At 58.8% G+C, this 57,404-nt stretch carries 51 protein-coding genes and 1 pseudogene (2 of these 52 cut by a window edge); 27 read left to right on the plus strand and 25 right to left on the minus strand.

Annotated features, from left to right (window positions below; all coding sequences use genetic code 11):
- The 3 genes from AB4N44_RS24855 to AB4N44_RS24865 form a co-directional block, all read left to right on the plus strand.
- A protein-coding gene (locus tag AB4N44_RS24855) for a hypothetical protein (RefSeq protein WP_238704384.1) crosses the window boundary here: on the plus strand, nt 1-1,922 show its 3' portion. Its footprint begins 115 nt before the window's first position; 1,922 of the gene's 2,037 nt are visible here — the last part of the coding sequence; its start codon lies beyond the left edge, outside the window; the stop codon is at nt 1,920-1,922.
- Nucleotides 1,923-2,052: 130 nt separating this feature from the next.
- Nucleotides 2,053-3,984, plus strand: a complete 1,932-nt coding sequence (locus AB4N44_RS24860; RefSeq protein WP_460107079.1) for a hypothetical protein — start codon at nt 2,053-2,055, stop codon at nt 3,982-3,984.
- Between the two features lie 278 nt (nt 3,985-4,262).
- Nucleotides 4,263-6,494 (plus strand): autotransporter outer membrane beta-barrel domain-containing protein, encoded by a 2,232-nt coding sequence (locus tag AB4N44_RS24865; RefSeq protein ID WP_460158134.1) that lies wholly within the window; start codon nt 4,263-4,265, stop codon nt 6,492-6,494.
- Nucleotides 6,495-6,751: 257 nt separating this feature from the next.
- Here AB4N44_RS24865 and AB4N44_RS24870 read toward each other — a convergent pair whose 3' ends face one another.
- The 3 genes from AB4N44_RS24870 to AB4N44_RS24880 form a co-directional block, all read right to left on the minus strand.
- Entirely contained in the window at nt 6,752-11,287 is a 4,536-nt protein-coding gene (locus AB4N44_RS24870) for an Ig-like domain-containing protein (RefSeq protein WP_460107077.1), read from the minus strand.
- Between the two features lie 248 nt (nt 11,288-11,535).
- A complete protein-coding gene (locus tag AB4N44_RS24875) occupies nt 11,536-11,931 on the minus strand; it encodes a YbaN family protein (protein ID WP_127926265.1) in 396 nt (131 codons plus the stop codon).
- Nucleotides 11,932-11,941: 10 nt separating this feature from the next.
- Complete coding sequence (locus AB4N44_RS24880; RefSeq protein ID WP_127926266.1) at nt 11,942-12,529, minus strand: UPF0149 family protein; 588 nt, start codon at nt 12,527-12,529, stop codon at nt 11,942-11,944.
- A 396-nt stretch (nt 12,530-12,925) separates the two neighbouring features.
- On the opposite strand from AB4N44_RS24880, the gene recQ reads away from it, so the two are divergent.
- From recQ to AB4N44_RS24895, 3 genes are all read left to right on the plus strand, one after another.
- Nucleotides 12,926-15,055, plus strand: a complete 2,130-nt coding sequence (gene recQ / locus AB4N44_RS24885; protein WP_460111577.1) for a DNA helicase RecQ — start codon at nt 12,926-12,928, stop codon at nt 15,053-15,055.
- A gap of 402 nt (nt 15,056-15,457) precedes the next feature.
- Nucleotides 15,458-15,892, plus strand: a complete 435-nt coding sequence (locus AB4N44_RS24890; RefSeq protein ID WP_007962151.1) for a MarR family transcriptional regulator — start codon at nt 15,458-15,460, stop codon at nt 15,890-15,892.
- A gap of 127 nt (nt 15,893-16,019) precedes the next feature.
- Entirely contained in the window at nt 16,020-17,789 is a 1,770-nt protein-coding gene (locus tag AB4N44_RS24895; protein ID WP_460111575.1) for a FimV/HubP family polar landmark protein, read from the plus strand.
- A 143-nt stretch (nt 17,790-17,932) separates the two neighbouring features.
- Here AB4N44_RS24895 and AB4N44_RS24900 read toward each other — a convergent pair whose 3' ends face one another.
- A complete protein-coding gene (locus AB4N44_RS24900) occupies nt 17,933-20,122 on the minus strand; it encodes a patatin-like phospholipase family protein (RefSeq protein ID WP_150749275.1) in 2,190 nt (729 codons plus the stop codon).
- Nucleotides 20,123-20,193: 71 nt separating this feature from the next.
- Between AB4N44_RS24900 and AB4N44_RS24905 the strand changes: the two genes are divergently transcribed.
- On the plus strand, nt 20,194-20,481 hold the full coding sequence (locus AB4N44_RS24905) for an Rdx family protein (RefSeq protein ID WP_460111573.1): 288 nt from the start codon (nt 20,194-20,196) through the stop codon (nt 20,479-20,481).
- Here AB4N44_RS24905 and AB4N44_RS24910 read toward each other — a convergent pair.
- Both AB4N44_RS24910 and AB4N44_RS24915 read right to left on the minus strand, forming a co-directional pair.
- Complete coding sequence (locus AB4N44_RS24910) at nt 20,475-21,368, minus strand: DMT family transporter (protein WP_160038747.1); 894 nt, start codon at nt 21,366-21,368, stop codon at nt 20,475-20,477. The two genes, AB4N44_RS24905 and AB4N44_RS24910, sit on opposite strands and share 7 nt — an antisense overlap.
- Before the next feature lie 183 nt (nt 21,369-21,551).
- Complete coding sequence (locus AB4N44_RS24915) at nt 21,552-22,316, minus strand: AraC family transcriptional regulator (RefSeq protein WP_455805247.1); 765 nt, start codon at nt 22,314-22,316, stop codon at nt 21,552-21,554.
- A 134-nt stretch (nt 22,317-22,450) separates the two neighbouring features.
- On the opposite strand from AB4N44_RS24915, the gene AB4N44_RS24920 reads away from it, so the two are divergent.
- Entirely contained in the window at nt 22,451-23,266 is an 816-nt protein-coding gene (locus AB4N44_RS24920) for a UDP-2,3-diacylglucosamine diphosphatase (RefSeq protein WP_095122780.1), read from the plus strand.
- Between the two features lie 116 nt (nt 23,267-23,382).
- On the opposite strand, the gene AB4N44_RS24925 is transcribed toward AB4N44_RS24920, so the two are convergent.
- Entirely contained in the window at nt 23,383-23,973 is a 591-nt protein-coding gene (locus tag AB4N44_RS24925) for an HD domain-containing protein (protein WP_150749272.1), read from the minus strand.
- A 14-nt stretch (nt 23,974-23,987) separates the two neighbouring features.
- Nucleotides 23,988-24,299: an Mpo1-like protein gene (locus AB4N44_RS24930; protein WP_150773778.1), complete on the minus strand. Its 312-nt coding sequence runs from the start codon at nt 24,297-24,299 to the stop codon at nt 23,988-23,990.
- A gap of 164 nt (nt 24,300-24,463) precedes the next feature.
- Here AB4N44_RS24930 and AB4N44_RS24935 point away from each other — a divergent pair, with 164 nt between their 5' ends.
- A complete protein-coding gene (locus tag AB4N44_RS24935; RefSeq protein ID WP_202978061.1) occupies nt 24,464-25,525 on the plus strand; it encodes an AraC family transcriptional regulator in 1,062 nt (353 codons plus the stop codon).
- Here the strand turns inward: AB4N44_RS24935 and AB4N44_RS24940 are convergent.
- Entirely contained in the window at nt 25,482-26,936 is a 1,455-nt protein-coding gene (locus tag AB4N44_RS24940; protein ID WP_127926275.1) for a TrkH family potassium uptake protein, read from the minus strand. The genes AB4N44_RS24935 and AB4N44_RS24940 overlap by 44 nt on opposite strands.
- A 121-nt stretch (nt 26,937-27,057) precedes the next feature.
- Here AB4N44_RS24940 and AB4N44_RS24945 point away from each other — a divergent pair, with 121 nt between their 5' ends.
- Nucleotides 27,058-27,624 carry a nitroreductase family protein gene (locus AB4N44_RS24945; protein ID WP_150749270.1) on the plus strand — a complete coding sequence of 189 codons (567 nt, stop codon included), beginning with the start codon at nt 27,058-27,060 and terminating at the stop codon, nt 27,622-27,624.
- A gap of 302 nt (nt 27,625-27,926) precedes the next feature.
- On the opposite strand, the gene AB4N44_RS24950 is transcribed toward AB4N44_RS24945, so the two are convergent.
- From AB4N44_RS24950 to AB4N44_RS24975, 6 genes are all read right to left on the minus strand, one after another.
- A complete protein-coding gene (locus tag AB4N44_RS24950; RefSeq protein ID WP_127926277.1) occupies nt 27,927-29,267 on the minus strand; it encodes a sensor histidine kinase in 1,341 nt (446 codons plus the stop codon).
- Nucleotides 29,268-29,441: 174 nt separating this feature from the next.
- Nucleotides 29,442-29,891, minus strand: coding sequence for a Spy/CpxP family protein refolding chaperone (locus AB4N44_RS24955; protein WP_175555034.1), 450 nt, complete (start codon nt 29,889-29,891; stop codon nt 29,442-29,444).
- Nucleotides 29,892-30,016: 125 nt separating this feature from the next.
- Nucleotides 30,017-30,694 carry a response regulator transcription factor gene (locus AB4N44_RS24960; RefSeq protein WP_150749267.1) on the minus strand — a complete coding sequence of 226 codons (678 nt, stop codon included), beginning with the start codon at nt 30,692-30,694 and terminating at the stop codon, nt 30,017-30,019.
- A gap of 7 nt (nt 30,695-30,701) precedes the next feature.
- Entirely contained in the window at nt 30,702-31,112 is a 411-nt protein-coding gene (locus tag AB4N44_RS24965) for a translation initiation factor 2 (protein WP_127926279.1), read from the minus strand.
- A 122-nt stretch (nt 31,113-31,234) separates the two neighbouring features.
- Entirely contained in the window at nt 31,235-31,534 is a 300-nt protein-coding gene (locus tag AB4N44_RS24970; RefSeq protein ID WP_007919677.1) for a YciI family protein, read from the minus strand.
- 1 nt (nt 31,535) lies between these two features.
- Nucleotides 31,536-32,132: a septation protein A gene (locus AB4N44_RS24975; RefSeq protein ID WP_127926280.1), complete on the minus strand. Its 597-nt coding sequence runs from the start codon at nt 32,130-32,132 to the stop codon at nt 31,536-31,538.
- A gap of 87 nt (nt 32,133-32,219) precedes the next feature.
- On the opposite strand from AB4N44_RS24975, the gene AB4N44_RS24980 reads away from it, so the two are divergent.
- The 6 genes and pseudogenes from AB4N44_RS24980 (at nt 32,220) to rluB (ending at nt 37,255) form a co-directional block, all read left to right on the plus strand.
- Nucleotides 32,220-33,083 (plus strand): PHP domain-containing protein, encoded by an 864-nt coding sequence (locus AB4N44_RS24980; protein ID WP_460111565.1) that lies wholly within the window; start codon nt 32,220-32,222, stop codon nt 33,081-33,083.
- 13 nt (nt 33,084-33,096) lie between these two features.
- Nucleotides 33,097-33,726: an L-threonylcarbamoyladenylate synthase gene (locus AB4N44_RS24985; protein ID WP_038363745.1), complete on the plus strand. Its 630-nt coding sequence runs from the start codon at nt 33,097-33,099 to the stop codon at nt 33,724-33,726.
- Between the two features lie 123 nt (nt 33,727-33,849).
- Entirely contained in the window at nt 33,850-34,548 is a 699-nt protein-coding gene (locus AB4N44_RS24990; protein ID WP_460111682.1) for a segregation and condensation protein A, read from the plus strand.
- Nucleotides 34,549-34,559: 11 nt separating this feature from the next.
- Nucleotides 34,560-35,555, plus strand: a complete 996-nt coding sequence (gene scpB / locus AB4N44_RS24995; protein ID WP_316917835.1) for an SMC-Scp complex subunit ScpB — start codon at nt 34,560-34,562, stop codon at nt 35,553-35,555.
- Nucleotides 35,556-35,698: 143 nt separating this feature from the next.
- A complete protein-coding gene (locus AB4N44_RS25000; protein ID WP_127926283.1) occupies nt 35,699-35,890 on the plus strand; it encodes a DUF1289 domain-containing protein in 192 nt (63 codons plus the stop codon).
- Nucleotides 35,891-36,033: 143 nt separating this feature from the next.
- A pseudogene (gene rluB, locus AB4N44_RS25005) lies at nt 36,034-37,255 on the plus strand (23S rRNA pseudouridine(2605) synthase RluB).
- 189 nt (nt 37,256-37,444) lie between these two features.
- On the opposite strand, the gene AB4N44_RS25010 reads toward rluB, so the two are convergent.
- Both AB4N44_RS25010 and AB4N44_RS25015 read right to left on the minus strand, forming a co-directional pair.
- Entirely contained in the window at nt 37,445-38,410 is a 966-nt protein-coding gene (locus AB4N44_RS25010; protein WP_460111564.1) for a M29 family metallopeptidase, read from the minus strand.
- Between the two features lie 70 nt (nt 38,411-38,480).
- On the minus strand, nt 38,481-38,618 hold the full coding sequence (locus AB4N44_RS25015) for a hypothetical protein (RefSeq protein WP_003222780.1): 138 nt from the start codon (nt 38,616-38,618) through the stop codon (nt 38,481-38,483).
- An 892-nt stretch (nt 38,619-39,510) separates the two neighbouring features.
- Here AB4N44_RS25015 and AB4N44_RS25020 point away from each other — a divergent pair.
- Nucleotides 39,511-40,929: an amino acid permease gene (locus AB4N44_RS25020; protein WP_460111562.1), complete on the plus strand. Its 1,419-nt coding sequence runs from the start codon at nt 39,511-39,513 to the stop codon at nt 40,927-40,929.
- Nucleotides 40,930-41,003: 74 nt separating this feature from the next.
- Here AB4N44_RS25020 and AB4N44_RS25025 read toward each other — a convergent pair whose 3' ends face one another.
- Nucleotides 41,004-42,353: a serine hydroxymethyltransferase gene (locus AB4N44_RS25025; RefSeq protein ID WP_150749263.1), complete on the minus strand. Its 1,350-nt coding sequence runs from the start codon at nt 42,351-42,353 to the stop codon at nt 41,004-41,006.
- Between the two features lie 564 nt (nt 42,354-42,917).
- On the opposite strand from AB4N44_RS25025, the gene AB4N44_RS25030 reads away from it, so the two are divergent.
- Together AB4N44_RS25030 and AB4N44_RS25035 are read left to right on the plus strand one after the other, a co-directional pair.
- Nucleotides 42,918-43,523: a helix-turn-helix transcriptional regulator gene (locus tag AB4N44_RS25030; RefSeq protein ID WP_127930367.1), complete on the plus strand. Its 606-nt coding sequence runs from the start codon at nt 42,918-42,920 to the stop codon at nt 43,521-43,523.
- Nucleotides 43,507-44,385 carry a queuosine precursor transporter gene (locus tag AB4N44_RS25035; protein ID WP_122608336.1) on the plus strand — a complete coding sequence of 293 codons (879 nt, stop codon included), beginning with the start codon at nt 43,507-43,509 and terminating at the stop codon, nt 44,383-44,385. Before AB4N44_RS25030 ends, AB4N44_RS25035 begins: the two co-directional genes overlap by 17 nt.
- Nucleotides 44,386-44,442: 57 nt before the next feature.
- Here the strand turns inward: AB4N44_RS25035 and queC are convergent, their stop codons facing one another.
- The gene (queC, locus tag AB4N44_RS25040; RefSeq protein WP_160038769.1) at nt 44,443-45,141 is read right to left on the minus strand and encodes a 7-cyano-7-deazaguanine synthase QueC; all 699 of its coding nucleotides are present in this window, start codon (nt 45,139-45,141) and stop codon (nt 44,443-44,445) included.
- Between the two features lie 157 nt (nt 45,142-45,298).
- On the opposite strand from queC, the gene arfB reads away from it, so the two are divergent.
- On the plus strand, nt 45,299-45,712 hold the full coding sequence (gene arfB, locus AB4N44_RS25045; protein ID WP_007920134.1) for an alternative ribosome rescue aminoacyl-tRNA hydrolase ArfB: 414 nt from the start codon (nt 45,299-45,301) through the stop codon (nt 45,710-45,712).
- Here the strand turns inward: arfB and AB4N44_RS25050 are convergent.
- The 6 genes from AB4N44_RS25050 to phhA form a co-directional block, all read right to left on the minus strand.
- The gene (locus AB4N44_RS25050; protein ID WP_174245103.1) at nt 45,709-46,896 is read right to left on the minus strand and encodes an MFS transporter; all 1,188 of its coding nucleotides are present in this window, start codon (nt 46,894-46,896) and stop codon (nt 45,709-45,711) included. The two genes, arfB and AB4N44_RS25050, sit on opposite strands and share 4 nt — an antisense overlap.
- Nucleotides 46,897-47,010: 114 nt before the next feature.
- Nucleotides 47,011-47,193: a hypothetical protein gene (locus tag AB4N44_RS25055; RefSeq protein WP_127926289.1), complete on the minus strand. Its 183-nt coding sequence runs from the start codon at nt 47,191-47,193 to the stop codon at nt 47,011-47,013.
- Nucleotides 47,194-47,264: 71 nt separating this feature from the next.
- Entirely contained in the window at nt 47,265-47,396 is a 132-nt protein-coding gene (locus AB4N44_RS25060; RefSeq protein ID WP_008088845.1) for a hypothetical protein, read from the minus strand.
- Between the two features lie 265 nt (nt 47,397-47,661).
- A complete protein-coding gene (locus AB4N44_RS25065) occupies nt 47,662-48,855 on the minus strand; it encodes an amino acid aminotransferase (RefSeq protein WP_127926291.1) in 1,194 nt (397 codons plus the stop codon).
- Entirely contained in the window at nt 48,855-49,211 is a 357-nt protein-coding gene (locus tag AB4N44_RS25070; protein WP_003222798.1) for a 4a-hydroxytetrahydrobiopterin dehydratase, read from the minus strand. Before AB4N44_RS25070 ends, AB4N44_RS25065 begins: the two co-directional genes overlap by 1 nt.
- Before the next feature lie 116 nt (nt 49,212-49,327).
- A complete protein-coding gene (phhA, locus tag AB4N44_RS25075) occupies nt 49,328-50,119 on the minus strand; it encodes a phenylalanine 4-monooxygenase (RefSeq protein WP_007920123.1) in 792 nt (263 codons plus the stop codon).
- A 373-nt stretch (nt 50,120-50,492) separates the two neighbouring features.
- On the opposite strand from phhA, the gene AB4N44_RS25080 reads away from it, so the two are divergent.
- The 7 genes from AB4N44_RS25080 to flgK form a co-directional block, all read left to right on the plus strand.
- Nucleotides 50,493-52,058 carry a sigma-54-dependent transcriptional regulator gene (locus AB4N44_RS25080; protein WP_127926292.1) on the plus strand — a complete coding sequence of 522 codons (1,566 nt, stop codon included), beginning with the start codon at nt 50,493-50,495 and terminating at the stop codon, nt 52,056-52,058.
- 299 nt (nt 52,059-52,357) lie between these two features.
- Nucleotides 52,358-53,098 (plus strand): flagellar basal body rod protein FlgF, encoded by a 741-nt coding sequence (locus AB4N44_RS25085; protein WP_064119567.1) that lies wholly within the window; start codon nt 52,358-52,360, stop codon nt 53,096-53,098.
- A 45-nt stretch (nt 53,099-53,143) separates the two neighbouring features.
- Nucleotides 53,144-53,929 (plus strand): flagellar basal-body rod protein FlgG, encoded by a 786-nt coding sequence (gene flgG / locus AB4N44_RS25090; RefSeq protein ID WP_007920118.1) that lies wholly within the window; start codon nt 53,144-53,146, stop codon nt 53,927-53,929.
- A gap of 52 nt (nt 53,930-53,981) precedes the next feature.
- The gene (gene flgH, locus AB4N44_RS25095) at nt 53,982-54,677 is read left to right on the plus strand and encodes a flagellar basal body L-ring protein FlgH (RefSeq protein ID WP_007920116.1); all 696 of its coding nucleotides are present in this window, start codon (nt 53,982-53,984) and stop codon (nt 54,675-54,677) included.
- A gap of 27 nt (nt 54,678-54,704) precedes the next feature.
- Nucleotides 54,705-55,793 (plus strand): flagellar basal body P-ring protein FlgI, encoded by a 1,089-nt coding sequence (locus AB4N44_RS25100; protein WP_064119566.1) that lies wholly within the window; start codon nt 54,705-54,707, stop codon nt 55,791-55,793.
- Between the two features lie 11 nt (nt 55,794-55,804).
- Nucleotides 55,805-57,097: a flagellar assembly peptidoglycan hydrolase FlgJ gene (gene flgJ / locus AB4N44_RS25105; protein ID WP_127926293.1), complete on the plus strand. Its 1,293-nt coding sequence runs from the start codon at nt 55,805-55,807 to the stop codon at nt 57,095-57,097.
- Nucleotides 57,098-57,121: 24 nt separating this feature from the next.
- Nucleotides 57,122-57,404, plus strand: partial view of a flagellar hook-associated protein FlgK gene (gene flgK, locus AB4N44_RS25110; protein ID WP_460111561.1) — the start only. The gene runs 1,763 nt beyond the window's last position; 283 of the gene's 2,046 nt are visible here — the first part of the coding sequence; its start codon is at nt 57,122-57,124; its stop codon lies beyond the right edge, outside the window.

Raw genomic sequence — 57,404 nt, forward strand, 5'->3', positions numbered from 1 at the left:
AAAGTCCCGACGGACTGTTGCCGCGTACGGAGTTGAACCGTGATCTGCAGTTGATTGTTCCAGCGTGGAGCTTCACCACCGATCCTGTTCTCGGGCCGGATATTGTCAAAGTGGGATTTCGCCCGCTTGGGGATGCCTTTCGCGAAGTCAATGAATTCAAGTTTTTAATACCCATCGAACCTGGGGACAAGATCGTATCAGTCCCCAGGGACTATCTGGACAATGGCATCTACGACCTGTCTTACATCCTGATCCAGGGGGGCAACCCTGCTGAGTCCGATAAAAAACGTATTACTGTAGACAGGGTGGCCCCGGATGATGGTCAGGAACCCGCCTTGCTGGAAATGCTCGATGTCGTCGGCGCTATCACCGACGACTACTTGAAGGAACATGGGCAGGTTCGTTTTCAAGTGCGCAGTTATGTGGGGATAAAAGCCCGGGACAGAGCCATTTATTTCTGGACCGATACGGATAACCCTTCCGATTCGGAAACCGAGATTGATGAACAGGAATTCAGTCAGGTAGACATTGACCGTGATGAACTGTTTATCACTATGCGCGAACAGGACATTCGTGATCGGGGTGAGGGGCCCCGTTATATCTATTACCGTCTACGAGACTGGGCGGGTAATAAAGGCCCCAGATCAGAACTGTTGGAGTTGCTTGTCGATCTGCTCCCGGCGCCCGGAAATCTCAAACCGCCTCGCGTGCCTTTGTCGGACCGAGGGTTGATTGACCGCCAGCATGCCCGTGAAGGTGCGGTGGCTCAGGGTGCCGTGACGGTAGAAATCGATCGTTATGACAATCCAGGCAGTGACAACGAAATTCTGCTCGACTGGAATGGCACACCGCTGGCGCCGGTGCCGGTTGATCCTTCCCGCTTTCCCGTGGTCGTGCCAGTGCCTTGGTCAGCCCTGACAGCTAAGGGGCTGGGGCCCTTGACGGCGTCGGTGACTTACAAAGTGCGACGTCCTTCAGGCACCACGCCATCCTCTCTGGAAACCAGGGTCCCGGTAGATTTGACCCTCGCCGGACAGGACCATGCCAATGCCCCGGCATTACTCAACCCGACTCTGGCAAAAGTAGAAATATACGGCGTCAATTCGAAAGTCCTCAACACGTTGACGCCGGATGATTTTGGCGAGCCTGCCGAAGGGATTCTCGCGCTGTTTGATGCGCCACTTGCCGGGCAGACAATCAGCCTGTTCTGGGGGGCGATCACCACACCTGCAGCGCAATATATCGTTCAGCACGGTGATGTAGCCGGTAAGCGCGTGCCGTTCACCATTCCTTGGTCGATCATTGACCAGGACCGGGAGAACCCTGCATTACCGGTCTATTACACGACCAGCAACAACGTCAATCTGCAACAGGCTCTGACAACATCAGTCAATGTATCGATTGTGGTGATCGAAAACCTGAAGGAGCCATCCTTTCCACATGCGAACAAAAATGGTGTTCTTGACTGTTGTGCATGTCCGCGACTCTGGAAAGGGGTCTGGGTGAAAATCGAGGGGAATGCCGCCTTCGACAAAGATGATGAAGTGACTCTGCATTGGCAAGGATCTAAAGGACTGAATGGTTCTGAACCTATTCCCGGAGTGACAGACAAGTTCCCCACGATATTGAGTGACGCGCAAGCGCGTGATGGTTTTGAAGTGCATGTCGCGGACTTTGAGCGTTTGATTGCCCCTATGGTGAATGACGGCTCTGCACTGTGTCATTACACACTTAAGAAAGCCAAGGGCGGCGTGGGTAGTTCAAAAGAGGAGTTCGTCATTATTAATAGAACCCTGCCCAGCGGTATTGTCTGTTCCGATAAGGAGGGCGAGGATTACTGTGGTTCGCCCTGCGAGAATTCCGGATGGGGTAAAAAGTTTGCAGAACACTTGTCTGCGAAGTTGCCAGGCTTATTGAAATAAGCAGTTCTTGAATTCCACGTTTCTCGTGTCTGACTTGAGCAGTGTCTGTTAATTGCAAGAAGTTTAACCAGTGCCAAACGTATGCCTGCGTTGTTGCGTATGCGTGGGCGTCTTCTCCAGGAGCGATAAAATGACCGTTTATAAAAAACTCACCCCCGCACAGCAAAGTCGACTGGATTACAAGAGAATCCGCCTTGCAGCCCCGAAGATGGATGCAGACCCCCCTCAAATACACCCTGATAATCCCTTGCTGCCTGATCAAGTCGGTGATGGCAAGAATCAGGTTCCGCTTTCATTACAGGGCTTGGAATTGAAAGTAAATATACCTCGGCCTCCACGAGCAGGTGATATACCCTCCGTGCCGGGGCTTATTGATTTGATGTGGAATGGCACGAGGTTGCCACAAACGCGATATAGCTACACCACGCCTCTTGACGCTGGCATTCTCTTGATCCCTATGACGCTGCCGGCCAACCTGACCGACAGAGAGGGTAAACATGAATTGAGCTACTACCTCAGTCAAGGCGGGAACATTGGTGTCGTAACACCCGTGGAGATTAATGTTGACAGAAGCCCGCCGCTGCCGATAACAGAGGTCAATGTTCCCACCGAAGTAGAGCGTGACGGTATCACTAAAAAATATCTCGACGATAATGGTCATGTGCTGATAACTGTTCAGGAATATGCCGGCCATATGCTCAATGATGTGGTTGATTGTTTTATTGGCACTTCCGTACCTTTGCCGACGTTGATTGGAACAATTACTCGTACGGATCTGGCTACGCCTCTGGAATTTCAACTGACCGCGGCAATGCTGGACGATGAAGAGGGAGTAAGGGCTATTTATTGGCAGGTGACGGATCGCAAGGGCAATAAAAGCCTTCATTCACCTTATAAGCGCTTGAACGTCACGCTGACAGATCCTCCTGCAGGTTTGCTGCCGCTGGATATTCCCCTGTATAGCGACAACCTGATTGATTTGGAAGATGCTCAGCAACCGATTGGCGTCGGGATTAAAGATGAATACACCAACTTCATTGATGGCGATCAGTTGGAAGTCACTTGGGATGGCCAGTTACAGTCGGCGGTCACGATTCCCGGGTTTCCCTTTTATGTCGATGTGCCCTTCCGCAATGTCTTCAACGGCAATGCCGGCCTGAAGACTGTTACAGCCAGTTATCAGATACGGCGCAAGGGTGTCGCTCATCCTCTTGTTCCGGTCGAGCTGGACAACATCAGCGTGGATTTGCGCAAGCCAGGCGCGCCAATAGATCCCGACAAGCCAGGCAACCCGAACCCCGATCTGCCAACAGTGTCAGTACAAGGCAACGATGGCGGGCTTCCCAATCAGTTGAGGGAGGCTGATAACACTGGCCCGGTAATTGTAACGGCTACGCTCTATACCGAGGCCAAGGAGAATGACGAAGTACAACTTTACTGGAAAGGTGAGCCGGTAAGCGAGGCAGACGGCGGGATTGTAAAAATCGGTGCTACGCTTCCAGCCGACTTGGAATGGACTGTTCTATGGAAGGTTTTCGAGGACGCAGGTAACGGTAATCCGATCAAGACCCATTATGTGATCAGCCACGATGTAAACGATAACGTGGATGTTTCGCTCGCGACGGATGTTGATGTACTCGTTCGTGACGGTGTCGTCCCGGAGGTGAAGTTCCATCACCTTGACGACGACTTCGGCTTGCTGAATTGCTTGTCCTTGCGAAGGGATAGCGTTGCCGGCGTAGTAGTCGAAGTATTGGTCGCGGGGGGCGAGTCCCAATTGGCAAATCAGGAATTGACGTTCACTTATCAAGGCTACATTGACGAAGGAAGCACAACTAAACCCGGTACCCAAGCCAAAGTTACCTACACCCCCTCCAGTCAGGAAGCAACCGCCGGGTTCATTGTAAAGATTCCCTATGATCCGGCGATCCTGACCACGGAAAACGCGTGGGGAGGCATAAGCTACTCGGCTGTTATTGATGGGCGCGACACACCCTCTGCAGAACATGTGGTAAGGGTTTATATGGTTGATCCGGCGGGCGGTTCATGCCCCCTACCTTAAGAAGGTGCTGAAGTCGCCAAGGAAGGTACTGCATGTACCTTCCTTTTTAAATAGTTAACGAGTAGCCAGTGGAAAATGGTTACGAATTTTTTAAGGACTTTTACCCTGTGAACTTCAGAAAAATCCTACGTTGGTTGGGTTGTGGCATTCGGTATTGTTCGACGCTGAATTGTCTGGCGGGTAAACAAATTTGCCGGAGTTAATTAATCGAAGGATAGTCAATCATGAAACCCGAAGTCTTTTCATTTTGCAGAATCACTTCCACCGGAAGCTTTCGAATGCTGGTAGCGATACCGGCATTTTTTTTGTTGGGTTCACCCGCGTTCGCGGTCATCGTCGATAACAGTACGCTGGATGTGGACTCGACAGTGCCGCCCACTGATTACCTGGTGCGCAATAACGGAGTACTGAATCTTGCCCAGGCCATGACTCATACCCTGAATGTGATTTCCGGATCGACACTGAACATCAATGGTGCCACGGTGAATGCTGAAAGTGGCATTGAGGGAATTTCCATCACGGCCAGTCGAGGCAATCTTGTGCAGGCCGATGTCACCAGCGACTCGATAGGAATGATGGTCAATCGGTCTTTCTCTTCGACGCAAGGGTCGACTGTCACCGCGACTGACAGTCAATTCAGGGGGGGCGAAGCCGGGATACAGATAACCGCGTTAAGCAACCTGATACTGATCGGCAGTGAAGTGACGGGACAGGCCGCGGGCAGTGTCGGCCTGAGTATGATCGGCGGTGAAGTGCACGCTACAGCCGGTACTCGTATCAGCGGCGACCGGGCGGGTGTGCGGATGGTCAACGACTCGTCCGTTTCAGGCAGCAATACGCTGGTACTGGACGGTGCCAGTATAGAGGGACGCAATGGGCCGGCGATAGAGGTTGCCGGTGGTGCAGACGTCAGCATCGAGGTGCTGAACAACTCCACTTTGCAAGGTAGCGCTAATCAATTGCTGGCGGTTCAAGAGGCTTCGACCGCCGCGGTAAAGGTTGGCAACAGTACGTTGATTGGCAACTTTTCAGTGACGGGTTCCAGCACGGCTGATTTCATTTTCGACCGAGGCGATATGACCGGAGACATGCTGGTTGAGGACGGCTCGACGGCCAACGTCACCTTGCAGAACCAGTCGCAGTTCACCGGTCGTCTGGACAAGGTCGCCAGCGTCAACATCAATGACACTTCAAACTGGACCTTGACCGGCGATGACTCTGTTGGCGCAATGCGCCTGGAGGGCGGCCGGGTTACTTTCGGCGCAGCGCAGGCACCCACAACCTACTATCAACTGACGGTCGGCGCACTTGCCGGTACCGGCACGTTTGAGATGAAAGGTGATTTTGCCAACGGGCAGAGTGATTTCCTCAATGTTCTTGGTCAGTCAGAGGGGCAGTTCGATCTCGCGGTGAAGGCTTCGGGGCTGGATGCGGCGTCGCCTCAGCAATTGACGCTAGTGCGTACCGGCACAACCGATGGAGCGAATTTTGCGCTGGCCGGCGATCAGAGAGTGGATGTCGGGACCTGGTCGTACGGTTTGGCCAGTCGGGAAATCGAGGGGGGAGCGAAGGAGTGGTTTCTCGACCCGACCACCGAAGTCATCAGCCCCGGCGCGCGCTCGGTACTGGCCTTGTTCAACACAGCCCCGACCGTCTGGTACGGCGAGTTGAGTTCGTTGCGCAGTCGCATGGGCGAATTGCGTTTCAACGGTGGCCAGGCCGGTGGCTGGATCCGCACCTACGGTAACAAGTACAACGTTGCCGATGGCTCGGGCGTGGGTTATCAGCAGACGCAACAGGGTCTGTCCCTGGGCGCCGACGCTCGACTGGGCGAAAGCCAGGTGCTGGTCGGGGTACTCGCCGGCACGAGCGAGTCCGATCTGGATCTTGATCGCGGTACGTCGGGAACGGTGAAAAGTTACTACGTCGGGCCTTATGTCACCTGGCTCGACAGTGATACCGGTTACTACTTTGACGGCGTGCTCAAGTTCAACCGCTTTCGCAACGAGTCCAAGGTCAACCTGAGCGACGGCAGCCGCACCAAAGGTGATTACGACAACTGGGGGGTAGGCGGTTCTGCCGAGTTCGGTCGGCATATCAAACTGGCCAACGACTACTTCGTCGAACCGTTCGCGCAACTGTCGGCCGTGCAGATCCAGGGCAAACACTACACGCTGGACAACGACATGGACGCCGACGGTGATCGTATGCGCTCACTGCTCGGCAAGGCGGGTGCCACGTTCGGACGTAACATCGCACTCGCTAACGGCGCTGTCGCCCAACCCTATGTGCGCGCGGCGGTTGCTTATGAATTTGCGACCAACAACGAAGTGAAGGTCAACAACAACGTGTTCAACAATGACTTGTCCGGCTCTCGGGCGGAGTTTGGGGCGGGGGTGGCGGTGGCGATGTCCGAGCGGTGGCAGGTGCATGTTGATCTGGACTATGCCAATGGGGAGCATATCGAGCAGCCTTACGGTGTGAATCTGGGATTGCGGTACAGCTTTTAACTACTGCTTGTTAAAGGGGAAGTGCCTCGTAATCAACGAGACACTTTTACGACGGCCGCTGTTCTGTCGAGGAGCAGCGGCCTTGTCATTTTTGTTAATCGGTTTTGCCAGATGCCGAAGCCATCCGCTGTCCAATGCTGCCGCCAGCATGGGGAAGGATTCCCTCCTTGGCGCAATGGCGCGCCTTCATCGGGTTTGGCTTGGGATTTTTGTTGGCAGGTATGGCTCCTTTGCGAGCAAGCCCTCATTTGAAATGCTCAAGGTTTGAGGCCCACTCCGGGCACCGAATTCAGGTTCATAATCGTTCTTTCTGCCCCTGTAACCAGATTTTTACAGTGATAGAACGGGTTGGGGTTGGGCCAGTAAAGGATTGGCTCATTGGACCAGTAGAATGAATTACCCAATGGCCAACGATTTCCGAAAGCACTGCTTATTGCCCGTAACTCGCCCATAGAAGGCAACCTCAGACCTCGACTTCTTGCTTCATTAGTTACCCCGGTTATCGAGCTTGAGCTTAATCCATAACATTGCGTAACCGCTGTTACCGTCACCAAATAGCTTTTCCTTTGTCCCGCCTGATCCGTTACCGAAATCGTTGCACTGCCGTTACTTCGCGCAGTGACGAGTCCACTTTGCGAATCCACGTCAGCCACGTTGTCATTACTGGTGCTGTAAGTGTAGCGAGGTTGGCCACCACTCGCCTGGTGCTGCACCGAAGTGCCTGGGCCGAAGGCTGGCAATACAGGGCTTCCCGGAATGAGATAAATCCTGCCGCTCAAGGTTACGGGGGTGGTATTGAAGTACAGCGGCGGTATCACCGGCAGTACCGTAAAGGTACGAGCTGGCTGAGACTCCTGGCCGGTGCTGACAGCTTTGACTTTCAAGGAATGACCACCCTCAAGCACCGCCAGTGTGGTGCTCCACGCGTCGCCGATCGCACTCACCGTGTGCTTTGGATTGTTGTTGTCGTAGACCTGCACTTCACGGTTGGGCGTAACGTTGCCACGCAAGTTGACCAAGGTCTTTTTGGTTGTTCCACCATTGCCGATTTCACTGACGCCGTCATGCACAGACGTCAGCGTCGGCGCGATGTGGGCGGCGACCTTGAAGTCTCGCGCCGGGCTTTCCACCGGAACCGCGGCATACAGTGCCCGGGCCTTGAGGCTTTGGTCGCCGATCGTCAAATGAGTGACAGACGCCGTCCATTGTTTATCGGCATTGACGTTGACCGGCGAGCCGACGGCAGTGCCATTGTTGTACATCTGGATCTGCTCGCGCGGGGTGGCTTCGCCTTCGACGGTGACCGCGTTGTCATAAGTCGTTTCATTCGGTCCCACCGCGCCGACCGAGTCAGTGACCGTGGTAATCGTCGGTGAAATAAAGGCTGCAACAGAAAAGACTCTGGGCGGGCTCGACTCTGGATTGCTGCCATAGTCGCCCAGCGCAGTGAGGCGGTAAGTGGTCGACAGGCTCAGGTTATCGAAAACGTATTCCCAATCGCCGCTGGCGATGACATCGATCGTATCGATGGCCGTGCCGGCGTTGCGCAGAATAATCTTTTCATTCGGGCTGGCCTTGCCCGTCAGAGTGACGCTCCGGTAGTAGGTCGTACCGTCGGCGGCGACTTCACCGCGCAGGTCAGTCACGCGAGAGATCGTCGGCGTGACCGCTTGTGCCACGACAAAATTGCGCGGCGGACTGGTCGCAGGGTCAATCTCGTACAACGCCTCGGCAGTGAGGCTGTAGGAGCGAACTTTCAGATCGTTGAGGCGGTGGTTCCAGTCACCCTTATCGTCGACATCAAGGGTAATGAGCGGCTGTTTGTTCTCCAGCAGTTTGACCTGCAGGTTTGGCGTCGCGCTACCCGCTATCAGCACACTGTTGTCATAGGTGGTGGTCCCATGAGCGACATCCCCCCGGGAATCGCTGACCGAAAGAATCGCCGGGGTCTCTGCAAATTTGACGGTGAATGTTCGCGGAACGCTGGACACCGGGTCGGCGTCATACATGGCCTTGGCGGTGATGCTGTAGGGTTTCTCGGTCAATGGACCGATCTCGCGGCGCCACGTGCTGTCGGCTTCCACCAGCGCCGTGCCCATCGATGTCGTCGGTCCATCGAACAGCTCGACCGTTTCGCCTCGCGTAGCGGTGCCGCTGACGGTGACCTTTTCATCGCGGGTTTTGCCAGCCTCTTCGACATCGCCCCGCGAGTCCGTCACGCCGGTGATGACCGGTTGCACGTAGTCGTAGCGGGTTCTGATGGTCAGGGGCAGTTGTGGGAATACGCAGGCAGTGCCCTCCTCGGTACTGCCATCGAATGTCACTTTGCAGATCAAACTGGCGGGCGTGGAGTGGCCCAGTTTCATCAGTTCGCTTCTGAGCAAGGTTTCGTTGAGGCCGCTGCTGACTTCGGTGGAGGTTATTTCCCGACCGGGGATTAGCGGGATAGTCAGGGACGCGCTTGAAGTTGTTTGTCCTGTCAGGTAGAACCAGACGCGCTGTTTCAGTGCAATAAAGGGCCATATAGCAAGGATGGCTTTAGCATCGCCACTGAATGTCATCAGATCCAGGATGTTGTCCTGTGCCTGGGGTACTCGCGGGTGGGGCAGTTCGTTTTCGGGGTCCTGAAAGTCTGAAACATACAGGTCGAGCATTTGCGAAGGCGTTGTGAGGGTATAGCGGGTTACTTCGTATTCAACCATCACCCTTTTCGCAATATTGGCGCCAATCACTGAAGGGGGTAAATGGAATTGCACGGTGCCTGTCGGACTGCCTGGCAGCTCCAGGTCGTCTGAGGTTCCCGCGCCAGGCGTCCCTAACCATTTCAGACGGATCATATCCTGAGCCGGGTTCATGCTGGGGTAGCTGACTTTGACGTCCACCCCGTTCAAACCATCCTTCGGGTTGAGGATTTTGTCGGGCGCCTGTACCACCTCGGGCGGCGGTAACTCACCGACCAGTTCTCCTATAAGCAAATTGAGCGTGGCCGAGTGCTCGTACCGTTTGTTCGAGGTACGCAATACCGTGTAGCGCACGTTCACGTACTGGCCGATGTTGGCCGTCACAAACTCTGCATCCACCCGAAAACGTACCGGTTGACCAGCAGTTACTGTGGTGATGGGCAGCCAGTCGCTGGTACTGGCAAAAGGATTGGGACTGCGCCAGTAATAAGTCAGTACATCACCCTTGAGGGTGTTCGCTTCGGCGATCAGCACATGGACAATATCGAACACCTTCGACGGATCCAGCACATCCCCCGGCGGATCGGCCTCTTCCACGACGGGTGCCGGCAGCGTCGCCCGGGCCTTTTCGACCCTGGCCAGCAACCGCTCGGATTCCCTGATGTCGAGGAGGCCGGGTGCATCGTTCGCGACCACGTAGAAAAGGTCGAGCGTGCCGTTATCAAGCACACTGATGTGCTCGGAATCGATGAAGAACGTGACCAGGCCTTCCTTGGCTTCGTTGTCGCTGACGATATGCGGAACTTCATGCAGATAGTCATCGCCATTGGACTTGATGCCGGTCCATCTCAGACAGATCAAGTCGCCATTTTTCATGTCGTAGCGCACGTCGACAGTGGCGTAAAGCTCGTCCGGTTCGAGGGTATCGCCGATCAATTCTCGAATGCTCGGCTCCGGGAGGATGTTGACGTCGCCCTCTACCCGCGCAATGGTGCGCTTGGAAGACACCGGGTCGCCCCCGTCCTTTTTGTAGCGGATATAAGACGCATCGGCGCGACCCTGGGCGATGGCCCTGATCAACTCATAGGGCACCGGGATTTCCAGCACTGAGGGGACGTTATCAATGTCGCGGGTTTCGCTGCAGATGATCGGCTCACCGTTATTTGGCGGCGTGCCGATGAAGGTCATTTTCACGCTGTCGCCCACAGCGAAGTACTCGCTGCTGACATGGATCTGTATCGTCACCGGCAGTTTGTTCAGATCCCTGATGGTAATGACGCCGTGGATGGCTTCCTTGATGATCGGGGCCTCCAGGCGCCCGCCCCCCGCGTCCACATTAATGTAGGTGCGTTTGGAGTGGCGGTCGGCCCAGTTCCAGACTTCGTCATTGATGTCGTACTTGATTTCCCGTCTGAGACCGTCGCCGGCACCGAGGATGGCGTCCTGATCAATGAGGATCTCGATCGGTTGCTGGCCGTCGGCTTGCGCCGGCGTGATGCGGTGCGCAGGAAGCGAATAGTCGTCCAGCTTTAAACGGACCTGATCGTTACGCGTGCAAAACACATAATGAGGGATTGTGGCCAGCACACCTTTTTTAGCCCATTCGGCGTCTATCACGCCCTGTTCGACCAACTCGGGCGGCAGTTGCACGATGTTCAACTCTGAATGGCCGTCGGGCAAATGCGGTTCCTTGTCACGATCTCCCGGCCTGTCAAGCTTGACCCATATCCGCAAGGCCGCCGAGGGTGGGTCGGGTTCAGTTGCGTCCACGCGGGTCAGCACATAGTGGCAGTTTTCAATCCACCCCGACTCGACAGGCGTCGGCAGATAAAAGAACACCCGTTGGTTGACTTCGTCGGCCTCAACGAATCGTTCGAGCACTTTCTCGTTGTTCGCATAGATCTCAAGCTTGTCACCGTCGCTCATGGGAGGCAGATAAGGATTGATGACGCACTGCAAGCCGTTGGGGTCATCGGTGGCGATCTTGATGCTGATCCCGCCATCGCCGTCTTGCACCGGCTCGACCATTCCTGGAATCAGCAGGGGACGCAGTGCCAGTGTTGCGGTGCTTTCCGTGAGGGGAGGGAAGCGAAAATTCTTGTGAGAAGGCATCAGGCAAGTCCTCTTGAAGAGCATTCAGGCGTCGCGTGGCGACGACCGGTGAAATCAGGCCCAGTGAGGATCAGGGACCTTTCAGGCTCGGGGGCGTTGGCGAACATGGAAATGCACTCCTGTCGGATGATGGAGTGATTGAACCTGTGTGGATCGGTTTGCGCACCTGTCAGATCTGACAGGTGCATGTGGGAATCAGACGAGTGGTATCAACGAGGCACCGTTTCCCGCTCGTAATTCAGCGGCGTTCAAGGCTTGCGAAGTGTCTTCTGACGCACGATATAAATCGTCACCAACACCGCACTGGTCAGCATGAAACCCCGCGCCCACGGCAGTGGCACGAGGTAGCACGAGAACAGAATGCTCGCCCACATCAGCCCGATCGCGTAGACCTTGCCCTTGAGCGGAATGCCGTTGCCGTCGAGGTAATCGCGGATCCATGGCCCCAGCCGTGGATGTTCGACCAGCCATTGATAGAAACGCGGAGAGCTGCGCGCGAAGCAGGCTGCGGCGAGCAGAAGGAAAGGGGTGGTGGGCAGGACGGGCAGGAAGATCCCGATCACCCCCAATGCCACGCTTAGCCAGCCGACGGCCAGCAGGAAGTAGCGCAACATCAGGGGGCGGTTGCCTATGGGGTTGTCCATAGGCCGGATCTTAGTGGTGACGTGGCTTGAGGATCGCCGGTTTTTCGTCGGGTGCCTGGCACAGCAGGTACAGCGCGGTCAGGGCTTCCGGAATCTGCACGATCATGTCGTCCATCAGGTTGGCGTCTTTGGCGATGTCTTCGAATTCTGGCTGTTCGTCGAACAGGCCCGAACCGACCATGATCGGCAGCAACATTTCGCTGACTTCTTCTTCGGCGGTTTCGAACCACGCCGCTTCACGCAGGAATACGCCTTCCATGAAGCCAATGCACCAGCCGCGCAGTTCGGAATCGTCCGGATCGTCGCCCAGATCCAGTTCGCACGGCAGCTCGAATTCTTCATCCGAAGCCAGTTGACGGGCGATGTGCGCCTTGAGGCCGATCAGGGTGGCTTCGATCTCTTCGCGCTGGGCGTCGCTGCTGTAATGCGGCTCTTCGGCGAACAGCGCGTCGATCCACTCGCGCTCCGGCACGTCTTCGGCGCAGATCGACAGGGCGGTGAGGTAGCCGTGAGCGGCCACGTAATCCAGCGCCTCGTCATGCAGCTCGTCGGCGTCGAGGAAAACTTGCAGGCGGGTCAGTTGCTCAGCGAAGGACATTACGGGGCTACCTTGGGGAATAAACAATGCGGGAATTCTAGGCCTTCTTGCGCGCTCAAGCCAGCCGCATGGCAGATTTGCCGCAATTGCCGGGCCGCATGCCAAACCAGTGGGAGCGAGCCTGCTCGCGAAAGCGGCGTATCAGGCACCTTTGTATCGACTGACCTACCGTATTCGCGAGCAGGCTCGCTCCCACAGGGTTTTGTGTGTGGCAGGTTTATCAGTGTCTTATCAGCGGCACCCTGTGCAGGGAAGGGCTCGGGTATACTGCCGCGTTTTGCGATCCCTGCCCGCCTTGCGGCTGCCGTGCAATGCGCTCTTACGTTTTGTTTAAGCAGCCCCGGCTGTTCTGAACCAGCCTGCGCAGGGATGTATTGGTAGATTTTTGGAGTTTTTATGCTCGAACAGGCTCAACGCGTCCTCAAGGACATCTTCGGCTACGACAGTTTCCGTGGCCGTCAGGGTGCAATCATTGAGCGCGTGGCCAGCGGCGGTGATGCGCTGGTGCTGATGCCTACCGGTGGTGGCAAATCCCTGTGCTTCCAGGTACCGGCGCTGTTGCGCGATGGCCTGGCGGTGGTGGTATCGCCGCTGATCGCGCTGATGGACGATCAGGTCGCCACCCTCGAAGAACTCGGTGTGGCCGCCGCAGCGCTTAACTCCACTTTGAGCGCCGAGCAGCAGCGTGACCTTGCGGCGCGGATCAAGCGCGGTGAAGTGAAGATGTTGTATCTGGCGCCCGAGCGCCTCGTGCAGCCGCGCATGCTCTCATTCCTGCAAGGTCTGAACATTGCGCTGTTCGCCATCGACGAAGCGCACTGCGTATCGCAATGGGGCCACGATTTCCGTCCGGAATACCTGCAACTGGGCCAGTTGGCCGAGATGTTCCCCGACGTACCGCGCATCGCCCTGACGGCTACCGCCGACAAGCGTACCCGCGAAGAAATCGTCACCCGTCTGCATCTGCAGAATGCCGAGCGCTTCCTGTCGAGTTTCGACCGTCCGAACATCTTTTACCGCATCGTGCCCAAGGAGCAGCCGCGCAAGCAGTTGCTGGCGTTCCTGGCCGAGCGGCGCAGCGATGCCGGCATCGTTTATTGCCTGTCGCGCAAGAAAGTCGAGGAAGTCGCGGCGTTCCTCAGCGAGCAGGGCTTCCCGGCGCTGCCGTACCACGCCGGTCTGCCGAACGATCTGCGCGCCTTCAATCAGAAGCGCTTCCTCAACGAGGAAGGCCTGATCATGGTCGCCACCGTGGCGTTCGGCATGGGCATCGACAAGCCCAACGTGCGCTTCGTCGCGCACCTTGATCTGCCGAAATCCCTTGAGGCGTATTACCAGGAAACCGGGCGCGGCGGCCGTGACGGTCTGCCGGCGGATGCGTGGATGGCCTACGGTCTGCAAGACGTGGTGATGCTCAAGCAGATGCTGCAGAACTCCGAAGGCGACGAGCGGCACAAGCGCCTTGAGCAACACAAGCTCGACGCGATGCTGTCGCTGTGCGAAGAAACCCGTTGCCGTCGTCAGACCCTGCTCGCGTACTTCGATGAAGACATGCCCGAGCCGTGCGGCCATTGCGACAACTGTGTCGATGGCGTGCAGACCTGGGACGCCACCGAGCCGGCGCGTCAGGCATTGTCGGCGATTTTCCGTACCGGTCAGCGTTATGGCGTCGGTCATCTGGTTGACGTGCTGCTGGGCAAGGACAACGAAAAAGTCCGCAGCTTCGGTCATCAGCATCTGTCGGTGTATGGCGTCGGCAAGGCGTTAAGCGAAAGCGAGTGGCGCTCGCTGTTCCGCCAGTTGGTGGCGCGAGGTCTGGCGGATGTCGACCACGAAGGTTATGGCGGTCTGCGATTGAACGATAGCTGCCGACCGCTGCTCAAGGGCGAAGTGAGCCTGGAGTTGCGCCGCGACCTCAAGCCGCAAGTCACCGCCAAAAGCGGCAGCAAGAGCCCGGCCAGTCAACTGGTGCGCGGCGAAGAGCGCGAACAGTGGGAAGCCTTGCGCGCGCTGCGCCGCAAACTGGCCGAAGAACATGGTGTGCCGCCGTACGTCATCTTCCCCGATTCGACGTTGCTGGAAATGCTGCGCAGCCAACCGACTTCGCTGGCGGAAATGGCCCGGGTCAGCGGCGTCGGTGCGCGCAAGCTGGAGCGCTACGGCGATGCCTTCCTCGAAGTACTCGGCGGCGAGGTCGAGGCGCCGAAAGTGGTGGCCGATGTGCGCCACGAGCTGATCACGCTGGCTCGTGCGGGGATGACGCCGTTGCAGATCGCCGGTCAGTTGCAGTGCTCGGAAAAGAATGTGTACACCATGCTTGCCGAAGCCATCGGCAAGCAACAGTTGTCGCTGGAGCAAGCGCTGGACTTGCCGGAAGAGTTGATGGGCGAAGTGCAGGACGCGTTCCTCGATGGCGAGGGCGAGTTGCCATCGGTCGCTGAGGTTGCGGAGCTGTTTGCCGGGCGTGTGCCGGAAGGCGTGCTGTATTGCGTGCGGGCTGCATTGCAGTCGGAATTCGAGATGTAATTTGGCCGCCTACCCTCACCCCAGCCCTCTCCCAGAGGGAGAGGGGGCCGACCGAGGCGTCTGAGGTTTGACATCGACCTGAAAGAACCAGTCGATTATGGATTCGGTAAAGCAGGATCAGGTCGGCGTAACCCTGAAGCATCCCCCATTCAGTCCCCTCTCCCTCTGGGAGAGGGCTAGGGTGAGGGCCGTCCAATTCCGGATTCAGCAAAGTACTTCCAAGTCGCTGAATATCTAAAGCATCCCCCATTCAGTCCCTTCTCCCTTTGGGAGAGGGTTAGGGTGAGGGAGCCTCGAGATGTAACGATTCAGTACAGACCGCCACTTGCCTATAACTGCAGCTCATGCTTAGCTGGCTAATAATTAGAAATTTCTTATTTTAAGTCTAACCGTGAGTGTTTTATGCCGTTAACCGATCAACACCGCTTTGGCATGCAACTGGCCCAGATGTCGCGTGGCTGGCGTGCCGAACTGGATCGACGCCTCGCCGGGTTGGGGCTTTCCCAGGCGCGCTGGCTGGTGCTGCTGCATCTGGCGCGTTTTGAAGACGCACCGACCCAACGCGAGCTGGCGCAGAGCGTCGGCGTCGAAGGTCCGACTCTTGCGCGCTTGCTCGATAGTCTGGAAAGTCAGGGCCTGGTGCAACGCCAGTCCGTGATGGAAGACCGCCGGGCGAAAAAGATCGTCCTCTGCGCACCGGCCCTGCCGCTGATCGAACAAATCGAAACCATTGCCACGCAACTGCGCCACGAATTGTTCGAAGGCGTCGACGAAGCGGATTTAAAGGTGTGCATGCGGGTTCACGGGCACATTCTGGCTAACCTGGAAAAATCTTGAGGCACATCCACGTGCCGGATCTTTGAGAGATCGCGCTGAGCCGACTATAAGAACTACTGGGCAATATCGTGTTCGTACCGGATGTGCGAACGCATAGAAGTCGGTTTTGCTTATTTAAGGGATGCTCATGCTCGCAAGTCGGCACGTGGTACTGCGCAGTGGCGCCAAATGGTTGCTGGTCGCTGGCATATTCAGCTATTCGGCCGGGTCGATGGCCTTGGGGCTGGGCGATATCACTGTTCATTCAGGCCTCAACCAGCCGCTCAAGGCCGACATCGCCCTGATCGATGTCGGTGGGCTGACGCAAAACGATCTTTCGGTGAGCCTGGCCACGGCAGACGAGTTCGCTCAGGCCGGGGTCGAGCGGGTGTTTTTTCTCAACGACCTCAAGTTCATTCCGATTCTGCATGGCAATCGCCAGATGATTCGGGTGACATCCAGCAAACCGGTCAACGAACCCTTTGTGAATTTCCTTGTGCAGCTCAATCAGCCCAATGGCCGGTTGCTGCGTGAGTACACGGTATTGATCGATCCACCGGGTTCACGGGGTATCGTACCGGCCACTGATGAGCCGGATCCGCGTGCGCAATCCTCCGAATTCCCCACCGTCGAACCTGCCGTTGCTGCACCACAGGCGCCTCAAGCCAAGCGCGATACCGTGCCAGCACCCACGCCTGCGACCCCGCCCGCCAACGATGCACTGGCCGAGCAACTGGCTGCCAGTGTGTTGCTGAATCAGCAATTGCAAAAGAGCGTCGATGAGCTGAACGCCAAACTGCAAACGCAGGATGTGCAGATTGCCGCTGGCAAGAAGCAGATTTCTGACCTGCAAACGCAATTGGTCGAACTCAGGAAAGCACCGCCACCGACTGAGGCAACCCCTGCACCTGTCCCGGTGGTGGCACCTGTTGAGTCCACAGATGACGGTTTGAACTGGCCATTGCTCGGTGGCCTGGTGCTGTTGCTGGGGGCCTTGGCCGGGTTGTTCGTACACCGTCGACGGCAACAACAGATACCGACTGACGAGCCGCTGCCGCTTTTGCCGCAGGGGCGTGAGCCGGACGTAGCTGATGTTGAAAGCGCAGAACCCGTCAGTACCCATGCTTCAGCCCAACACCGCGAAGAACCGGCGGCGGGCGATGTGCTGGAGGCGGTGGGGATCTATCTGGCGTATGGCCGATTGGGCGAAGCCGCCGGATTGTTGCGCGATGCCTTGCACAAGGAACCGGAGCGCACCGACATCGGTTTGCAGTTGCTTGAAGTACTGGGGCGTCAGGGTGACAGCGCCGCGTATGAACAACAGGAAAGTCATTTGCGTGAGCAGGGCGTGGATACCCAGACGTTGCAGGATGTTCGCGCCCGACATCCGAAACTCGCGGTTACCGCAGCGTTGGCCGCTGTGCCGCCGATCGTGGCGGCGGTTCCTGTTATTGCAGCACAACCGGCGGCTGAAGCTGATTTCGAGTTGAATCTGGGCGAGCTGTCGATGGATTCCAGTTGGGATCTGGAAGACAGCCGCACGGCCACTACTGAACCAGCGGCAGACACCTCGGCGCTCGGCTCCGGTCTGCAAGTGCTGCCACAGGACTTTGAATTGCCGCAAGCGTCCAGCGAAGATCCTGAGCTTGAGTGGATCCCTGAACCGGACGCCGGGCCGCTGGATGAAGATTTTCTCAATGAGTTTGCCGATGCCGAGCCTTCACTGGCGTTGCAACCGCTGGACTTGCAGGAACCCGAGCCGCTACACGACGAAAACTCCGGCAAGCTCGAACAGGCGCAGACGTGCATTGACGACGGCGATATCGACAGTGCGATTGCGTTGCTCAATGAGTTGCTCAAAGAGGGCGATGAGCCTTTGAAGCAAACGGCGCGGACGTTGCTGGCGGGGATTCGCTGAACCCCTGATCGATTTGCGGTGGATCTGATACCGTCTTCGCGAGCAGGCTCGCTCCTATATTTGAACTGTATTCGCAGAACCATTGTGGGAGCGAGCCTGCTCGCGAAGACTGACGGTCAGACAACACCAATTCCTGACCCCGGTCAGAAGGTCTGCCCCAGATTCAGATAAACCGCCTGCTCATTCGCATCATTCAACCCATAACTGAAATTCAACGGCCCCAGCGGTGTGTCAAAGCCAATGAACACGCTCGCGGCGTTGATGTAGCCACTGTCGAACTCATTGTCGTTGTTCCACGCTCGTCCACGTTCCAGCGAGGCGCCGGCATACAGCGGGAAGTCCAGCGGCAGATACGAGCGCGGCGTCAGACGGCGGTAATACACCGCGCGCATCAGGCTGATGTTCTGCCCGGAAATCGCGTCTTCACGGAAGCCCGACAACTGCCGCGCACCGCCGAGCAGGAAGCTTGAGGTCACCACGTTGGCATCATCCAGCGTACGCCCGTAGCGCCCGCCGAGAATCAGCGTATCCGGGCCATGGCTCATGGCTTTATCGATTTTAAAGTCCCACTGTCGATAGCGCGTGTCCGACCCCAGGCCCGGTTCAAACTGCGTCAGCGTCAGGCTGACGTCCTTGCCTTCGTGAGGGAAGTACACGTTATCCAGTGAGTCATAGGAATACTTCAGCGCGTAAAAGCCTTCGTTGAAGTTTTCACTCGGCAGATCCTGATCGCCAATGCGCACATCGGCCTTGCCCCAAGCCTCGCCAACACCGAAGCGCACCTCGCCGTTGTTGCCGATCTGTCGGCCGAAGTTGAGGCCGAACCCGTAGCGCTCGACGCGATACTGCGCGATCGGATCGTTGTCGAGCACGGCTTCAACGTTCTGCGCTTCGAACGAGGCGTACGGCGCGACGAAGTAACGCGAGCCGACGTCCAGCGGTTGGTAGAACTCGGTGTACAGCTCTTGTTTGTCGCCAATTTGCGCGCGGGTCAGCCATTCCGCGCCGAGGCGGTTGATGCCGTTGATGCGGTAACTGGCGCCGAGGTTGAAGGCGCTGTCGCCGCGCATGTCATCCGACAGATTGAGGCCAACCCGCAAGTAATCGGTGCCGCTGCGTTTACCCCGGGCGCTGATCACCAGCGTGTGATCCTGGCCCTTGTGCACCACGCGGTATTGCACCTGCTCGAAGTAATCGAGGCCGTACAAGGTGCCCATGTCCGAATGCAGACGCCCCAGATCCAGCGGTTCGCCGATGTGCTGGCGAATGTAGTAGCGGATCACGTCGTCATCGACTTTCGAGTCGTTCTCGACGCGGATCGCGGTGATGATCGGCGTGCGTTGACCCGGCGAGCGCGCGGCGTTGAGTTCGGCGTCCTGAGAGTCGACGGGTTTGAGCACGGCGAGGCGTGCGTCGAGGATTCGGGTGGCTCGGTAACCGGCGTCGATCATCTCCTGAGCCTTGCCGAAATCGGTGACGCCGAACGCCGCCAGCGCCGGCTGGATCAGCACATCGGAAGGCTTCAGGGCCGCCAGTTGTTCTTCGGAGTTGCTGCGCGTCATCAGGGTGATCGACTGGTTCAGTACATCGACCACGGTGGTCAGTTGTTTGCGATTGCGCAGCGGCGTGCCGATGTCGACGACGATGGCCACGTCAACGCCCATCTCACGCGCGACATCGAGTGGAATGTTGTCGGTCATGCCGCCGTCCACCAGCAGACGGCCATCGAGTTCGACCGGGGCGAATACCGCCGGGATCGACATGCTCGCGCGGATCACTTGGGGCAAGTGGCCTTTGCGGAACACCACTTTTTCGCCGTTGGCGATGTCGGTGGCCACGGCGCGGAACGGGATCGGCAGTTTGTCGAAATCCCGAGTGTCGCTGGTATGCGCCAACAGGCTTTCCAGCAGCAGCGCGAGGTTCTGGCCCTGAATCACGCCCAGCGGCAAGCCGAGACTGCCGTCGTCGCGAAAGCTGAGTTTCTGTTTGACCAGAAAGTCGCGGTCATCCTGCTTGCGCCGAAACGGCACGTCTTCACGCGGAGGGGCGTCGGACAGCGCGGCTTGCCAGTCGATGTTCAGCGCGAGTTTTTCCAGCTCATCGATCTTGTAACCCGAGGCGTACAAGCCACCGACCACCGCGCCCATGCTGGTGCCGGCAATCGCATCGATCTTGATGCCTTGCTCTTCCAGGGCCTTGAGCACCCCGATATGCGCCAGCCCGCGCGCGGCACCGCCGGACAGCACCAGGCCGACTTTTGGCCGTGAAGCTTCACCGGCATGGACAAGCAGAGGAAGGAAACCAAGCAGCAGGCAGAACAGCAGACGGCGCATTGTGAGTCTCGGGGCAAGCATTAAAGCCGGCTATTATAGCGGCGCCCTCTGTCTCAGGAGTTTCAGCAAACATGACTGTCGCAAAAGCAGAAGTTGTCATCACCTATTGCAACCAATGCCAGTGGCTGCTGCGCGCCGCGTGGCTGGCGCAGGAACTGCTCAGCACCTTTGCTGATGACCTCGGCAAAGTCTCGTTGGTGCCGGGCACCGGCGGAGTGTTTCAGATTACCTGCGCGGGCGTGCAGATCTGGGAGCGCAAGGCTGACGGCGGCTTTTCGGAAGCCAAGGTGCTGAAGCAGCGAGTTCGCGATCAGATCGATCCTGACCGCGACCTCGGTCACAACGACCGCACTCAGTGAGACGCGGCCTCGGCGGCGACGGTTTTGTTGTCGGCGCTGCCGGACATCCGCGCGGAAACGACGATGGCGATGATGATCAGTGCGCCGCCCATCAACATCCGTAGCGTCGGGTTTTCGTTGAACAGCAGCCAGGCGATGGTAATGCCGTAAACCGGCTCCATGGCAAACACCACCGCCGCCGTGCGTGCTTTGATCACCGCCAGACTGGCGACGAACAGGCTATGAGCGACGCCGGTGCAGAACACCCCGAGCAAGCCGATCCAGAGCCAGTCCAGTGCGCGCACTTCGCTGAGTTGCGGCGCCGCAACCGGCAGCAGACACAGCGCCACCACCACGTTTTGGCACAGTGCCGCTTGCACCGCTGGGATGCGCCCGGAGCTGGCGCGGTTGGTCAGTGACAGCAGCGAGAACAGCAGGCCTGACAACACTGCCCAGAGCAGGCCGGTGGTTGCGCCGCTGGCCAGATCGAACGCCGGGGTTACCAGCACCAGACCAACCGTTACCAAGACAACGAGGATGATTTCATTGGCGCGGATGCGTTCGCGGAAAATCAGCCCTTCAAGAATCACCGTAAAGGCCGGGAAACTGGCAAAGCCCAATGTTGCGATGGCGACACCGGCGACCTTCACCGAGATGAAGAAGCTCACCCAGTGCCCGGCCAGCAACACACCGCTGAGGGCCAGACGCCGCCAGTCCACGGCCTGCAGTTTCTGCCAGCCGCTCTGGCTGGCGAAACGGGCGAAGAACGCCAGGGCAAGCACGGCGAACGCAGCACGACCGAAGACGATCACAGCGGGGGAGGCGGCAGCGAGTTTGCCGAACACACCGGTCAGGCCAAACATCAAAGCACCGATGTGCAGAGCGCCGAGGGCGGTACGCGGAGTCATTGCCATCCTTAATCCAGACACGGTTTCTTGTGATTGATCGTTCCCACGCTCTGCGTGGGAATGCCTCTAGGGACGCTCTGCGTCCAGTGACGCGGAGCGTCACGGGCTACATTCCCACGCGGAGCGCGGGAACGATCAATAAGTCCATTGAACCCTGTATCGGCCTACAAGTCTGTCGGCAGACTATCGTCTTTTGTCGCCGGAATCGCGCCGAAGCTGGCCGGGCGATGCGCTGAACTCACGTAGGATCGCGGCCGAGAAAGCACTCTGCGAGCTGTAGCCGACGCGACTGGCAATCTCGCCAATCGGCAGTGCGGTGTCGCGCAGCATTTGCACCGCCAGATGCAGGCGCCGACTGCGGATGTAATCCATCGGCGTCTGCCCGCATTCGGCCATGAACCGTGCATGCAGGCGCGCGCTGGACAACCCGGCCACGCGCGCCAGATCGGCGACTTGCAGCGGATAAGCGGCGTTTTGCTCGATGTGCGCATCCAGCGCGGCGTAGGGCAGGCGACGCGCGACGAGTTCGCCAGGCTGCGCATGATTGAGGCTGGCCAGCAGCAACACCGCGCCTTGCTGCGCGATCAACGGATCGCTGACCGGACTGTTCGCCAGCCAGCTGACCAACTGGCTTTGCCGCGAATCCAGTGACAGGCGCGCAGGTTGATCGAGCAGGCGGTGACTGGCCTCGGCATGCTCGCCGAGTGAATCGGTCACCCATGGCCCTTCAGGGATATCGAGCACCAGACAGCGGCTGCCGTCGGGGCTGCCGCAAGCGTGATGCGCACCGGACGGAATCACCACAAAACTCTGCTGACGCACCTGGCTGCCGCAACCCTCGACCTCGAAATCAAGCGCACCGGACAGCCCGAACACCAGTTGCGCGTGCTCGTGGCTATGCACAATCAAATCGTGGGTGTACTGACGCAGGGTGAGGATCGGGCGCATGGCAAGGTTCTCCGGGCAGGTCGCCAGTCTACACCGGCGCACGCAGATTGCGTTGTCACAGGACTGACTCGCACTTGTCATGGTCGATTAACCGGGCAGGCGCAGAGTGGCGAAAACATCGCAGAGGGTTGCCCATGACCAGCGCCGAGCTCGCCAGACCCAGCCGTAAACAACGCGTGCGCACCCTGTGGATCTCCGACGTGCACCTGGGCACGCGCGATTGCCAGGCCGAGCACTTGTCGCAATTTCTCAAGGGCTATCACGCCGACAGGATTTATCTGGTCGGCGACATCATTGACGGCTGGAAACTGCGCGGCGGCATGTACTGGCCACAAGCGCACACCAACGTGATCCGCCGCTTGCTGACCATGAGCAAGCGCGGCACCGAGGTGATTTATGTCACCGGCAACCACGACGAATTCCTGCGCCGTTATTCGAAGCTGATTCTGGGCAACATCCAGTTGGTTGACGAGGCGGTGCATGTCACGGCCGATGGTCGACATCTGCTGGTGATTCACGGCGATCAGTTCGATGTGATCACACGCTATCACCGCTGGCTGGCGTTCCTTGGTGACTCCGCCTACGAATTCACCCTGACCCTCAATCGCTGGCTCAACCACTGGCGTGCGCGCTATGGCTACGGTTATTGGTCGCTGTCGGCGTATCTGAAGCACAAGGTGAAGACGGCAGTGAGTTTTATCAGCGACTTTGAAGAAGCCATCGCCCACGAATGCGTGAAGCGCGAGTTGCATGGTGTGGTGTGCGGGCACATTCACCACGCCGAGATCCGCAAGGTGGGCGAGGTGGATTACCTCAATTGCGGTGATTGGGTGGAGTCGTGCACAGCGCTGATCGAGCATTGGGACGGCACGATCGAGTTGTATCGACTGGCAGATGCGCAGGCGCGGGAGGCGGAGCTCAAGGCGGCCAAAGTCGCTGAACTCGCCTAATGCTCTGGTGATTGAGAGGGCCTCATCGCGAGCAGGCTCACTCCTACAGGGGTACGCATTTCAACTGTAGGAGTGAGCCTGCTCGCGATGAACCGCGCAGCGGTTCCCGAGGATGATTACGCTGGCGAGTGTTCCTCCATCGCGGCCTTGTAAATCGAGTTCTTCGGCTGCGCAAACAACCGCTCCATCATCGGCTCAAAGAAGCTCAACGGCAGCGTGTCATAGTCAGGATCAAACGCCGCCGCATCGTATTTGGCACAAAACTCGGCGGTCGCTTGATACTGCGGATGGCCGGCGAACTGCTCGCGCAGATGCCGATCCATGCCCAGGTGATGAAAGAAGTAGTAGCCCTGAAACACACCATGCTTTTCGACCATCCACAGATTCTCGGCACTGACGAATGGCTTGAGAATCGCCGCGGCAATGTCCGGATGGTTATACGAGCCGAGCGTGTCACCAATGTCATGCAGCAACGCGCAAACCACGTATTCCTCGTCGCGCCCGTCACGAAAGGCGCGGGTCGCGGTTTGCAGCGAGTGGGTCAGGCGATCCACCGGAAAGCCGCCGAAATCGCCTTCGAGCAATTTCAGGTGAGTCATGATCCGCGAGGGCAACTGTTTGGCGTAGGCACTGAAATCTGCGGCGATGATCGCCCAGTCTTCCTGCGTACCGTCCTTCATGTGAGTGAAGCGGGCATTGGCATTCATTGGCTGACCCTCATTCAGAACGCCACGCGACCCAGAATCATGTCGCGGTACATGACGAAGTCGCCGAGCAGGCTGTACAGCGGATGCTGAAAGGTCGCCGGCCGGTTCTTTTCAAAGAAGAAGTGCCCGACCCAGGCAAAGCTGTAGCCGGCCAGCGGCACGGCCAATAACAGCAGCCAGGCGCCCTTGGCGATGGTCATCGCGACAATGAAGATCACCAACGTGGTGCCGATGAAGTGCAGGCGCCGGCAGGTGCTGTTGTTGTGTTCGCTGAGGTAGTACGGATAGAACTCAGCGAAGCTGTTGAAATGCTTGATGTTTTCCACGACCGCGTTCTCTGTGGTTATTGTTCTGGCGACGAGTTGTTCTGCGGGTAGCTTATTTGAGTCTAGAGTGATCATTGGCGTGGGCCAGTGACAATCGGCGCCACTTTAGTATCCTTGGCAAATCAGGCCGTAGCATGCGGCCCCTCATGTAAAAGAAAAACGCCATGAGCGAACGAACGACTTCTGCAAGCTGGGCGATGGGGATTGTCAAAGCATTGGAGATGGACGGCCTGGATTGCCGGGTTCTGTTCAAGCAACTGGGGCTCGATTACACGGCTCTGGATGATCCGGATGCACGCTTCCCGCAAGATTCCATGACCCGTCTCTGGCAACGGGCGGTCGAGGTGTCCGGTAATCCGGCGATCGGTCTGAACATGGGCAAGGTGGTGCGACCGGCGTCGTTTCATGTCGCCGGCTACGCGTTGATGTCGAGCAATACCCTGGCCGAAGGCTTCCAGCGACTGGTGCGCTATCAGCGGATCATCGCCGAAAGTGCCGACCTGAGCTTCCGTCTGCTGGAAGAAGGTTATGCGCTGATTCTGACCGTGCACGGCGATCATCTGCCGCCGACCCGGCAGAGTGCCGAAGCCTCGCTGGCCTGTGCGCTGGGGCTGTGCGGCTGGTTGACCGGGCGCACGCTGCATCCGGTCAAAGTGCTGGTGCAGGGTGATCAGCCGGAAAATCTGCAACCCTACAAACAAGCCTTCCACGCGCCATTGGTGTTCAACGCGCCGTACGATGCGCTGATCTTCGAACGCGCCGACATGGAAGCACCGCTGCCCACCGCCAACGAGGCGATGGCGCTGTTGCATGACCGCTTTGCCGGGGAGTATCTGGCACGATTTTCCGAAAGCCGCGTCACCCATAAGGCGCGACAGGTGCTGTGCCGGTTGCTGCCACAAGGCGAACCGAAGCGCGATACCGTGGCGCAGACCCTGCATCTGTCGCAGCGCACCTTGCAGCGGCGGTTGCAGGAGGAGGGCACGAGTTTTCAGCAACTGCTCGATGACACCCGCCGCGAACTGGCCGAGCAGTATCTGGCGCAGCCGAGCATGACCTTGCTGGAAATCGCATACCTGTTGGGTTTTGCCGACCCAAGCAACTTCTTTCGCGCGTTCCGCCGCTGGTTCGACACCACGCCCGGCGATTACCGGACGCGGTTGTTGCAGGCGCCGGGTGCGATCAGTGACGCCAAAAGGCCGGAATACACAGTACAAACACCGTAATGATCTCCAGTCGGCCGAGCAGCATGCCGAACGACAGAATCCATTTGGCCGCATCGGGCAGGGTGGCGAAGTTGCCCGCCGGGCCGATGGTTTCGCCAAGGCCTGGGCCGACGCCGGACACGGTACTGGCGGCACCGGTCAGGGCGGTCATCCAGTCGACGCCGAGCAGCGACAGCAGCAGAGCGATCACGCAGATCGTGATGGCGAAGAAGAACGAAAAGGTCAGAATCGAGCGCACGATCTCTTCGTCGAGGCGGTGACCGTTGTACTTCTGCTTGATCACCGCGCGCGGGTGAATCAGCTGATTAAGGTTGGCCTTGAGCAGGATATAAGCGACCTGGAAACGGAAAATCTTGATCCCGCCCGCCGTCGACCCGGAACAGCCACCGACAAACCCCAGATAGAAAAACAGCATCAGCGAGAAGTTGCCCCACAGGCTGTAATCACCGAGGGCAAACCCGGTGGTGGTGACCACCGACGTCACGTTCAGCGCCACGTGGCGCAGCGCTTCGAGCCAGTGCAGCTTGGTCGTCCACCAGTACCAGGTACCGAGCACCAGCCAGGTCACCAGCAGCATCCCGAGCAAACCCTGCACCTGTTGATCCCTGATCAGCGCTTTGCGGTTGCCGCGCAGCGTCGCCACGTACAGGGTGAACGGCAGGCTGCCGAGAATCATGATGACCACCGCGACCCAGTGCACCGCCGGTTGCGTCCACTTGGCCAGGGATTGGTCGGAGGTCGAGAATCCGCCGGTGGAAATCGCCGACATCGCATGGTTGATCGCATCAAACGGGCTCATCCCGGCCCACCAGAATGCCAGGCTGCCAAGGATGGTGATGCCGACGTACGCGGCTACGATCAGCCGCGCCACCATGTGCGAGCGGGGCATGACTTTCTCCGAGCGGTCCGAGGACTCGGTCTGGAACAGGCGCATGCCACCGATGCGCAGCAGCGGCAGAATCGCCACCGCCATACCGATAAAGCCGATGCCGCCGATCCAGTGCAGCAGCGAGCGCCACATCAGAATACCGGGGGACATGGTGTCGAGGCCGTTGAGCACGGTCGAACCGGTGGCGGTGATGCCGGACATGCTTTCGAAAAACGAATCGGTGTAGCTGATGTGCTGGGTCAGCAGAAACGGCAGCGCGGCAAAGATGCACACCACCAGCCAACTGCTGACCGTCAGCAGATACATGTCACGCGGACGCAGGTGAATGTGTTCCGGTCGGCCGGGAATCACCAGCGCAAGGCCGGCGACGAAAGTGATCATGCTCGCCCAGAGGAACGACGGCAGGTCGCTGGTGCGCTCGAAAATCACCAGGGTGGCCATGGGCACGACCATGGCGACAGCCAGGGTGATCAGGAAGATGCCGATGATGAAACCAATGATCCGTAAGGTCGGCAACGCCATGAAGTCCGCTCGGGCTGATGTGGGAAGGGCGCCATTCTACCCGTGGGGCAGGGCATGTAAACCGGCATCCTGTGTACAGATGAAGCTAGAATAGCTGCACATTTTTCTCAGGAGGTGGCCGATGCAGGCTCTCGACGCGTTGCTCAACCGTGTTTCCGTTCCACGACTGGTCGAACCGGCCCCCACTGCCGAGCAGCGCGAAGCCCTGTTTGGTGCAGCATTGCGCGCGCCGGATCACGGGCATTTGCAGCCGTATCGCTTTCTGACTGTCGAAGGCGCGGCGCGTGAGCAGATGGGCGAGTTGCTGGCCGAGGCTGCGCAGATGCAGGATGGCGAAGTCACCGAAGCGATGATCGACAAGGCGCGCAACGGCCCGCTACGGGCGCCGCTGGTGGTTGTGGTGATCGCCAGGTTGCAGGAACACGTCAAGTACCCGAAGGCCGAGCAGTTGCTGGCGGCCGGGTGTGCGGCCCACGGGATTTTGCTGGCGGCGTATGCGCAGGGGATTGGTGCGGTGTGGCGTACGGGTGATCTGGCGTATTCGCCGCATGTGGCCAAAGGTTTGGGGCTGGCGGACGGTGAAGAGGTGATTGCGTTTCTTTACCTCGGCACGCCGCAGAAAGAACCGCGTGTGGCGGAGAAGGTTGATCTGGCCGAGTTTGTTAGTGCCTGGCCTGGTAAGGCGTAAAGCGAAGAGCCCCTCACCCTAGCCCTCTCCCAGAGGGAGAGGGGACTGATTGGGGGATGCTTTAGAGGTACGCCGACCTGAAAGTGCTCGGCTGAATCCAGAATCGATAACGGCTCCAATGCATTTCGAGCTCGGAGTCGATAACGGTTCCGATGCATTTCGAACCCAGAGTCGGCGACGATTCACGTGCCTTCCGGGCCCATAATCGACTCGGTGTTTCAGGTCGATGTATGACGCAAGACACCGCGGTCGGCCCCCTCTCCCTCTGGGAGAGGGTTGGGGTGAGGGTAGCTTTTAGGCTCTTAAAGTTGTACCACCGCCCCGGGTACAAGCGGCAATTCCAGACTGGCAATAAACCCACCCTGCGGATGATTGGCCAACGTCAAACTCCCGCCATGGCGCTCCGCCGCCCTGCGTGCAATCGCCAGCCCCAAGCCATGCCCTGCCGCCGTCTGCCCCGGAGCGCGATAAAACGGCTCGCCCAACTGACTCAAATGTTCGGCCTGCACCCCCGGCCCATGGTCACGCACACTCACGACAATTTTTTCGCCCTGACGAGAGGCCTGCATTTCTATCGCCTGACCTTCCGGGTTGAAGCGCTGGGCATTGCGCAACAGGTTATCGACGGCGCGCTCGATCATGGTCGGCCAGCCCTTCAGATTCAGTTGCGGCTCGGCATCGAGACGCACGATCTGCTCGGGCGATCCAAGTTCCGCATCCTTCTGCAACGTGCCGAGCAGGACATTCAGATCCACATCTTCGGCACTGGCGTTGTCGGCATCGACTCGCGCCAGCACCAGAATTTCACTGATCAACGCTTCCAGCCGATCACACTCGCGGGTCAGCCGTGGCCAGAGTTTCTCGCGTTCTTCAGGATTCGCTCGTTCGGCCAGCGCCAAGGCAATCCGCAGCCGGGCCAACGGTGAGCGCAATTCATGGGAGACGTCGCGCAGCAACTGACGCTGGCTGCCGATCAGGCTTTGCAGGCGCGCACCCATGCGGTTGAAATCGGTAGCGAGTACGCCGAACTCGTCGCGGCGGTTGGCCAGTTTCGCCAGGCTGTTCTGCTGATACGTGGTCTGCCCCAGATCATGCACTGCGCCGCGCAAACGGCTGAGCGGGCGGGTGATGGAGAAGGTCACCAGCAGACTGAACAAGGTCAGCACCACCAGCGCGATGCCCAGCGCGCTCAGCGGCCAGAGCAGGCTTTCGCGGTGCCAGGCGTCGAGTTCCGGGTGCGGGATGCGGTAGATAAAGAGGTAGGTGTCACCGGTTTTTTCGCTGGTGAACTCATCGGTCAGGCGGCGCCAGGGCAGGCGGCGGTCGTCGTTATTCTGGCGGGCTTCGAAGGCAGCGGCGCGGCGCGGGAAGGTGCCGCGCACTACCGGGTCGCCGGATTCGTTGAGTACCTGAACGTCGATGTGATATTGGCGTTTGCGCTGTTCGAGAATGTCCTGAGCGGCTTCTTCGCCCTGGGCTTCGTAAGTTTGTGTCCATTCGCCGGCGAGGGTGTTGAGGCCCGGATGACGGCTGAGGATCCACGCGTCTTGGTTGAGCATGTGCCCGAGCAGAATGGACAGCCCGGCCACCAGAGCGATGGCCAGCCAGAAGCTCGCGAGAATACGCCAGAACAATGAACGCACAGAAAATCCTCAATCAAACACAAATCCCTGTAGGAGTGAGCCTGCTCGCGATAGCGGTGAGTCAGACAAGTATCCGTTGACTGACACACCGCTATCGCGAGCAGGCTCACTCCTACATTGGATCGGTGGAAAAAGACCCGACGGTGTTTAGCCGTCGGGTCCGGGGTCAGAACATTATTGCGCTTTTTGCGCCTGTTGCGCTTTCCACGCCTTGAACTCGGCCCATTCGGCGCGCCGCTCGGCCTGTTTCTTCTGGGTCTCGTCGAATTTCTTCTGTTGATCCGGTTTCAGCACGGCGCGGACATCGGTCTCGGCTTTCTTGTGGTTGGCCGCCATCTCGTCCTTCATGGCTTTCTGGTCAGCCGGCGAGAGTTTTTCCAGGTACTTGTCGACCACTTGCTTACGCTCGTGCATCTGCTCGCCCATGATCTTGCGGATCTGCTCGCGCTGTTCGCGGGACAGGTCGAGTTGGCTGTACGGGCCTTTGCCGTGCATGCCGTGCATCTGACCGCCGTGGCGTGGGCCGTCAAGCGGGCCACCCATCGGGCCGCCGTCTTGCGGCATGGCCATGGCGACGGTTGGCAGAGCGGCAGCGAACATCAGAGCGATAAGAGTCTTGCGCATGGTGAATCTCCTTGTCTCGTTCCCGGTACGTTCCGGATGAGTACAGATTACGGAGATCAAGGTCAGCGGCGGTCAGCGCTGCGTAAAGCTTCGGTAAAGACGCTCAAGCGCTGACCTGACAAAACCTACAGGCTATAGAAGTAACCGCGGCTGCGCAGAGCGACGATGCGTGGGCGGCCGTCGGGGTGCGGACCGATCTTCTTGCGCAGATTGCTGACGTGCATGTCGAGGCTGCGGTCGTACAGGGTCAGCTTGCGGCCGAGGGCGAGTTGCGCCAGTTCCTGTTTGTCCAGTGGTTCGCCAGGCTGCTTGAGCAGCGCTTCGAGCAGACGGCTTTCGGACACGGTAAGGGTCAGTTCTTTTTCGTCGATGCTGACCACACCACGCACCGGGCTGAAACTCAGGTCGCCCAGTTCGAGTTGCGTCGACACGGCCGCAGGATGACTGCGGCGCAACACCGCACGCAGGCGCGCAGTCAGTTCGCGCGGATCACAAGGTTTGGCCAGGTAATCGTCGGCGCCCAGTTCCAGGCCGAGGATACGGTCCAGCGGCTCACCACGGGCCGAGAGCATCAGCACCGGCAGGTCGGCGTGATCGTGGCGCAATTGCTTGAGCAGCTCCAGACCACTGCCGTCGGGCAGCATCACGTCCAGCACCACCGCCGCCGGGGCCGTTTCAGCCAAGGCCTTGCGGGCGCTCTGGCCATCGTGGCAGGCACGCACCTGGAAGCCTTCCTGGCTCAGCCAGCTACTCAGGAGTTCGCACAACTCCTGGTCATCATCAATCAGTAACAGCTCGCTCATGACTCACTCAATTTAGCCATTGCCGACGTTTTCGGCTTGCTCCACTGGCAAAGATACCGCAGAGCAGCGCCAATAGCGCTACTCCGCCTCCCGTAACGAACCACTGCTGCTGGTCGGTCAGCAGGCGCGGCAAGGGACTTGCCTGGGCTTCCTTGAGTTGCAGCTTGAGACGCTGGTTCTCCTGGCGCAACCGGGCAAGCTGGGCGCTCTCGCGGGTATTGTCGGCATTTTGCAGTTGTTTGCTCAGTTCTTCCCGCTGCTGCTCGCTGGCCTTGAGGCGCTGCTGCAACTCGGTGATCTGGCTGCCGGCGCTTAACGACAATGGCGTGGAGCTGCCGCCTTCGGTGGATTCCTCACCATGGGCGGGCGCCATGATCGACAACGTGACCAACATCAGACACAACGGACCCTTGCGCATCGCAACACCTGCTTCCAAATGGATATTGGGCAGGTTGTCGGCAGGCAAACGAGAATAATGAGCGATTGAGAACGCGATGAACCGACAAGGTTCATCGCGTGGGAGAGACTTGCGCAGGAAAGTTACGGCAGGACTTGCTTGAATGGCTTGACGACCACGTTGGCGTAGACGCCAGCGGCGATGTACGGGTCGGCGTCAGCCCACGCTTGCGCGGCGCTCAGGGAGTCGAATTCGGCAACGATCAGGCTGCCGGTGAAACCCGCTGCGCCCGGATCATTACTGTCGACGGCCGGGTGCGGGCCGGCCAGTACGATGCGGCCTTCGCCCTTGAGCGCTTGCAGGCGTTCCAGATGCGCAGGGCGCGCGGCCAGGCGTGCTTCCAGCGAGTTGGCGACGTCGGTGGCAATGATGGCGTAGAGCATGTCAGTCCTCGGTTTTTGGAGTTGTGGTATCGGCATCGTGCAGATGGCGGGACAGGTAAATGCCCTGTGCGACCAGGAACACCAGGGTCATGCCCAGGCTGCCGAACACCTTGAAGTCCACCCAGTAGCTTTGGAAGGTGAAGGCGACGAACAGGTTGGCAGCGCCGCAGAACAGGAAAAAGGCGATCCAGGCGATGTTCAGGCGGGTCCAGACCGGATCCGGCAGGGTCAGCGCGTGGCCCATGATACGTTTGATCAACAGGCGATCGCCGATGAAGTGGCTGCCGATGAAGGCCACGGCAAACAGCCAGTTGACCACCGGCGCTTTCCACTTCAGGAAGGTTTCGCTGTGGAAGGCCAGTGTCAGGCTGCCGAACACCAGGCAGGCGATCAGGGTCAGCCATTGGCTCTTTTCCAGCTTGCGCTGTTTGATGAACAACGCGCCGTACACCACCAGGGAACTGATGATCAGCATCGCCGTGGCGCTGTAAATACCGCCTACAGTCACTTCATGGCCAGCGATGTCGACGACCCGTGGATCAAGTTTGTAAACGATGAAGAACAGCAGAAGCGGGATGAAATCGATGAATTGTTTCACAGTGAGAGCCAGAAGCTGGATGTGGCGGCATAATAACAAACATATGGGCGCGCGATAGCGCCAGCTGATTTGAGGTTACAACTCCCCGTGAATATTGATTTGCACTGCCATAGCACGGCCTCCGATGGCGCCCTGGCGCCTGCGGTTCTGGTTACGCGTGCGTTCGAGAACGGCGTGCGAGTCCTGGCGTTGACCGACCACGACACCCTCGAAGGCCTCGCCGAAGCGCGCACGGCGGCCAACGAATTGGGCATGCAACTGGTCAACGGCGTCGAGTTGTCCTGCACCTGGGGCGGCGCGACCATTCATGTGTTGGGCTACGGTTTCGACGTCAATGCGGCACCGTTGGTCGAGAACATCGCCAAATTGCACGATGGCCGCTGGCTGCGGTCGGAAGAAATAAGCCGCAAGCTCGCCCTTAAAGGCATGCCCGGTGCGCTCGACGGCGCGCGGAAAATCCAGCAGGAACTGGGCGACAGCGGCAACGCGCCGGCCCGTCCGCATTTCGCCGACTGGATGGTGCGTGAAGGTTTTGTAAAGGATCGCGCCGAGGCATTCCGCAAGTGGCTCGGTGCCGGCAAGCTGGGCGACGTCAAGTTGCACTGGCCGACGCTGGAAGACACCGTCGGTACACTGCGAGCCGCCGGAGCCTGGGTCAGCCTGGCGCATCCGTGGCACTACGATTTCACCCGCAGCAAGCGCCGAAAGCTGATTGCCGACTATATTCAAGCAGGCGGGCATGCAATCGAGGTGGTCAATGGCCACCAGCCCGCGGAACAGGTGGGCAGCCTGGCAATCCTTGCCCGTGAGTTCGGTCTGCTGGTCAGCGCCGGCAGTGACTTCCATGGCCCTGGCGGCTGGTCCGAGATCGGCCAGTACCGGCCGGTTCCCGAGGACCTTCCACCCCTGTGGTGTCGGTTCAAACATGACACAGATATTGCCGCCGTCTGAACAGGTAGAGAATGTGAGTCAATTTTTCCAGATTCATCCGGAAAACCCGCAAGCGCGCCTGATAAAACAGGCAGTCGAGATCATCCGCAAGGGCGGGGTGGTGGTTTATCCCACGGACTCTTCCTACGCGATCGGTTGCCAAATCGGCGATAAAACCGCGATCGAGCGCGTGCGTCGCCTGCGTCAGCTCGATGAAAAGCACAACTTTGCGCTGATCTGCAGCGACCTGTCGCAACTGGGCAACTACGCCAAGATCGACACCGGCACCTTCCGCATTCTCAAGGCGCACCTGCCGGGGCCGTACACCTTCATTCTCAACGCCACCCGCGAAGTGCCGCGCCTGTTGCTGCATCCGAAGAAGCGCACCATTGGCCTCCGAGTGCCGAGCCATCCGATCGCGCTGGCGCTGCTGGCCGAACTCGGCGAGCCGCTGATGAGCGTGACCCTGATCATGCCCGGCGATGAAGACCCGCTGAGCGATCCGTACGAAATGCGCCAGTTGCTCGAACATCAGGTGGACTTGATCGTCGACGGCGGCTTCGGCGGCATCAAGGCCTCCACGGTGATCGACCTGACCGGTGACGACCCGGAAGTGGTTCGCGTCGGTTGCGGCGATCCGACGCCGTTCATGGTCGAGGCCTGAATGTCCGCAGTGGAAACCGTTGCCGATCCCCAGGCCGGCGCTCAGCAAGAGCTGCCGTTTGCCATGGTCTATGGCCAGGCGGTCATGGAAATGCCGCTCGACCTGTACATCCCGCCGGATGCGCTGGAAGTCTTTCTCGAAGCCTTTGAAGGGCCGCTCGACCTGCTGCTGTACCTGATCCGCAAACAGAACATCAACATCCTCGACATCCCGGTGGCGGAAATCACCCGCCAGTACATGGGCTATGTCGAGTTGATGCAGTCGGTGCGCCTGGAACTCGCCGCCGAGTATCTGGTGATGGCCGCGATGCTCGCCGAGATCAAGTCGCGCATGCTCCTGCCGCGCGCTGAAACCGTCGAAGACGAAGAGGACGACCCACGCGCCGAACTGATCCGCCGCTTGCAGGAATACGAGCGCTTCAAGGCGGCCGCCGAAGGTATCGACGGCTTGAGCCGGGTCGGTCGTGACGTGATCGTGCCCAGGCTCGACGCCCCGGAAGCCCGCGCGCGCAAGCTGTTGCCGGATGTCGCGCTGGAAGAGATTTTGATGTGCATGGCCGAAGTGCTGCGCCGTGGCGATATGTTTGAAAGCCACCAGGTCAGCCGCGAGGCACTGTCGACCCGTGAGCGCATGAGTGATGTGCTGGAACGGCTCAAGGGCGGCGGATTTGTGCCGTTCGTCGAACTGTTCACCGCCGAAGAGGGCAAGCTGGGTGTGGTAGTGACCTTTATGGCGATCCTTGAACTGGTCAAGGAATCCTTGGTCGAGCTGGTGCAGAATGAGCCGTTCGCCGCGATCCACGTGCGAGCCCGAGCCGAATAACGAGTCGAAACATGAACCTGACTGAACCCCGCGAGCTGGCATCCCTGCTTGAAGCCTTTCTGTTGGCCTCGGGAAAGCCGCAATCCCTTGAGCGCCTCTTTGAACTGTTTGAAGAGGGCGAACGCCCCGAGCCTGCAGTTTTCAAGAAAGCCCTGACCCTGCTCGGCAAGTCCTGCGAGGGCCGTGCTTTCGAACTCAAGGAAGTCTCGTCGGGCTATCGCTTGCAGATCCGCGAGAAGTTTTCGCCGTGGGTTGGCCGCTTGTGGGAAGAGCGCCCGCAGCGTTATTCCCGTGCGCTGTTGGAAACCATCGCGCTGATCGCCTATCGCCAGCCGATCACCCGTGGCGAGATCGAAGACGTGCGTGGCGTGGCGGTAAACAGCAACATCGTCAAAACCTTGCTGGAACGTGAGTGGATCCGCGTCGTCGGCTACCGCGATGTGCCGGGCAAACCGGCGATGTTTGCCACCACCAAGATGTTTCTCGATCACTTCAACCTGAAGAACCTCGAAGACCTGCCGCCGCTCGCCGAACTGCGCGAGATGGAAACTGACCCGGTGCTTGATTTCGACGACGCCCCGGTGCCGCAGGGCTTGCAGGAACTGGCCGACGCCAGCGCCGAGCCGGAGGAGGAGAAGGAAGAGACCAGTTTCCATACGCTGCTCCTGGAACTGGACAGCATGGAAGAGGGGATCAAGACCGACTTCGACGATTTGCTGCGGGATGCGGTGGATGGTGAGGCACCGACGGTTGATGCAGAAACCGAGACTGAGCCTGAGCCACAGATCGCCGAGCCCACCATCGAAGTTGAACTTGAAGCCGAGCCAGAAGCCGAACCGGAAGAGGACATTCTTGGCGTCGCCGAAGCCCGCGAAAAGCTGTTGGCTGTCGTCGCCGCCCTCGAACAACCGGCGCCAGAACCCGAACCGGAGCTGAGCGAAGAAGAAGCCGAGGCCCGCGCCCTGGCCGAAGCCATCGAAGCCGAACGCCGCGAATTCGAAGACTGATCCGCCCTCAAAACCACCGCGATCCCCTGTAGGAGTGAGCCTGCTCGCGATTGCGGTGTATCTGCCAAGATGATGTCGACTGACACACCGCAATCGCGAGCAGGCTCACTCCTACAGGGGATTTGTGTGTTTCTGGAGTAGGTATGAGTTCGACAAAAGACCCGTGCATCAGCCTCTGCAAATTCAGCGACGACATCTGCCTCGGCTGCGGCCGCAGCAAGCGCGAAATCAAAGCCTGGAAGAAACTCGACAAGGACGACAAGCGCACCGTACTCGCCGAAGCCGCGCTGCGCCTGATCAAACTGGGCAGCGCCGGTCGGCGGAAAAAGAAATAACTGTCGATCGATCAGCTAGTCTCTGATGCGCGACGGCGCACATCCGCGTATGATTCGCGACCCTTCGCCGATCCCTTCGGCTGAGTACCCAGATTTCAATGCTTCAGGCGCCGCCTGAACAGACCACACCGGGAGGTGCCCAGATGAGCGACATCATTCAGAAAGACGACCAGGAAATCGGCCCAGCAGGCGAAAAACTGCAGAAAGTCCTCGCCCGTATCGGCGTCGGCTCGCGCCGTGACGTGGAATCCTGGATCAGCCAGGGCCGGATCAAGGTCAATGGCAAAGACGCCACCCTCGGTCTGCGCGTCGACATGCACGACGCCATCACCATTGATGGCAAGGTCATCAAGCGCGAAGAGGCGGCCGAATCGGTACGCCGCGTGATCATGTACAACAAGCCCGATGGCGAGATCTCGCACCCGTGACGACCCGGAAGGCCGTCCGACCGTGTTCGACAAGCTGCCGCGTCCGAAAGAAGGTCGCTGGATCAACATCGGTCGTCTCGACATCAACACCACCGGTTTGCTGATGTTCACTACCGACGGTGAACTGGCCAACCGCCTGATGCATCCGTCTTACGAGATGGACCGTGAGTACGCCGTGCGTGTACGCGGTGAAGTCGACGACGAAATGATCGAGCGCCTGAAGGCTGGCGTGGTGCTGGAAGATGGCCCGGCCAAATTCACCGACATCAAGCAGGCCCCGGGTGGCGAAGGTTTCAACCACTGGTATCACTGCGTGGTGATGGAAGGTCGTAACCGTGAGGTTCGTCGTCTGTGGGAATCCCAAGGTCTGGTGGTCAGCCGTCTGAAACGCGTGCGTTTCGGCCCGGTGTTCCTCAACTCCGACCTGCCGATGGGCCGCTGGCGCGAAATGAGCCAGTACGAAGTCGACATCCTCAGTGCTGAAGTCGGCCTGACGCCGGTTGCGATGCCGCAGCTGAACGCCAAGAGCAAAGACAAGCTTGAGCGCATGCAGCGCAAATCGTCGCGGCCGATGGGCAAGACCGAGCGCGTCCGCACGCTGCGTCCAGCCGCTGGCGCGCCGACCGGCCCACGCCCAAGCCGTGAGCCGCAGATCGAAGGCGAACGTCCAGGTCGCAAGCCAGTCGCCCGTGACGGCGAGCGCGCTCCGCGTCCGGCCAACGGTCGCACTGAGCGTGGCGAACGTGGTGCACCTGCCGGTCGTGGTACGCCAGTGGCGGATCGTCCAGCGGACACCACCAACAAGCGTCCGGCCAAGCCTGCGCCGAAGCGTCCGGGGATCAAGCTGGTTGATGGCGACAAGCCGTCGGGCAAACGTCGTGGTGCACCGGCAGGTTCCGGTCAGCGTCCGGGGTTTGGTCGCAAGAAACCTGAGTGATCGGGTTTAGCGCCGAATGAAAAAACGCCAACCGCAGGGTTGGCGTTTTTTTTTGTCTGGCGCACACCGATCGTTCCAACGCTCTGCGTGGGAATGCCTCAACGGACGCTCCGCGTTCGGCTCTAGAGGGACGCGGAGCGTCCCGGGCTGCATTCCCACGCGGAGCGTGGGAATGATCAGGTGCCGGCCCTAAAACACAAACCGGCCATCAAACACCGGCTTGTCATCCAGCGCCAACACCCCGCCAGAAAAGATCAGGTCCAGGTGATGACTGCCCTTGGCGCCACCACCCAACCCAAGGTGCAAGCCACAATGCCGCTCCTCAAACCCGGCATTGCGCGCATACAGATCCTTCACGCCTTCGTTGGTGCCAATCCCCAGCTCTTCAATCCGCCGGTTCGAAGGATTGGCGTTCAGGTATTTGTTGAAGTCATGCTCCAGCCCCGGCACGTCCGTGGCGATGCGGCTGATGGTCGAGTTCTCGATCCACAGTTCCAGCGGTGATTCCAGCACGCCGTATTTGCGTGCAAACGGAATGGTGCTGAGGAACGTGCCCTTGAATTTCACATGGCCGTTGATGGCTTCGCTGTGAGTCGCGATTTCCCCGGGGGCCAGGTCGAAGTTGCCGACGCCGTTGATGTCGGTCCATTTCTTGATGCTGCTCAGCGGCGTTTCAAACCATGAGCCGTCGTCGTCCTTGAAGCTCAGCGTGGTCGCCTGGGACATGCGCTGGATCAGGTGACTGTTGAGCCCGGCAATCCGCTGCGGGGTGACGCTGAAGGTGTCGTAGAAATACTCGCCGTAGTCCTTGAACAGCAGCGACTTCTTCCAGTTTTCCGCCATCACGCCTTGCAGCGCGCGGACAAACTCTGGGCCGTCGGGGCGCGGGTTGGGCAGGGTGGAAGAGTCGTAGAAGAAAATGTACAGATCGCTGTCGGTGATTGCCGAGGTCAGCGTTGCGGTGCTTTCCAGGTCCAGGCGTCGGGCGCTGAACTGGAAACGAGGATGATCGCCAGCCTGTTCGGCGATGGCGCCGGTCAGCGCTTCGTAATCAGCCGTGTGGCCGAGCAGTACCTTCGCCGAGTCGAGGCCGGCAAGGGCAGGGTGGTGTTCGAGGTAGTAAAGGAAATGCGAGATCGCGCGGGGCTTATCCATGAGTCCTCCCTGACTGACCGTGAAGAAAGCGGCAGGCACGACCGGCCGGATCGTGCCTGCCCGGGATGTCTTACAGAGGCCACATCGCCGTGCCGAACGGAACTACCGCGTCGGCTTGCATCATTTCTACAGCCGCCTCGTGGGTCGGTGCTTCAAACCATTCGTCCAGTTGCAGTTCGGTATCCAAGTCTTTTTCCAGTGCTTGCATGGTCGATCTCCTAGATGACTTTCACGGTTGTGACTGGCCGGTCGAGGTGGCCGGCGAGACGTGAAGAACCTAGTTCAGGGACTTTTGTAATGCAAAAAATTATTTATTTAATTTTTAAATAGACTTTTTATTCTGTTTTTCGGCGGCAGTTTTCTTATTTGAAAACAAAAAACTAAACGGCACGTTTCATTAGCAAGCTAGCTACCGTCAATTTGCAGACGTCTGACAGATATTTCTGAAATGGAAACTCTGCGTTACGCGTCGTAAAGAAATGTTTACAAAAAAGCCGATAAAACCGAGTGAATCCAGACTTCCATGCGCGCTGTAAGGAAAAGCTGCCGAAGCCTGATTGGCCGGGCGTTGCGCAAGGCTCTGGCGCGCTTGTTTCAGCGGCGTTGGCAGGGTGAGATGCGCCCCATGCCTGTCGTGCAGGTGCATAACAAGAAGGAGGCGCAATGAACGCCGCGACTGATCTCCACCTCTCTCCGTGGGACGGTTTTTTCCTCGTCCACGCCGATGGCCTGCAAAGGCCTGACTCAATTTTTGCAGCCGCCCGAGCGTCTCGAGGCGGACACACGCAATCCCGGCAACCGACACGCTGATCCAGCGGGGTCTGGCAGCAGGGGGTTAGCGGTGTACAATGCGCCGCGTTTTAACTGTGACCCTCTGCGTAATCGCGCAATCTCAAGGCTACCCGCCTTGTTCACTCCGTGGCGCCACAAGCGTTTCGGGTTCGATTTCGTCACAGATAAAAACAAACAGGTGACGCATGACCGTTGTAAACAAGCTGAACTCCTGGTGCCTGCGCTGGGGTTTGATCGGGGCTGCCTGAAATCGCAACCTTGCAGCAACGTCTACTGAACACCATCAAACCTTGCGTGAGACCTTTTTCATGAGTGGACAACCCTCGCAATCAGGCGAGCTGAAACGCGGCCTGAAAAATCGCCACATTCAACTGATCGCCCTCGGTGGCGCGATCGGTACCGGATTGTTCCTCGGCTCGGCCGGGGTGCTGAAATCCGCCGGCCCGTCGATGATCCTCGGCTACGCCATCTGCGGCTTCATCGCCTTCATGATCATGCGCCAGCTCGGCGAGATGATTGTCGAAGAGCCGGTGGCCGGTTCCTTCAGCCATTTCGCGCACAAGTACTGGGGCGGCTTTGCCGGCTTCCTGTCGGGCTGGAACTGCTGGATTCTGTACATTCTGGTGGGCATGTCGGAGCTGACCGCGGTCGGCAAATACATCCACTACTGGGCGCCGGACATCCCGACCTGGGTCTCTGCGGCAGCCTTCTTCGTGCTGATCAACGCGATCAACCTGGCCAACGTCAAAGTCTTCGGTGAGGCCGAATTCTGGTTCGCGATCATCAAGGTCGTGGCGATCGTCGGCATGATTGCGCTGGGCAGCTACCTGCTGGTCAGCGGCAACGGCGGCCCGCAGGCCTCGGTGAGCAACCTGTGGTCGCACGGTGGTTTCTTCCCCAATGGCGTCAGCGGTCTGGTGATGGCCATGGCGATCATCATGTTCTCCTTCGGCGGTCTGGAAATGCTCGGTTTCACCGCTGCTGAAGCTGACAAGCCGAAAACCGTGATCCCGAAAGCGATCAACCAGGTGATCTACCGGATCCTGATTTTCTACATTGGTGCGCTGGTGATCCTGCTGTCGCTGACCCCGTGGGACAGCTTGCTGGAAACCCTCAACGCCTCCGGCGATTCGTACAGCGGCAGCCCGTTTGTGCAAGTGTTCTCGATGCTTGGCAGCAACACCGCCGCGCACATCCTCAATTTCGTGGTCCTGACCGCCGCGTTGTCGGTGTACAACAGTGGCACCTACTGCAACAGCCGCATGCTGCTGGGCATGGCCGAGCAGGGCGATGCGCCGAAAGGTTTGGCGAAGATCGACAAGCGTGGTGTACCGGTGCGTTCGATTCTGGCTTCGGCGGCGGTGACGCTGGTCGCTGTGTTGCTCAACTATCTGATCCCGCAGCACGCGCTGGAACTGTTGATGTCGCTGGTGGTTGCAACGCTGGTGATCAACTGGGCGATGATCAGCTTCTCGCACTTCAAGTTCCGCCAGCACATGAACAAGACGAAGCAGACGCCGCTGTTCAAGGCGCTGTGGTATCCGTACGGCAACTACATCTGCCTGGCGTTCGTCGCGTTCATCCTTGGCGTGATGCTGTTGATTCCGGGCATTCAGATCTCGGTGTACGCGATTCCGGTGTGGGTCGTGTTCATGTGGGTCTGCTATGTGATCAAGAACAAGCGCGGTGCGCAGCAGGCCGTGCATGCGGCAGGTGCTGCCAAGTAAGCGCTGACGCAGAAACAAGAAAACCGGCCTGAGTGCCGGTTTTTTTGTATGCGCAAATGCTGTGAGTCGAGGTGCTATACGTAGTCGGCGACCGGATAATCCCTGCACAAGGTTTCGACCTCTGAGCGAAACTGCGCAAGGAGCAGGGGTTCCAGCGTGTAATCCTGTTCGCCGAGCGGCGCCACAGTATTCAGAATCCGGCCGATCAAATTGACGATCTGGCGGCTGCCGTGGACATCGACCCGGCGTTGCGCCAAGGCACCCGTGCCGATGCGCAGCCCGCTGGTAACAAGTGCCGAGCGGGGGTCGCCGGGTACGCGATGTTTGCTGACGATGATCCCGCAATGCCCCAGCGCCGCCTCCGCGATGGCGCCCGTAATGCCGCCACGCAAGCGAACCAGTACCGTATGGTTTTCACTGCAGCCGCCGACCACTTCATAGTCCAGTGCCTGAAACGCCTTGGCCATTTCATCCGCCGTACTGCGGATCTGCGCCATGCAGGCATCGAATTCGGCAGACATTGCGTAGCCCAGCGCCGCAGCCTTTGCCGCGATCATATTGGCGGCAGGCGTGCCCTGCATTCGCGGGTAAGCGGCTTGATCGAGGAGGCGGCTGAAGGTGGTCCGCAAGCCGGGAATCTTGGTGTTCGCGTCACGCCCGCTGAGGATCACGCCACCCCGAGGTCCGGCGAGTTGTTTGTGCGTGCAAGTCACGGTGACGTGTGCGGCGTCGATCGGGCTTGGGTGCCTCCCGGTGGCGACAAGCCCGGCGATATGCGAAATGTCGGCGAGCAGGATGGCACCGGCTTCATCGGCAATTTCACGAAACCTTTTGAAGTCCACCACTCGCGAATAGGCGGTTGCGCCGCAGAGGATGACGCGGGGGCGATGGGCGAGCGCCAGCAGGCGTACCTTGTCGTAATCGATGAGGCCGTCGGATGTTGTGCCGTACTGGATCGCCTTGTAGTAGGCGCCGGAAAACGCAGCGAGGCTGCCATGCGTCAGATGACCACCGTGTTCCACTGCCATGCCCAGCAAGGTATCGCCCGGCTCCAGCAAGGCTGTCAGCACCTGGTAAACGGCGTTCGACGCCGAGTGCGGCTGGACGTTGGCGTATTGGGCCGCGAACAGTTCCCGCGCCCTGCGGATGGCCAGCGACTCGACCCGTTCGACGTTCTCGCATCCTGCGCTGTGAGGCTTGCCGGACATGCCTTCAGCTGTCACGTTGACCAGCACTGAAGCGCATGCCACCAAGGTTCGTGGTTGCACTGCGCAGGAAGATGATATCAACGAAAGCGTGTGCTGTTGACGCGTGACTTCAGCATCGAGAATGGCCGCCAGTTCGGCATCTTCTGCGCGAAGATCCGCCAGGCCACGTCGCAACAAGTCAGCCTGATTCTTGAGCGGTTCAGTAGTGAATGCCATTGCTTGATTCCTTCCCTGTTTACTGTGCGCTGCGAACAGCAGCGCGCCTTCCCTGGTTTTGCGTGATGCGAACATCCTGCTTGCCGAATCTGTACAGGCGAATCCATGTTCTGCCGCGGTGCGTGCAAAACCAAACCCTGTACAGGCCTCCCGTTTTTTGTTGTTTCACTCTCTAAAATGAGAAGCCGGCTCGACGCATCATAGATTTTTCAGTGAGGAACGCCACAGAATTAATCAAAAAAATGAACATTGTTCAAAGAAAATGATTCTTTTTGTAGGCGCTGCGGGTGTAAAACAGGCATTGCTCAGTGCCGACTTTCAGGCGCCGGGTGAAAGGCAACAGAACGGACGGATCAGTCCAGAGGCTGAAATGATCCTGCAGGTGGGCGGGGTACAGCCTGTGAAAGCTGACTTTTTATACCGAATCCAGGGAGGGAGGGTGCTATGATTTCGCGCGGCACTGACAGGGATAAAACTGCAATTTCCTACCTCACTTGTGTATGTCCGGAATGATCATTCGGGACGTGACATTGATTGCAGTTCAAAATGGATGATAAGCATGTGATGCATAGAAGAGAAAGATCGGAGAATCTGAAGAACAATATCAAGTACCTGATCAAGAGTCGCGGGGAGACGCAGCTGTCCTTGTGTCACTCCAGTGGTTTGACCCGAACGACCATCTACAACATCCTTGAAGGCAAGGTGGTTAATGTCCAGCAGTCCACTGTTCGCAAGATTTCCGATTTCTTCGGGGTGTCTTACGAAGAAATAGAGACGCTTGATTTTGAAGAAAAGGAAATCATCGAAAGCAGTATTTCGCCACAGGGCAACATGAATCCAGCCGCTGTGCCTGTCATCAAGGAAAGCATGCTGCTGCAAAGTCTGGATAAAAGAATTGGTGAGTTGGCCACGATTTATCCGCTGACTTACTATTTTGGCGCGTCTTTCAACCTGATTGGCGTACTTCTGGAAAACGAAATCAGTGGCATGAATGAGCCCGGCGATCTGTTGATCGTGCAGAAAGGAGCGTCGAGCAGCGACAGGGAAAAACTGGTGTATGACAAAATCACAGCGAAGTTATCTATAAGCCATGAAGGCAGCTTTGACACGGATCGTGTATGCGTGATCGGAGATGTAATCGAGGAACGATTTAATGGATTGCAGTGTTGAAATGGAAAACAGCAAGTACAAGTTGCTGGGATTCGAGAATGGAAAAAGCCTGGCCGTCATCATGGTCATCGCGACAGGCAAAATAATTAAAATAAAGCTAAGTGAAGTGTTGAATAGTGAGATTATGGATAATCTGAACAAGATCGAAGTGAAAAACCTCTACAAGAAGTTTTACTCGCAAGGTGGAGCACTCACCGCTTACGAAATAAATGACCGGCATGAGAGTTCCTGGATGATCTACATCATCCTGAACCTGATGCTGTTCACGCTTTACATTTTCACCAGTATTGCTGCGACAAAACCGATCTACCTCGAGTATTTCGATATTGTCGTAACGCCGGGTACCTTCCTCTATCCGCTGACGTTTCTGATCGTCGACTTGCTCAACGAAACGTTTGGCCTGAGGCTCGCGCGAAAAGCGATCCTGTTCGCATTCATCAGTAATGCCGCGATTATCATTCTGCTGGCCATCACTACCCATCTTCCGGGACTGCCGGGCTGGAAACTCGATGGGGCTTACAATGATGTTATCAGTCAGTTGTCCGCAGTCCTGGTAGCGTCTTCTATATCCTTTCTGGTTTCCGAGAACATAAATTCATATCTGTTGTGCAAGATCAAGGAACTCACGAATTCCAGATTCCTGTTTTTGCGAGTGTTTTTAAGCACGCTGTTTGCCGTGATCATCGACAGTTTTCTTTTCTGCTACATTGCTTTCTACGGGACGATGGAAAATAGCGCGATACTGGGCATGATCTACGTTCAGATCGCAATCAAAGTGGGTTTCGCATTCTTTAATATTTTGCCTGCGTACGGGGCAAGGTCTTTGTTCAAGAAATATCTGACGGGTGCGCAGACGCAGTAAGAGAGGAGGGCGCTCACTGTTGGCGGCATGCTGGAGTGAGCGCTTCTTGTCGCGGTTTTACTTTAAGCCGAGTTTCTCTTTCAAGCTTTGAGTGACCTGCAATTTATTGTTCAGGAACTCATTCAAGCCTTTTGCACGAAGATGGCAGGCATCGCAATCGGAACATCCAACGCCTTTGATGCCGTTGTAGCAAGTCAAAGTTTCTTCGCGAACCAATTCCAGTTGATTGTGGTAATCAGCCAAGGCCCAGGTCTCTGCCTTGTTCAGCCACATCAATGGCGTATCCAGTTTCAGCTTATAGTCCATGCCTGATTCAAGGGCTTTATTCAGAGCCTTGACGAACTCATCCCGGCAATCGGGGTAGCCTGAGAAGTCGGTTTCACAAACACCGGTAATGACCGTTTTAGCCTGGACTTGATAGGCATAGATAGAGGCCAGGGTCAGAAACAGAATGTTACGCCCCGGGACGAAGGTGCTTGGCAGGCTCTCGCCGGAGCTGTTAACGGTCGGGACCGGAATGTTGTCGCGCGTCAGACTGCTGATGGCTAGCTCGTTGAGCAAGGACACATCCAGCGTTTTATGCACGGTCACGCCGAGTTTTTTGGAAAGTTGCTGCGCAACTTCAATTTCCGCGTGGTGACGCTGACCATAATCAAAGGTAATGCAGTGGACTTCATCGTAGTGGGTCAGTGCATGGATCAGGCAAGTCGTAGAGTCCTGGCCACCACTAAACACGATAACTGCCTTGTTGCTCATAAGTCTGCTTCCTGCATTAAACGGGTAGTTTTAAAGGTCGCAATGGTAACTCGAAATGACGCTCGATATAAGTGCGCCGGAAGTTGCGCCTGCAGGCCACAGGTCGCTTTGCGGCTAATCGCGGTATCCTGTGCGCTCTGATTAAGGGCGTTTTTCCATGCTGGTGATTTCCAACAACGTGCATCTGCCGGATGCCGAGATCGAACTGACGGCCATTCGCGCACAAGGCGCCGGTGGGCAGAACGTCAACAAGGTCTCCAGCGCCATGCACCTGCGCTTCGACATTCCAGCCTCGTCGTTGCCCGAGTTCTACAAGGAGCGGCTGCTGGCGCTGCGCGACAGTCGCATCACCAGCGATGGCGTGTTGATCATCAAGGCCCAGCAATACCGCACGCAGGAAGCCAATCGCGCCGATGCGCTGGAGCGTCTGGTCGAGCTGATTCTCAGCGCCACCAAAGTCGAAAAGAAACGCCGTCCGACCAAGCCGACCCTCGGCTCAAAGAAGCGTCGGCTCGAATCGAAAACCAAGCGCGGTAGCATCAAGGCCGGGCGCGGCAAGGTGGATTTCTAGTCTTCGCGGTACTTGGCGGTGTGCTTGTACAGATACACGCTCAGCGCCAATCCACTTAGCGAGGCGAGGGCGGCGAACAGGAAGATCGAGGCGAAACCGAAACCTGCCGCAATCGCCCCGGCCAGTGGCCCGGTGATACCCAGCGACAAATCAATGAACAGCGAATAGGCGCCAACCGCTGCGCCACGGCTGGACGCCGGCACCAGATTCACCGCTTCCACACCCAGCGCCGGAAATACCAGCGAGAAACCAAACCCGCTCAACGCCGCGCCGGCCAACGCCCAATGCGCGTCCGGCGCGAGCCACAACAGCAGCAGGCCAAGGGTTTCCACCGACAGACAGGCAATCGCCACGCGAAAGCCGCCGAGACGGTTGATCAGGTTGCCGAACAGCAGGCGCGCGCCGATGAAGCTGGCCCCGAACAGGCTCAGGCACAACACCGCGTTGTCCCAATGCTGGGTGGCGTAATACAGGGTGATGAAGGTGGCGATGGTGCCAAAACCGATCGAGCCCAGCGCCAGACCGCAACCGTGGGGAAACACTTTGCCGAGCACATGCATGAACGGCAGGCGTTCGCCGGCGACAATCGGTGCCGGGGTTTTTGGCCAGGCGAGCAGAAGGCCGAGCGCGGCCAACAGAATGATGCTGACGCCCATGCTCCACAAACCCAACTGGGCGACCAGCCACACGCCGAACGGCGCGCCGACCGCCAGTGCGCCATAACTGGCGATGCCGTTCCAGGAAATCACCTTGGCGGTGTTTGCCGCGCCAACGCGGCCAATGCCCCAGCCAATCGAGCCGGAGCCCACGAGGCTTTCCGCGCTGCCCAATACCAGTCGACCGATCAGCAGACTGATCAAACTAAGCATCGGCAGGTTTGGTGTCCACGCCGAAATCAGCATGAACACACCGCTCAAGCCGCACCCGGCGAGGCCAATCATCACCGCGCGCTTGCTGCCCTGGTTGTCGATGATCTTGCCGGCATACGGGCGACTGAGCAGGGTGGCGAGGTATTGCACGCTGATCACCAGGCCAGCGATCACTGCGCCAAAGCCCAGATCGCTGTGGACGTAACCCGGCAATACCGCGAGCGGAATACCGATGTTCAGATAACCGATAAAGGTGAAGAGGACGATGGAGACGACTTGCAGCGTGACCGCCAGGGGACGCTGGGGTTCTGGCATAGAGGACGACATGGGTAACGATCCACGGGAACGGCAGATTAGATAGGCTGCTTATGATACCGGCGTGGAAGACTCTGGGGCGGGAAAAGTAAAACTATTTGCCGGCTGGCGGCTTCAAGGCTTGTCCGGGGCGACCATCTGCGTGGTAACCAGGGCGGCGAGGGCGTTTTCTTCAGTGCCGAAACGGGCGAGCAGGGCGGCCTGTTTCTCGGGCGAGAGGCGATTCCAGATCTCGATCATTTTCTCGGTCGCACCGATCAGTACGGCGGCTTGGCTTTCAGAGAATTCGTCGGTCATGGCAGGCTCGGGGTTCAGGCAGTGTGGAAAGCGCATGTTAGCGCTTTCCACACGGTCTGTACGACGGGGTCTTACTCTTCGTTGTCGGCCGGGCGGCTCTCAACGGCTTCTTTCGGCTCGGGCTGTTGGGCGCCGGCTTGCTGCGTGGTCGTCTGCTCAGGTACGTGCAGGCTTGGGAAGGGGAGATTAGGAATCTCGTGCATGGTTGCGCTCCTCGCTAAGTCTGTTGATAGATCTGGTAGATCCGCGCTTTTGGAAAGCCTGCGCAGGATACAGCAGGAAAAATGACAATCAGACTTTTAATTCAAATTAATGCGACAGATGGCCGCAGGGGAGCAAAGTCGGCGGGTTGATCGTTCCAACGCTCTGCGTGGGAATGCCTCAATGGACGCTCTGCGTCCGCTGTTGGGACGCGGAGCGTCCCGGGCTGCATTCCCACGCGCAGCGTGGGAACGAGCATGGGAGGGATTACTTGCAGACGCTGGCGATGGCGTCGGCCAGCAGCGCGAGGCGCGTAGCGTCGATACCGGCAACGTTCGCCCGGCCTGAGCTGACCATGTACACGCTGTGATGCTCGCGCAGTTGTTTCACTTGCTCCGGCGACAGGCCGGTGTAAGAGAACATCCCGCGTTGCACGCCAATGTGCGCAAAGCGCTCGCGCAAGCCGTGTGGCTCCAGCGCTTCGACCAGACCGCTGCGCAGTTGCGCAATACGCAGACGCATGGCTTCCACTTCATCGGCCCAGCGCGTTTTCAGCTCTGGGTCGGCGAGGATCGTTGCGACCACCGCCGCACCGTGATCCGGCGGCGTCGACCACAGGTTACGGGCGATATTGGCCAGTTGGCTGCGGATGTCGATGAGCTTGTCGGCGCTTTTCGCGCAGACGATCAGCGCACCGGTTCGATCGCGGTACAGACCGAAGTTCTTCGAGCAGGAACTGGTAATCAGCAGCTCAGGCACCTCGGCCGCGAACAGTCGGGTCGACCACGCATCCTGTTCCAGACCGTCGCCAAAACCCTGGTAGGCAAAATCGATCAGCGGCAGCAGATTGCGCTTGCGCACCACTTCGAGCACGCGCTGCCAGTCGTCATGGCTCAAGTCAAAACCGGTCGGGTTGTGGCAGCACGCGTGCAGCAACACAACATCACCGTTCGGCACTTCATTGAGCACGGCAAGCATGGCTTCGACGTCGAGGCGGTTGTCACTGCCCACGTACGGGTAGTGACTGACCTTGACCCCGGCCGCGGCGAAAATGGTTTCGTGGATCGGCCAGGTCGGGTTGCTCAGCCACACGCCTTTGCCCGGCAGGCACTGAGCGATGAAGTCGGCAGCCAGACGCAGGGCGCCGGTGCCGCCCGGGGTCTGAGTCGCGCCGGCACGTTGTTCGGCGATCAGCTTCGAGTCGGCGCCGAGCACCAGTTCATTGATGACTTTGCCGAACAGCGGGTTGCCGTGGCCACCGATGTAGGTCTTGGTGTCCTGGCTTTCGACCAATCGTGCTTCAGCAATTTTCACCGCTTCCGGGATCGGCGTCAGGCCCTGGGCGTCCTTGTAGACGCCAACGCCCAGGTCGAATTTGCGCGGGTTAGTGTCCTGCGCATACGCCTCCATCAAGCCGAGGATCGGGTCGCCGGGTACCCGGCCGATGGCGTCGAAGTGCATTACTTGCGTCCTTCTGCAGTCTTGGCCACTTCGTCAGTGCGCGCGGCCATGATGAAGTCGTTGCGGTGCAGGCCTTTGATCGAGTGGCTCCACCAGGTCACGGTGACTTTGCCCCACTCGGTCAGCAGGCCCGGGTGGTGACCTTCGGCTTCGGAGATTTCACCGACAGCGTTGGTGAAGGCCAGCGCGTGTTTGAAGTTCTTGAACAGGAAGACCTTTTCCAACTGCATGATGCTGTCGCGTACTTCGATGTTCCAGTCAGGGATCTGCTTGATCAGGATCGGCAGTTCTTCGTCGCTGACTTGTGGCGCATCGGCGCGGCAGGCTTCGCAGTGGGCTTGGTTCAAAGTGGACATGGCGTATTCCTGAAATCGAGTGTGTTTTTTTATAAAGGCTTCTGAGTCGTCAATGCCGTCACGCTAAACCAAAGTGGCGGCGACTGACAGGCTCAATTGTCAGCAAAAGTCGCGGTTCACGCGGCTTTGGGTTTCGGCGGAAATTTCGGTGCGTGCAGACCCAGCTGCATGCCTTGGCGAACCATGGCCATGATGTCTTCATGAGCCACGTCGAATAGACGCTTGAGGTTCGGCAGAACAAAGTACAGCGGTTGCAGGATGTCGATGCGATACGGCGTGCGCATGGCTTCGAGCGGATCGAAGGCTTGATGCTCAGGCTCGTCCGACAGCGAGTAAACGGTTTCTTTCGGTGAGGACAGAATGCCGCCGCCGTAGATGCGCTTGCCTTGCGGGGTGTCGACCAGGCCGAACTCGATGGTCATCCAGTACAGACGCGCCAGGTACACGCGTTCTTCCTTGGTCGCCTGCAAGCCGAGCTTGCCGTAGGTGTGGGTGAATTCGGCGAAATACGGGTTGGTCAGCAGCGGGCAGTGACCAAAGATCTCGTGGAAAATGTCCGGCTCTTGCAGGTAGTCCAGCTCTTCGCGGGTACGAATAAACGTAGCGACCGGAAATTGCTTGCTGGCCAGCAGTTCGAAAAAGGTCTGAAAGGGAATCAGCGCCGGAACACGAGCAACCTGCCAACCGGTGGTCTCGCCGAGCACCTTGTTGATCTCGCCGAGTTGCGGAATGCGGTCGTGGGGCAGACCGAGTTTTTCGATACCGTCCAGGTACTCCTGGCAGGCACGCCCTTCGATCACTTTCAATTGGCGAGTGATCAGCGTGTTCCACACCGCGTGTTCTTCGGCGGGGTAGTCGATAAAACCTTGCGCATCGGGCTCGCGGGCCACGTATTGCGTCTGCTTCATACTGCTCTCCTGCTAGGGGAATTCGTTCTTGTTATGTCCAGCGATGGATTCAGAATTACCTGAGAGCGGGTTGATGTGCAGCAGGTTGAATGGCTTGCGCGTAGGAAATTTCTCTTTAATTCGTAAAGTTATCGTTACGGATTGACCGCCGTCGCGCATTTTCGGTGATTTTCAGGTTTGAAAAGCCTGATGGCTGTCACATAATCTTGACAACTATCTGCGTGCCACCACAGAAAAGTCTGGCGCGGTCCCCTGTAGGAGTGAGCCTGCTCGCGATAGCGGTGTATCAGTCAGCATCAATATCAACTGACCCAAAGCCATCGCGAGCAGGCTCACTCCTACAGGTTTCTCATCGTTTATTCGGGCGATTTATATGCGCATCAAAGTCCACTGCCAGAACCGCATCGGCATCCTGCGCGACATCCTCAACCTGCTGGTCGCCTACGGGATCAACGTGGCGCGCGGTGAGGTCGGTGGCGAGCATGGCAATGCGATCTACCTGCACTGTCCGAACCTGATCAATATTCAGTTTCAAGCGCTGCGCCCGAAGTTCGAGGCGATCGCCGGGGTGTTCGGCGTCAAGCGGGTAGGGCTGATGCCCAGCGAGCGGCGGCACATGGAGTTGAACGCCTTGCTCGGCGCGCTGGAGTTTCCGGTGCTGTCGATCGACATGGGCGGCTCGATCGTCGCGGCCAACCGCGCGGCGGCGCAGTTGCTCGGTGTGCGCGTTGATGAGGTGCCGGGGATTCCGCTGTCGCGCTATGCCGAAGATTTCGACTTGCCGGAACTGGTGCGCGCGAATAAATCGCGAATCAACGGCATGCGGGTCAAGGTCAAGGGCGACATCTTTCTGGCCGACATCGCGCCGCTGCAATCGGAGCATGACGACAGCGAAGCCATGGCCGGCGCGGTGCTGACCTTGCATCGCGCCGACCGCGTTGGCGAGCGCATCTATAACGTGCGCAAGCAGGAACTGCGTGGTTTCGACAGCATCTTCCAGAGTTCAAAAGTCATGGCCGCCGTCGTGCGTGAAGCGCGGCGTATGGCCCCGCTCGATGCGCCGCTATTGATTGAAGGCGAAACCGGCACCGGTAAGGAGTTGCTGGCGCGTGCCTGCCACCTCGCCAGTCCGCGTGGGCAGTCGCCGCTGATGGCGCTCAACTGCGCCGGCCTGCCCGAGTCGATGGCCGAGACCGAGCTGTTCGGCTACGGCCCCGGCGCCTTTGAAGGTGCGCGGGCTGAAGGCAAGCTCGGGCTGCTGGAGTTGACGGCGGGCGGTACGCTGTTTCTTGATGGCGTCGGTGAGATGAGCCCGCGCTTGCAGGTGAAACTGCTGCGCTTTCTGCAGGACGGTTGCTTCCGCCGGGTCGGTAGTGATGAAGAGGTTTATCTGGATGTGCGGGTGATCTGCGCCACCCAGGTGGACCTGTCCGAGCTGTGCGCGCGCGGCGAGTTTCGCCAGGATTTGTATCACCGCTTGAATGTACTGTCCTTGCACATCCCGCCGCTGCGCGAATGCCTCGACGGCTTGACCCCGCTGGTCGAGCACTTCCTTGATCAGGCCAGTCGGCAGATCGGCTGTTCGCTGCCGAAACTGGCGCCGGCGGCGATGGATCGACTCAGTCATTACCACTGGCCGGGCAACGTGCGGCAACTGGAGAACGTGCTGTTCCAGGCGGTTTCGCTGTGCGAGGGCGGCACGGTGAAGGCCGAGCATATTCGTCTGCCGGATTACGGCGTGCGTCAGCCGCTTGGCGATTTCTCGCTGGAGGGTGGGCTGGACGAGATTGTCGGGCGCTTCGAGAAAGCGGTGCTGGAGCGGTTGTATTCCGAGCATCCGAGCAGTCGGCAGTTGGGTAAGCGTTTGGGGGTTTCGCATACCACCATTGCCAACAAGCTGCGTGAATACGAAGTCGGCAAAGAGTCGGGCAGCACGTGATCGTTCCCACGCTCTGCGTGGGAACGCAGCCCGGGACGCTCCGCGTCCCAAAGCGGACGCAGAGCGTCCATTGAGGCATTCCCACGCGGAGCGTGGGAACGATCATTCGAGGGATTGCCGCCAAGCGGCATAACACCGCCGGTTTTTCGACTTCGATACATTTCACATTTCCCCTCGCCATCCCTCAAGTCCTTTGTTTACCGGGCCTTTGTGCGCCAGAAAAAAGTTGGTCTGCAAATTGCTTATGGCTCAGCAGTACAGCGGTGGGCGGCAAACGTCCGGCATGCAGAGGAAAGAGTGTGGACAAGTACCTTTATGTGGCAATGACCGGCGCCAGCCAGAACGCGCTGGCGCAAAAGGCGCATGCCAACAACCTGGCGAACATCTCCACCAACGGTTTTCAGCGCGACCTGGAGCAGGCGCGTTCGATGCCGGTGTTCGGTGACAGCTTTCCGGCGCGTGCGTTTGCCATGAGCGAACGGCCCGCCACCGACTTCACGCCAGGCTCGCTGGTGCAGACCGGTCGTGACCTCGACGTCGCCGTCACCGGCAACGGTTTTATCGCCGTGCAGAACCCGAACGGCGGCGAAAGCTACGTGCGCACCGGCAGCCTCAACGTTGACGCCCTCGGCGTGCTGCGTGCCGGCAACGGTATGCCGGTCATGGGCAATGGCGGTCCGATCGCCGTGCCGCCCGAGCAGCAGATCGAAGTCGGCGAAGACGGCACCATCAGTATTCGTGCGATGGGCGAAGGCCCGCGTGTCATGGCGGAAGTCGACCGGATCAAACTGGTCAACCCGGACATCAAGAACATGAACAAGGGCCTCGACGGCTCGATCTACACCAAGGACGGCCAGCCTGCGCCGGCCGATGCCAACGTCAAACTGGTGTCGGGTTTCCTGGAGTCGAGCAACGTCAACGCCGTTGAAGAGATGACCTCGGTGCTGGCCTTGGCCAAGCAGTTCGAGTTGCACGTCAAAATGATGAACACCGCCAAAGACGACGACCAGGCCATGGCTCGGGTCTTGCAGATCAGCTAATTATCAGAACGTCGCGCCGAAAAACAGGCGCACGAGGAGAATCGAATGCTTCCGGCTCTATGGGTTGCCAAAACCGGTCTGTCCGCCCAGGACACCAACCTGACCACCATTTCCAACAACCTGGCGAACGTGTCGACCACGGGTTTCAAACGTGATCGCGCCGAGTTCCAGGACTTGCTGTATCAGATCAAGCGCCAGCCAGGCGCCCAGTCGACCCAGGACAGCGAACTGCCGTCGGGTCTGCAACTGGGTACCGGTGTGCGCATCGTCGGCACCCAGAAAAACTTCACCGCCGGCAGCCTGCAAACCACCGAGCAGCCGCTGGACATGGCCATCGACGGTCGCGGTTTCTTCCAGATTCTGCAGCCGGACGGCACCACGTCCTACACCCGTGACGGTACCTTCCACCTCGACTCCAACGGCCAGATCGTCAACGCCAGCGGTTTCGCTCTGGAACCGGCCATCGTCATTCCGAACGATGCCCAGACCTTCACCGTCGGCCGTGACGGCACCGTGTCCATCACGGTTGCTGGCAACGCTGCGTCTCAGGTGATCGGCAATCTGCAAACCGCCGACTTCATCAACCCGGCCGGTCTGCAAGCCGTGGGCAACAACCTGTTCCTGGAAACTGCCGCTTCCGGCGCGCCGCAAGTCGGCACCCCGGGTCTGGCCGGTTTCGGTACGACCCTGCAGAACACCCTGGAAACCTCCAACGTCAGCACCGTTGAAGAGATGGTCAACATGATCACCACTCAGCGCGCTTACGAGATGAACTCCAAGGTGATCTCCACCGCTGACCAGATGCTCTCGTTCGTAACGCAGAATCTGTAATCAAGTCTATGAGGCGGCCATGAGGTCGCCTGCAACACCGTGAGGTAGGGTCATGAATCGCTTTGTATCTGTTCTGGCATTGAGTGGGGTCGTCTCGCTCGCGGGCTGCGTCGCCCCGACGCCCAAGCCCAATGACCCTTACTACGCCCCGGTGTTGCCGCGCACGCCGTTGCCGGCTGCCGCCAATAATGGCTCGATCTATCAGGCCGGCTTCGAGCAGAACCTGTACAGCGACCGCAAGGCTTTCCGGGTCGGTGACATCATCACCATCACCCTGAACGAGCGCACGCAGGCGAGCAAGAACGCCAACTCGCAGATGGACAAGAACAGCGATAACAGTGTCGGTCTGACTTCGTTGTTCGGCTCCAGCCTGACCACCAACAATCCGATTGGTGGCGGTGACCTGAGTCTGAACGCCGGCTATAGCGCTGACCGTTCGACCAAGGGCGACGCCAAGTCCGGGCAGAGCAACAGCCTGACCGGTTCGATCACCGTGACCGTCGCTGACGTGCTGCCCAACGGCATCATCGCCGTGCGCGGCGAGAAGTGGCTGACACTGAACACCGGTGACGAACTGGTGCGCATCGCCGGTCTGGTGCGCGCCGATGACATCGCCACGGACAACACCGTGTCGTCGACCCGGGTCGCCGATGCACGCATCACCTACTCGGGTACCGGCGCGTTTGCCGATACGAGTCAGCCAGGCTGGTTCGACCGTTTCTTCCTCAGCCCGCTGTTCCCTTTCTAGGTGGCTACGTTGAATCTGAAAAGCCTTATGGTGGCCGCGCTGTTGATGTCGGCGGCCTTCAATGCACAAGCCGAACGGTTGAAAGACATCGCCAGCATTTCCGGCGTGCGCTCCAACCAGTTGATCGGTTACGGCCTGGTGGTCGGGCTTAACGGCACCGGCGACCAGACGACGCAGACCCCGTTCACCCTGCAGACCTTCAACAACATGCTCTCGCAGTTCGGCATCAAGGTGCCGCCAGGATCGGGCAACGTGCAATTGAAGAACGTCGCGGCGGTGTCGATCAGTGCTGACTTGCCGGCGTTCGCCAAGCCAGGTCAGCAGGTCGATATCACGGTGTCTTCGATCGGTAACTCCAAGAGCCTGCGCGGCGGCACCTTGCTGCTGACCCCGCTCAAGGGTATCGACGGCAACGTCTACGCGGTCGCTCAGGGCAACCTTGTCGTCGGCGGTTTCGACGCCGAAGGCCGTGACGGATCGAAGATCACCGTCAACGTTCCGTCGGCCGGTCGCATCCCTGGCGGTGCCTCGGTGGAACGTTCGGTACCGAGTGGTTTCAACCAGGGCAACAGCCTGACGCTGAACCTCAACCGTTCCGACTTCACCACCGCCAAACGTATCGTCGACAAGATCAACGACATGCTCGGCCCTGGCGTCGCGCAAGCCATCGACGGTGGTTCGATTCGTGTCACCGCGCCACTCGATCCGAGCCAGCGCGTCGACTACCTGTCGATCCTGGAAAACCTCGAAGTCGATCCGGGTCAGGCGGTGGCGAAAGTCATCATCAACTCGCGTACCGGCACCATCGTCATCGGCCAGAACGTGAAAGTGTCGCCAGCCGCCGTGACCCACGGCAGCCTGACCGTGACCATCACCGAAGACCCGATCGTCAGCCAGCCCGGCCCGCTGTCCAATGGCCAGACCGCTGTTGTGCCGCGCTCGCGGGTAAATGCCGAGCAGGAAGCCAAACCGATGTTCAAGTTCGGCCCGGGCACCACCCTCGACGAGATCGTGCGTGCGGTGAACCAGGTCGGCGCGGCACCGGGTGACTTGATGGCCATCCTCGAAGCGCTGAAGCAGGCCGGTGCGTTGCAAGCCGACCTGATCGTGATCTGAGGCCGACCCTTATGGATATGCGCAAAAGCGGTCTGGTCAGCAGCAGCGATTCGGGTTCCTACTCGGACCTCAATCGCCTGAACCAACTCAAGGTCGGCGACAAGAACAGCGATGCGAACCTGCGCAAAGTGGCGCAGGAATTCGAATCGCTGTTCCTTGGCGAAATGCTCAAGTCGATGCGCTCGGCCACTGAAGCGCTGGGCCAGGACAACCCGCTCAACACGCCGGCAGCCAAGCAGTATCAGGAAATGTACGACCAGCAACTGGCCGTTTCCATGTCCCGCGAGGGCGGTGGTATCGGTCTGGCCGACGTGCTGATGCGGCAGATGTCGAAGAACAAACCGCTGGCGCCGGGTGAGGCTGCGGCCGCGTCCGCCGCCAAGCAGGAAGAGGCCAAGGCGAAAGCTGCGGCCGTGGTCACACCGGTTGCCGCTGGCACCGTTGCTACCAACGGCCCGTTGTCGCGCCTCAATGGCGAGCGTCCGTTGTGGGCATCGCGTTCGGTGAGCGCGCCGAACACGCAACTGGCTCATCGCAATGACATGGAGCTGATCAATCAGCGTCGTCTGGCTCTGCCACCGAAACTGGCCGATCGTTTGCTCGCAGGCCTGGTGCCATCGGCTACGCCGGCAGCGGCCACGCAATTGCCGCAGCGCGCGACCACGGCTGCTACCACCGGCGCCGGCCCGCTGTACAACGGCGACTGGCTGGCACGTGCCGAGAGCGAAAAATCCGCTGGCGGGCAGATGCAGATCTACGGTCGCGCCATGGCGCAGATTCCGCTGGCGCCGGCGAAGAAAGCCTTCAGTTCCGCCGATGAATTCGTCAACACCATGCTGCCGATGGCCAAGGAAGCGGCCGACCGTATCGGCGTCGATCCGCGTTATCTGGTGGCGCAGGCGGCACTGGAAACCGGTTGGGGCAAATCGGTCATGCGCGCCCAGGATGGCAGCAGCAGCCACAACCTGTTCGGCATCAAGGCGAGCAGTAACTGGAAGGGCGATTCGGCCCGGGCGATCACCAGCGAGTTCCGCGATGGCGCGATGGTCAAGGAGACGGCCGAGTTCCGTTCCTACGCCTCGTACAAGGACAGCTTCCACGATCTGGTGACTTTGCTGCAGAGCAATAATCGCTATCAAGATGTCGTGAAGTCTGCCGATAACCCAGAACAGTTTGTACGCGAGTTGCAAAAGGCCGGTTACGCAACCGACCCCAACTACGCCAGCAAGATTTCGCAGATAGCCAAGCAGATGAACAGTTTCCAAAACTACGCTGCGGCGGGTGTATCCACCACGCCTTTATAAGGCACAAGGTATAAGGTCTGAACCATGAGTTTGCTCAATATCGGGATGTCGGGACTGTCGGCCAGCCAGTCCTCTCTGGCTACGACAGGCAACAACATTGCCAACGTCGACACCGCCGGTTATTCACGCCAGCAAACCGTGCAGGGCACCAAATCCTCGCAGCAGTACGGCACCGTGTTCATCGGCACGGGCACCACCCTGGCCGACGTGCGCCGGGTGTACAACTCGTACCTGGAAAGCCAACTGCACACGGCAACTTCGCTCGACAGCGAATCTGCCGCGTTTCTGGCTCAGGCCACACCGCTGG

Source organism: Pseudomonas sp. S3_C06, from assembly GCF_054667675.1.

What these genes read in the sequence shown, in the direction of transcription:
- AB4N44_RS24860 (WP_460107079.1), top strand. Translation starts at nt 2,053, where the DNA reads ATGACCGTTTATAAAAAACTCACCCCCGCACAGCAAAGTCGACTGGAT.
- AB4N44_RS24865 (WP_460158134.1), top strand. Translation starts at nt 4,263, where the DNA reads ATGCTGGTAGCGATACCGGCATTTTTTTTGTTGGGTTCACCCGCGTTC.
- AB4N44_RS24870 (WP_460107077.1), bottom strand. Translation starts at nt 11,287, where the DNA reads ATGCCTTCTCACAAGAATTTTCGCTTCCCTCCCCTCACGGAAAGCACC.
- AB4N44_RS24875 (WP_127926265.1), bottom strand. Translation starts at nt 11,931, where the DNA reads ATGGACAACCCCATAGGCAACCGCCCCCTGATGTTGCGCTACTTCCTG.
- AB4N44_RS24880 (WP_127926266.1), bottom strand. Translation starts at nt 12,529, where the DNA reads ATGTCCTTCGCTGAGCAACTGACCCGCCTGCAAGTTTTCCTCGACGCC.
- recQ (WP_460111577.1), top strand. Translation starts at nt 12,926, where the DNA reads ATGCTCGAACAGGCTCAACGCGTCCTCAAGGACATCTTCGGCTACGAC.
- AB4N44_RS24890 (WP_007962151.1), top strand. Translation starts at nt 15,458, where the DNA reads ATGCCGTTAACCGATCAACACCGCTTTGGCATGCAACTGGCCCAGATG.
- AB4N44_RS24895 (WP_460111575.1), top strand. Translation starts at nt 16,020, where the DNA reads ATGCTCGCAAGTCGGCACGTGGTACTGCGCAGTGGCGCCAAATGGTTG.
- AB4N44_RS24900 (WP_150749275.1), bottom strand. Translation starts at nt 20,122, where the DNA reads ATGCGCCGTCTGCTGTTCTGCCTGCTGCTTGGTTTCCTTCCTCTGCTT.
- AB4N44_RS24905 (WP_460111573.1), top strand. Translation starts at nt 20,194, where the DNA reads ATGACTGTCGCAAAAGCAGAAGTTGTCATCACCTATTGCAACCAATGC.
- AB4N44_RS24910 (WP_160038747.1), bottom strand. Translation starts at nt 21,368, where the DNA reads ATGACTCCGCGTACCGCCCTCGGCGCTCTGCACATCGGTGCTTTGATG.
- AB4N44_RS24915 (WP_455805247.1), bottom strand. Translation starts at nt 22,316, where the DNA reads ATGCGCCCGATCCTCACCCTGCGTCAGTACACCCACGATTTGATTGTG.
- AB4N44_RS24920 (WP_095122780.1), top strand. Translation starts at nt 22,451, where the DNA reads ATGACCAGCGCCGAGCTCGCCAGACCCAGCCGTAAACAACGCGTGCGC.
- AB4N44_RS24925 (WP_150749272.1), bottom strand. Translation starts at nt 23,973, where the DNA reads ATGAATGCCAATGCCCGCTTCACTCACATGAAGGACGGTACGCAGGAA.
- AB4N44_RS24935 (WP_202978061.1), top strand. Translation starts at nt 24,464, where the DNA reads ATGAGCGAACGAACGACTTCTGCAAGCTGGGCGATGGGGATTGTCAAA.
- AB4N44_RS24940 (WP_127926275.1), bottom strand. Translation starts at nt 26,936, where the DNA reads ATGGCGTTGCCGACCTTACGGATCATTGGTTTCATCATCGGCATCTTC.
- AB4N44_RS24945 (WP_150749270.1), top strand. Translation starts at nt 27,058, where the DNA reads ATGCAGGCTCTCGACGCGTTGCTCAACCGTGTTTCCGTTCCACGACTG.
- AB4N44_RS24955 (WP_175555034.1), bottom strand. Translation starts at nt 29,891, where the DNA reads ATGCGCAAGACTCTTATCGCTCTGATGTTCGCTGCCGCTCTGCCAACC.
- AB4N44_RS24960 (WP_150749267.1), bottom strand. Translation starts at nt 30,694, where the DNA reads ATGAGCGAGCTGTTACTGATTGATGATGACCAGGAGTTGTGCGAACTC.
- AB4N44_RS24965 (WP_127926279.1), bottom strand. Translation starts at nt 31,112, where the DNA reads ATGCGCAAGGGTCCGTTGTGTCTGATGTTGGTCACGTTGTCGATCATG.
- AB4N44_RS24970 (WP_007919677.1), bottom strand. Translation starts at nt 31,534, where the DNA reads ATGCTCTACGCCATCATTGCCACCGACGTCGCCAACTCGCTGGAAGCA.
- scpB (WP_316917835.1), top strand. Translation starts at nt 34,560, where the DNA reads ATGAACCTGACTGAACCCCGCGAGCTGGCATCCCTGCTTGAAGCCTTT.
- AB4N44_RS25000 (WP_127926283.1), top strand. Translation starts at nt 35,699, where the DNA reads ATGAGTTCGACAAAAGACCCGTGCATCAGCCTCTGCAAATTCAGCGAC.
- AB4N44_RS25010 (WP_460111564.1), bottom strand. Translation starts at nt 38,410, where the DNA reads ATGGATAAGCCCCGCGCGATCTCGCATTTCCTTTACTACCTCGAACAC.
- AB4N44_RS25015 (WP_003222780.1), bottom strand. Translation starts at nt 38,618, where the DNA reads ATGCAAGCACTGGAAAAAGACTTGGATACCGAACTGCAACTGGACGAA.
- AB4N44_RS25020 (WP_460111562.1), top strand. Translation starts at nt 39,511, where the DNA reads ATGAGTGGACAACCCTCGCAATCAGGCGAGCTGAAACGCGGCCTGAAA.
- AB4N44_RS25025 (WP_150749263.1), bottom strand. Translation starts at nt 42,353, where the DNA reads ATGGCATTCACTACTGAACCGCTCAAGAATCAGGCTGACTTGTTGCGA.
- AB4N44_RS25030 (WP_127930367.1), top strand. Translation starts at nt 42,918, where the DNA reads ATGCATAGAAGAGAAAGATCGGAGAATCTGAAGAACAATATCAAGTAC.
- AB4N44_RS25035 (WP_122608336.1), top strand. Translation starts at nt 43,507, where the DNA reads ATGGATTGCAGTGTTGAAATGGAAAACAGCAAGTACAAGTTGCTGGGA.
- queC (WP_160038769.1), bottom strand. Translation starts at nt 45,141, where the DNA reads ATGAGCAACAAGGCAGTTATCGTGTTTAGTGGTGGCCAGGACTCTACG.
- arfB (WP_007920134.1), top strand. Translation starts at nt 45,299, where the DNA reads ATGCTGGTGATTTCCAACAACGTGCATCTGCCGGATGCCGAGATCGAA.
- AB4N44_RS25050 (WP_174245103.1), bottom strand. Translation starts at nt 46,896, where the DNA reads ATGCCAGAACCCCAGCGTCCCCTGGCGGTCACGCTGCAAGTCGTCTCC.
- AB4N44_RS25055 (WP_127926289.1), bottom strand. Translation starts at nt 47,193, where the DNA reads ATGACCGACGAATTCTCTGAAAGCCAAGCCGCCGTACTGATCGGTGCG.
- AB4N44_RS25060 (WP_008088845.1), bottom strand. Translation starts at nt 47,396, where the DNA reads ATGCACGAGATTCCTAATCTCCCCTTCCCAAGCCTGCACGTACCTGAG.
- AB4N44_RS25065 (WP_127926291.1), bottom strand. Translation starts at nt 48,855, where the DNA reads ATGCACTTCGACGCCATCGGCCGGGTACCCGGCGACCCGATCCTCGGC.
- AB4N44_RS25070 (WP_003222798.1), bottom strand. Translation starts at nt 49,211, where the DNA reads ATGTCCACTTTGAACCAAGCCCACTGCGAAGCCTGCCGCGCCGATGCG.
- phhA (WP_007920123.1), bottom strand. Translation starts at nt 50,119, where the DNA reads ATGAAGCAGACGCAATACGTGGCCCGCGAGCCCGATGCGCAAGGTTTT.
- AB4N44_RS25080 (WP_127926292.1), top strand. Translation starts at nt 50,493, where the DNA reads ATGCGCATCAAAGTCCACTGCCAGAACCGCATCGGCATCCTGCGCGAC.
- flgG (WP_007920118.1), top strand. Translation starts at nt 53,144, where the DNA reads ATGCTTCCGGCTCTATGGGTTGCCAAAACCGGTCTGTCCGCCCAGGAC.
- flgH (WP_007920116.1), top strand. Translation starts at nt 53,982, where the DNA reads ATGAATCGCTTTGTATCTGTTCTGGCATTGAGTGGGGTCGTCTCGCTC.
- AB4N44_RS25100 (WP_064119566.1), top strand. Translation starts at nt 54,705, where the DNA reads ATGGTGGCCGCGCTGTTGATGTCGGCGGCCTTCAATGCACAAGCCGAA.
- flgJ (WP_127926293.1), top strand. Translation starts at nt 55,805, where the DNA reads ATGGATATGCGCAAAAGCGGTCTGGTCAGCAGCAGCGATTCGGGTTCC.